Genomic DNA, 57,671 nt, shown 5'->3' with positions numbered 1-57,671 from the left:
CCGCATTCGCGTGCTGTACACGGGCAACGTTAAGCTTTCCGATGCAGACGGCACGTACGACTACGTCAATACCGGCCGCCGCGCCGATACTGTTTATGTCGAGAGCGTTGATGGCCTTGCCGGTCGGGAGTTCAGCCAAAAGCGCGTGGTGCTGGCGTCCGAGGACTACCCCGAGGATTTGACTTGCCACGTGCGCGATCCCAAGGTGTGGCGTGACGCGGACGGGCGTTACCACATGGTGCTGGGCCCGCGTCGTCGCGTGGATGGGCCACATGTCGAGAGCCGTTTTTGTGCGATGCACGGCGAGGGCGCCGGGCGTGATGTGGGCGAGATCCTGGTGTATGGCTCGGCCGATATGCTGAGCTGGGAGCTCGAGAGCCGTGTGTCTACGCCCGAGCGTTTTGGCTTTATGTGGGAGTGCCCGGGATACCTTGAGCTTGAGGCGGATGGCGGTGTACCGGCGAAGTTCCTGTCCTTTTCTCCCCAGGGGCTCGAAGGCGGCCGTTGGGACCGCGGCAACGTATACGCTGCTGGCTACATGCCTGTAGCGGGCGACATTACCGGCGGTGACGGTGCCTATGAGCTGGGCGAGTTCCGCCTGTGGGACGCCGGTTTTGACTTCTATGCTCCACAGGAGTTTACGTCCGAGGACGGTCGCCACATTCTGATCGGCTGGATGGGCATGCCCGATGAGCCGACCTATGGCAACGCACCGACCGTGGCGTGTGGCTGGCAGCACTGCATGACGGTGCCGCGCGAGCTTACGGCCGGTGGCGGCGGCGTGGTACTGCAGCAGCCGGCGCGCGAGATCGAGCGTCATTATGCCTCGGTGCGTGTGGGGGCGGGCTCGTTGGAGGTTGCCGGCGATACCTGCTTTGACGTTGTTGTTGACGGTGTCGACGGCGCGTTTACCGCGATCGTTGATGGCGAGTTGAAGCTGTCGTTTGTGCCTGCCAAGGGCGAACTGCCCGCGCGCTTTGAGATGCGATTTACCGATGAGAGCCGCGCTTCTGCCGGCTGCGGTCGTTCCGTACGGTGGGAGCCCGTCGACGAGGTTCGTAACGTGCGCATTGTTGGCGATGTCTCGTCGGTCGAGGTGTTTGTGAACGATGGCTCGCTCGCGTTTTCGACGCGCATCTATCCCGAGTCCTATGGTGTGACCGTCGACGCTCCGGGTGCGAGCGTGAACTATCACACGCTCAACATCTAGGCGATTCGTCGCATATCGGCGCTATACTTCAGCCGTTGCCCACGATGCGGGAAACATTCGCATCGTGGGTTTTTGCTTATGAAGGGACGGTGTCTTGTGGATGTACAGCAGCTAGAAGAGGCCTGGGCTACAAGGGCTGGCGCGCGTGAGGCGCGGTTGCTCGTGGCTTCGCATGTGCCGGCGGCGCTGTCTCAGCTGGGGATTGTGCGCCCCGGTGACCGCCTGGTGGCCTTTGCGGACGACTTTGCCGATGCGTTTGCGTGCGGCTTTGATGGCTGCGATGTTGTGCTGGTGGGGGATCCGTGCGCCGAGGCGTTTGCCGCCGCATCCGAGGGCTTTGATGTTTCGTTTGATGCCGAGGGTCCGCACCTGTGGTGGTTCGTCAACTCTATCGGCGGGTTTGGTCTGCGCGTGCCCGATCTTCGCGCCCTGGGTCGCGCGGCTCGCGATGCCCGCGCGCTGCTCGTGGTGGATAATACCGTGGCTGGTGTCTTTGGGTGCGATCCGTTGCGCTTGGGTGCCGTGCTGTCGCTCGAGGCACTCGACCGCGTGTGTGCTGGTAAGTCACCGCGCAAGCTCGTTGCCGCTTCGGTGGCGCGCTCGCAGCTCAAGCGCCATCGTGTGGATGCCGCTGCCGAGTGCGCATATGCCCTGCTTGAGCGCTGCGATGCGTTGGCACTCGACCTGTCTGTCGAGGAGGTTGACGTGCTTGAGCGTGGTCTTTCCTCGCTCGATACCCGCATGCAGGCACACTTCGACCGCGCCCGTGCGCTGGCCGAGTATCTGGCCGCCAACGAGATGGTGCGCGACGTGCGCTACCCCGGACTGACCTCGCATCCCGACCATGCGGTTGCAACGGGAATCCTCGAGCACGGCTTTGGCCCGGCAGTTGAGTTTGACCTTATCGAGCTTAGCGCAGGAGAGCTGTTCGACGCTTTGCCGGGGGAGTTTCGCACATCGCCTGCCGGCGGCGCAACGACGCGTCTTTCGGCCCCACGCGGCAATCAGGGGAGCACCATCCGCCTCTTCGCCGGCACCGACAACCCCTTGGTAGTTGCGGCCACCCTAGACAACGCCCTTCGCAACCAGCTAAATCATCCTCAACTTCATAAGTTGCGGTGAAATATGGATTGATTTACGGCTTTAACCGCATAAACAGTCCCTATTTCACCGCAACTTATAAGAAGGGGTTGTGTGGCTATAAAGCCCCGTCTCAAATTGGCTACTCTTTGATGCTGGCGATGAGGTCGTTTGCTTTGTTGGCGATGACGTTGTTGATGTCGGCCTGCAGCTCCTCGTAGACCGCTACGGCTCGCTCGCCGGCGGGGGTGAGCGTGGATCCGCGGGCGCCGTCGCGCTCGATGAGCTTGCAGCCAAGCTGACCTTCGGCTTCGTTCACAATGCGCCAGGCCTTGGAATATGCCATGCCCATGCTCTTGGCGGCACGGTTGAGCGAGTGCTCGCGGGCGATACCTTGCAGCAGCAAGACGCAGCCGTGGCCGAAGACGCCCGGCAGATCCTTGTCGCACGCTTGAATGACCAACTTTGCCGTCGTCTTGTACTCCATGTGCTCCGCGTCTCCCCGCTAAAGTGTTTGCTGGGCAAACGCAAGGCCTGCGTCAAACCCTCATGTGCTCTTCTTAAATCATGCATTGTAGCAGTCAAAGTGCGTTAAGATACTTCCCCAGTATTGGGCGCCCAAGGTTGGGCTGGGTCCTACGAGGCCTGCAGCCGACCGGTCGCATGGAAAAAGGAGAAACATGGCTACGTTCTTTCCCGGTGAGTCCCACACGTTTTCGGAGTATCTGCTGGTCCCTGGTTACTCGTCCTCGCAGTGCATCCCCAACAACGTCTCTCTTAAGACGCCGCTGACCCGCTTTAAGCGCGGTGAGAAGCCGGCAATCACCCTGAACATCCCCATGGTTTCCGCCATCATGCAGTCCGTCTCGGGCGTCGACATGGGTGTCGCGCTCGCTACCGAGGGTGGCCTGTCCTTCATTTACGGTTCCCAGAGCGCCGAGTCCGAGGCCGCTATGGTCAAGGCCGTCAAGGATCACAAGGCCGGCTTCGTTCAGTCCGATTCCACGCTGACCCCCGACATGACCATGGAGCAGGTCATCGAGCTCAAGGAGAAGACCGGTCATTCCACCATGCCGGTCACCGACGACGGCACTCCCAAGGGTAAGCTCCTGGGCATCGTCACCAGCCGTGACTATCGCCCCAGTCGCGATGACCACCAGACGAAGGTCTCCGAGTTCATGACCCCGCGTGAGCAGCTCATCGTAGGCGACAAGAATATCAGCCTCAAGGTTGCCAACGACGTCATTTGGGACAACAAGCTCAACGCCCTTCCTATCGTCGATGACAACGATCACCTCATGGGCATTGTCTTCCGCAAGGACTACGACAGCCACAAGACCAACCCCAACGAGCTGCTCGATAACGACAAGCGCTACATGGTCGGAGCCGGTATCAACACCCGCGACTATGCCGAGCGCGTGCCGCTGCTCATCGAGGCCGGCGCCGATGTCCTGTGCATCGACTCTTCCGAGGGCTTCAGCGAGTGGCAGAAGCGCACCATCGAGTGGATCCGCGCCAACTACGGCGAGGACGTCAAGGTCGGTGCCGGCAACGTCGTCGACGCCGAGGGCTTCCGCTTTTTGGCCGACTGCGGTGCCGACTTCATCAAGGTCGGTATCGGCGGCGGCTCCATCTGCATCACCCGCGAGACCAAGGGCATCGGCCGCGGCCAGGCCACCGCGCTGATCGACGTCTGCCGCGCTCGCGACGAGTACTACGAGGAGACCGGCGTCTACGTGCCCGTGTGCTCCGACGGCGGCATCGTCTACGACTACCACATGACGCTCGCCCTTGCCATGGGTGCCGACTTTATGATGCTGGGCCGCTACTTCGCCCGCTTCGACGAGAGCCCGACCGAGCGCGTCAATGTGAACGGTCAGTACATGAAGGAGTACTGGGGCGAGGGTTCTGCACGTGCCCGCAACTGGCAGCGCTACGACCTGGGCGGTGCCGCGAAGCTCAGCTTCGTCGAGGGCGTCGACTCCTACGTTCCCTACGCCGGTTCCCTCAAGGACGGCGTGGGCGGCACGCTCTACAAGGTCAAGTCAACGATGTGCAACTGCGGCGCCCTCTCGATCCCCGAGCTCCAGGAAAAGGCACGCCTAACGCTGGTCAGCTCGACCTCGATCGTCGAAGGCGGCGCCCACGACGTAGTCGTCAAGGACTCCCAGCAAAGCGTCAGCTATCGCTAAGCGGCTTTCCCAAGCACCGCACCTTGCCGTTCAAACCGTCGCTCGCGTACCAAAGTACGCGTCGCTCCTCTTTCACGGCAATCTGCGGCACTTGGAAAACCCGATCATGCTTGGGCGGGTAACAATTAGCGGTTGATTCACAACCACGTTATTTAGATAAAGCGAGATGCCCGCAAGTCGCAGGCATCTCGCTTGTCGTATTTGCTATCATCAGTCAAGTTAACCTTAGGGTCGGTCGGCTTGGCTTTGTTCGCTACAAGTTTCGCACGCAAAGAAGAGCACTTAATGTGCTCTTCGTCTTGCGCAGGACTGTCCGCAGTAGCGAATAAAGCTAAGCCGACCGACCCCAGCTAAGATTAAAGGAGCTGATATGTGCGATTGCACAGATCATAAGGACGAGATTCCTGTCTACGACGCGCAGGCCATTGAGTCCAGGTGGATGAAGGCCTGGGAGGACTCCAACCTCTTTGCCGTCGACACCGACGACAGCAAGCCCAAGAAGTACGTGCTCGAGATGTTCCCGTATCCGTCGGGCGACCTGCACATGGGCCACGCGCGCAACTACACTATCGGCGATGCCATGGCCCGTCAGGCCCGCATGCGTGGCTACGACGTGCTGCATCCCATCGGCTTTGACGCTTTTGGCCTGCCCGCCGAGAACGCCGCCATCAAGCACAACACGCAGGCTGCCGCCTGGACGTATAAGAACATGGACCAGGCGCTCGCCACGATGAAGCGCATGGGCTTCTCCTACGATCTGGATCGCATGGTCAAGACCTGCAGCCCCGACTACTACCGCTGGGGCCAGTGGATCTTTGAGAAGATGTGGGAAAAGGGCCTGGTCTACCGTAAGAAGAACCCGGTCAACTGGTGCCCCACCTGCAAGACCGTTCTGGCTAACGAGCAGGTTACCGAGGGTAAGTGCTGGCGCTGCGGCACCGAGCCCGAGAAGCGCGACCTGGAGCAGTGGTACTACAAGATTACCGAGTACTCCCAGGAGCTGCTCGACGATCTGGAGAAGCTCCCCGGCTGGCCTGAGCGCGTCAAGCAGATGCAGGCCAACTGGATCGGTCGCTCTGAGGGCGCCGAGGTCGACTTTACCCTGTGCGACCAGGATGGCGAACCCATCGAGGGCGACGAGGGCAAGATCACCGTTTTCACCACGCGTGCCGATACGCTCTTTGGCGTTTCCTTCTTTGTCCTGGCTCCCGAGTACGCCGGCTTGCACGAGCTCGTCGAGGGCACGGAGTACGAGGAGGCCGTCACCAAGATCGTCGAGGACTCCAAGCATATCTCTGCCGTCGAGCGTGCCCAGGGCACCCTCGAGAAGCACGGTGCCTTCACGGGCCGCTATGTGGTAAACCCCGTCAACGGCGAGAAGGTCCCCGTTTGGGTTGCCGATTATGTCGTTGCCGACTACGGTACCGGTGCCGTCATGGCCGTTCCCTGCGGCGACCAGCGCGACTTTGAGTTTGCCCGTAAGTACGACCTGCCGATCGTGCCGATCATCCTGGACGATGACGATCGCGCTGCCGTCGAGGCCAGCGGCGAGAGCATCGATACCTTCCATGCCGAGACCGTCGACTGGGATTGCGCTCACGCTGCCGAGGGCACGCTCGTCCAGTCCGGCAAGTACACTGGCATGCGCGGCGGTAAGCACTCCGAGGGTGAGGCTGCCATCGTGGCCGATCTCGAGGCCATGGGCTGCGGCCGTCGCAAGGTCGAGTTCCGCTTGCGCGACTGGCTCATCAGTCGCCAGCGCTATTGGGGCAACCCCATCCCGGCTATCCACTGCGAGCACTGCGGCATCGTGCCCGTGCCCGAGGATCAGCTGCCGGTGACGCTGCCCGAGAACCTGGACCTGGGCGCCGGCGAAACCCTCGCCGAGTGCAAGGAGTTCTACGAGACCACCTGCCCGGTCTGCGGTCGCCCGGCCAAGCGCGAGACCGATACCATGGACACCTTTACCTGCTCCAGCTGGTACTACCTGCGCTATACCGACCCGCACAACACCGAGCTGCCCTTCTCCAAGGGAGCCGCCGACCGTTGGATGCCCGTCGATAACTACATCGGCGGCATCGAGCACGCCATTCTGCACCTGCTCTACAGCCGTTTCTTTACCAAGGCACTGCGCGACCTGGGTCTGCTGAGTGTGGACGAGCCCTTCACCAACCTGCTGTGCCAGGGCATGGTCAAGGACGAGAACGGCGACACCATGTCCAAGTCCAAGGGCAACGTCGTGCCCCCGAGCTCGGTTATCGAGCCCTACGGTGCCGACACCATGCGTTTGGCGATCCTGTTTATCGCCCCGCCCGAGAAGGACTTCGACTGGGATCCCAAGGCCGTCGAGGGCGCCAACCGCTTCATCAAGCGCGCCTGGCGTATCGTTTGGCAGCTCGTCCAGTCCGGCGACGCCAACGTGGCCTTCGACAAGTCCGCGCTCGACGAGGTCGCGATGAAGCTCTATCGCGAGCGTCACCGCACCATCGCCAAGTGCACCGAGGACTTCGATCGCGGCCAGTTCAACACCGCCATCTCGGCCGTCATGGAGCTCGTCAACGCGGCGAGCGCCTACCTCAACGCCACCGAGGGTACCGCCCGCGACAAGGCGCTGTGCTACGGCGTGGCCAAGGATATCGTGAGCGTCCTTGCCCCCATCTGCCCGTTCTGGGCCGACGAGCTGTGGCACGAGGCGCTCGGCTGCGAGGGCAACGCCTACACCGCCGCCTGGCCCGAGTTCGACCTGGCCGAGTCCGTTGAGGACACGGTGCAGATCGTGGTCCAGGTGCTCGGCAAGGTCCGCGGCCGCGTCGACGTGGCCCGCGATGCCTCCAACGAGGAAATGCAGGCTGCCGCCGAGGCCGCTGTCGCTAAGTGGACCGAGGGCAAGACTGTCGTCAAGGCCATCTGCGTGCCCGGCAAGCTGGTCAACCTGGTGGTCAAGTAAGCACTGCGCGCATAGCTGACATGCAATGAACGAGGGGCGATCCAGTTGGGTCGTCCCTCGTCTTGTGTTTTTAGCCCTGCTTAGTCATTGCGTCGCAACGTTTTCTATGGGATGTGTACCAGGTCCCTAAAGTAAACGTTGCCCGTTGCCTCTTCGAACATCCAAATGTTGAGGTAGATGTCGTTGAGGTCGTTGTTCACATCAAAGTCCGGATCGTCGAAGGTGCCCACAAAGGTGAGCATGGCGCGCGTTTCCTCTCCAGCGGCGACCGGTTGGCGCATGTGTACGTCGCGGACCACGCCGTTGACGTAGGCATAGGAGTCCACATCGCCAAACATCATGTCGACACCGGTGTTGTTGGACACCGTAAAGACGAGCGCGGCGTCCCCGTAGCCGTCGGTGTCCTTGCCCACGCAGGTAACATGGACGTTCTCGTCCGCCTCAAGGTCGATGGGGAGCTGTTCTTGGGAATCGGGACCCAGGCCCTGGGGATCGACGATGTCTTCGTTTATTTTGTCGAAGCTCGCCGGGGGTTCGGTTTTCTCGATGGCTTTGGTGCTGCCAAGATCCGGTTCGCATGTTCCGGTTTTGCTGTTCGTTTTGCCACAGCCCACGAGGGTCAACGAGCACGTTGCGATGGCGAGCGCAGTCATGCAGAGGGTGCCTAGGCGTTTCATGGGTGCCTCCTTACCGTAAAGGATCTCGAAAGGTTCGTCGTTGCGCGACTTGCTGGCTGGCTTGTTGCAGAATGCCCCTTAACGTAAGTCTGATCGATAGGGGCTCGGGGAGGAATGCCCTTGGGGTCCGAACGGGCCTGTGGATTGGGACGCATGGCCCGTTCTTGGACCCTCGGACGCTTGCCTCATGGAGTCTTTAGTCCAATTGTCCTATTCTTGTGGAGAAGCTGTGCGCACGCTGACCTGCAGATTCGTACTGTGCTTGCACGTTTCCGCAGCTATTGGTATAGTTTGCTTGCAAATGAAGTTGTAATTGAAAGAAGTGGGGTTTCGGCCCCGCTTCTTTTTTGTATGGATGGAGGTGCCGCAATGGTCAAGACCAAGACCGAGCAGGCGATCATCGACGCGCTCGAGGCCGTCGCTCCCCAGCACGATATCGACATCGTCGACGTCGAGCTCGTGGGTGCCACCAAGGCCCCCTGCGTGCGCGTGCGTATCGAGGGTGCCGAGGGTCAGAGCCTGTCGCTCAACGACGTCACGGCCAACACCAAGTGGGTCGGCGATGTGATTGAGGAGCTCGACCCCATCTCTTCGAGCTATACGCTCGAGGTGTCGAGCCCGGGTATGGCGCGCCCGCTGCGCCGCCCGTGCGACTTTGCCCGCTTTGTGGGCGAGAACTGCGAGCTCACCTCCACCGCCACCGAGGGCCGTCGCAAGTACGCCGGCAAGATTGCCGCCGCCACCGAGGCCGACGTGACCCTCGAGCTCGAGGACGGCGAGTCCGTTACCCTCGATTTCTCTGATGTTAAAAAGTGCAAATTGAAGCCCACCTACGACTTCAAGCCCGCGAAGGAAGGAAAGTAAGATGGCAGCATCCGACATGATGTCCGCCCTGATGGAGCTTTGCCAGGAGAAGCACATCGACCAGCTCTACCTGATCGACCGCCTGGAGCAGTCGCTCGCCAAGAGCTATGCCGAGATTCTGCATCTTGAGTGGGGCGCCAAGGTGACCATCGACCGCACCACCGGCAAGATCTACGTCTACCGCCTTGAGCCGATCGACGATTCCATGGACGAGGAGGGCAACTTCACCGAGTTCGAGGAGATCGACGTCACTCCCAAGAACACGAGCCGCATCGCTGCCCAGCACGCCAAGGCCGAGATTAACGCCATTGTGCGTAACTCCGCCCGCGAGCAGATCTACGAGGAGTTCTCCGGCCGCATCGGTGACCTCATCAGCGGTACCGTGCTGCAGTCCACGCCCGACTTCACGATCGTCAAGATCCGCGAGGGCGTCGAGGCCGAGCTTCCGCACTTCGACCAGCGTCGTTACGAGAACGAGCGCAACGAGCGTCCGATGGGCGAGCGCTACCTGCACAACCAGCACATCAAGGCCGTGATCATCGACGTTCGCGACCCCAACTCCAACCTGCAGCCGGTTCGCGGCGAGCACAGCCGTCCGCCGATTGTCATCTCCCGTACCCACCCCGAGCTCATGCGTCGTCTGTTTGAGCAGGAGGTGCCCGAGATCTATGAGGGCACCGTCCAGATCAAGTCGATCGCCCGCGAGCCCGGCCAGCGCTCCAAGGTCGCCGTCCACTCGCTTGACGATCGTCTGGATCCCGTGGGCGCCTGCGTCGGCCCCAAGGGCAGCCGTGTTCGCGCTGTCGTGGGCGAGCTCCGTGGCGAGCGCGTCGACGTCATCCTGTGGGATGCCGATCCTGCCGTCTATGTCGCCAACGCCCTGTCGCCCGCTAAGGTCACCCGCGTCCTCATCGACGAGGAGAAGGCCTACGCCGGCGTCATCGTGCCCGACGACCAGCTGTCCCTCGCCATCGGCAAGGAGGGCCAGAACGCCCGCCTCGCCGCGCGCCTTACCGGCTGGCACATCGACATCAAGTCCGAGACGCTTGCCGCCGACATCCTCAAGAACGTTCCCGTTCACGAGGAGCCCGCCGCCGACCTGATCGGTGACGAGGAGGACGAGGACGTCCGCCGCTGCGAGTACGTGTCCGAGGACGGCATCCAGTGCCGCAACCAGGCTCGTCCCGGCTCCCGTTTCTGCGGTGTCCACGACACCGACGCCTTCGATGATGCGGAGGACCTGATCTAGCGCGCGGTTGCGCCGGGCGGGTCCCGGCGCGTCTCCCACGCTCGTTCAGTCTCTAGGCACCCAAGGTGCCAGAAAGGGTAGGTGAAGTCATATGGCAAAAGTCCGTGTGTCCACCCTGGCCAAAGAGTTCGGCATGACCTCTAAGGAACTGATGGGTCATCTCGCCGATATGAAGATTCCCGCTAAGTCCGCTTCCTCCACCTTGGAGGACGCCTATGTCGCCATGGTCCGCAAGCAGCTCGCCTCGGTGATCGAGGCCCGCGCCCAGGAAGTCGAGGCCGCCAAGCAGGCCGAGGAGCAGGCAGCTGCCGCCGAGGAGGCCGCTCGCGCCGCCGAGGCCGAGCGCGAGCGCATCGCCGCCGAGAAGGCCCGCGAGGAGGAGCGTCGCCAGTTTGCCGCAGCCCAGGCTGCCGAGGAGGCCGCCCGCGCCGAGGCCGAGGCTAAGAAGAAGGCCGAGCAGGAGCGTCTTGCCCGCGAGAAGGAGGAGGCTGCCCGCGAGGCCCAGCGCCGCGCCGTTCCCGCTTCCGACTCCGGTTCGCGCTTCCGTTCGCTGCTCGACCAGATCGCCGCACAGGAGACCGTGCTCAAGGAGAAGAAGGACGCCGAGGACAAGGCCAAGGCCGAGCGCGCCGCAGAGCGCGGTAACCGTCGTGGCGGCAATAACGACCGCCGCGGTGGCCGTCGTAACGATCGCAACGCTTCCGACAACAACTCCGAGCGCAATGCCTCCGAGAGCCGTCCGCACAGCCATCGCACCAACGCCAGCAACAACGTCGCTGCCGGCATGGACTTCCCCAACCCCGATAAGCAGGGCAAGGGCAAGAAGCGCAAGGGCGGTCACAACAACGAAGAGGACCACTACAGCCGCATGGCTCGCGAGGCCGAGGAGTACAGCCGCGAGAAGGTGCTCGAGGAGGCTCGTGCTGCCGTCGAGGAGGCCTCTCGCGAGTCCACCGGTCGCCGCAAGAAGCGCAAGGAGAAGCGCGAACGCGAGGCTGCCAAGGCTCAGGAGGAGCGCAAGATAGAGGAGGCGCTGGCCCAGGGCGTGAACCCCGAGGACCTCGACGCCATCAAGGTCTCCCAGGGCGTTACCGTCCAGGAGCTTGCCGAGGCGCTTGACGTTCCGGCCAACGACATCATCAAGCGCCTGTTCCTGCTGGGTACGCCGCTCACCATGACGCAGTCCATGTCCGACGACCTCGTCGAGCTCGTCGCCGACGACCTGGGCCGTCAGATTAAGATCATCACCCCCGAGGAGGAGAACACCTTCTCGTTCTACGACGATCCCGCCGACCTTAAGCCGCGCGCCCCGGTCGTCACCGTCATGGGCCACGTCGACCACGGTAAGACGTCGCTGCTCGACGCCATCCGTCATACCGGCGTTGCTGCCGGCGAGGCGGGCGGCATTACGCAGGCCATCGGCGCTTCGCAGGTCATGATCAACGACCGCAAGATCACCTTTATCGATACCCCGGGTCACGCCACCTTTACGGCTATGCGTGCCCGTGGTGCTAAGGTGACCGACATCGTCATTCTGATCGTGGCCGCCGACGACGGCGTCATGCCCCAGACGGTCGAGTCGATCAACCATGCCAAGGCCGCCGGCGTTCCCATCGTCGTCGCCGTCAACAAGATCGATAAGCCGGGCGCCAACCCCGACCGCGTGCGCCAGGAGCTCACCGAGTACGGCGTCATCCCCGAGGAGTGGGGCGGACAGAACATGTTCGTCAACATCTCGGCCAAGCAGAAGATCGGTATCGACGACCTTCTGGAGACCGTGCTGCTTCAGGCCGACGTTCTCGAGCTCAAGGCTAACCCGGACACCTTTGCCTCCGGCAACGTCCTCGAGGCCAAGCTCGACAAGGGCCGCGGCTCGGTCGCTACCGTGCTCGTGACCCGCGGTACCCTGCACGTGGGCGATACGCTGGTCGCCGGCCTTACCTACGGCCGCGTCCGCGCCATGCTCGACCCCAAGGGTCGCGCCGTCACCGAGGCCGGTCCCTCCGACGCCGTCGAGATTTTGGGCCTGCAGTCCGTGCCCAACGCCGGCGACGAGTTCCGCGTGTTTGAGGACGAGCGCGAGGCTCGCGCCCTTGCCGACGAGCGTTCGCTCAAGGCCCGTATCGAGGAGCAGAGCCGCGTCAAGCACGTCACGCTCGAGAACCTCTTCGAGACCATCGCCGACGCCGAGGTCAAGGAGCTCAACCTGATCATCAAGGCCGACGTCCAGGGTTCCATCGAGGCCCTTCAGGACTCGCTCGACAAGATGGATCAGTCCGAGGTTCGCATCAACACGATTCACTCCGCCGTTGGCGCCATCAACGAGACCGACGTGGTCCTGGCCGACGCCTCCAACGCCATCATCATCGGCTTTGGCGTCCGTCCCGACGGTAAGGCCCGCTCCGCCGCCGAGCGCGAGGGCGTCGAGATCCGTTGCTACGACGTCATCTACAAGTGCCTCGAGGAGCTCGACGCCGCCCGTATCGGCATGCTCAAGCCCACCGAGGTCGAGGTCGCCACGGGTACCGCGACCGTCCTTGACACCTTCAAGGTGCCCAAAGTCGGTATCGCCGCCGGTGTCCGCGTCGAGGAGGGCGAGATCGCCGCGACCGATTCCGTGCGCCTGGTGCGCGACGGTATCGTGGTCTTCAACGGCAAGATCGCCTCGATGCGCCACTACAAGGACGAGGCCAAGAGCCTCAAGAGCGGTTCCGAGGGCGGCATTGGCCTGGAGAACTTCCAGGACATCAAGCCCGGCGACCAGATCGAGGGTTACCGCATCGACCAGGTTGCCCGTACCGAGTAGGGGGTAGCGCTATGAAGCAAACGCAGGCAACCCGCCGTCTGGGCGAGCAGCTTCGCGAGAAGCTTGGTTATATCCTGCTCTTTGAGGTTTCCGATCCGCGTCTCGACCTAGTTACTTTGACCGCGGTCGAGGTCGCGGTGGACCGTTCGTTCGCGCGTGTGTACGTGTCGTGCGATGCGAGCCGCTACGATGAGGTCATGGAGGCGCTCGCAAGCGCCAAGGGCCGTATTCGCAGCCTGTTGGCTCGCTCGCTCGATTGGCGTGTTACGCCCGAGCTCGATTTTCGCATCGATCGCTCGACCGATGAGGCCGAGCGCATCACGCGTGCGCTGGAAAACGTTCCCGCCACGCTTGCGATCGAAAAGGACGAGGACGGCTATCCGATAGCGGATGCCGCCCAGGAGGCAGCTTTAGATGACTAATTCCGCCGACCTCGCCTCGTGCGAGTCTGCAGATATTCAGCGACGCATCCTCGAGCTCATCGAGGGTGCGTCCTCCATTGCGATTTCGGGACATACTTCTCCCGATGGCGATGCCTTGGGCTCCGTGCTGGGTCTGGGCCTCTCGCTCATGAAGTTTTTCCCCAACAAGGACATTGCCCTGCTGCTGGCAGACGATGACCCGGTTCCGCGTATCTACCGCTTTATGGAAGGCTCCGATCGCCTGGTGCCGGCATCTGCGTACACTGGCAATCCGGACCTGTTCATCTCGGTGGACGTACCGGTCGTCGAGCGCCTCAACGACTCTGCTGAGGTGCTTCGTCGCTCCAAGCATGTGGTGTGCTTCGATCACCATCCGGCTCGCGAGGAGTTTGCCGAACTGAGCCTGAGGCGTGTTGAAGCTGCAGCCTGCGCTATGATCATCGACCGCTTCTTGGACAACTGTGGCATTGTCGCCCGTGATGGCGTTGCGACCTGCCTGCTGTGCGGCTTGGTTACCGATACCGGCCGTTTTCAGTACCAAAACGCCGATGCCGCTGCGTTCCATGCGGCTTCGCGACTGGTTGCCCACGGTGCCGATCCGGCGCGTGTGGCACTCGAGGTATATCAGAGCATGCGCGTTGAGTTTTTGCACCTCAAGTCCATCGTTATGGGCCGCATCAAGACAGTGGCCCACGGGCGCGTCGCGTATAGCTACGCGTACCAGAGTGACCTTGAGGCTTGCGGTGTCACCTCGGATGAGTGCGACGGCCTGGTTGACGTGGTGCGCTCAGTGATGGGCGTCGAGGTCTGCATGTTCTTAAAGGGCATTGAGGGCGATACCAAGGTGCGTGGCAACCTGCGCTCCAAGGGGGACCTCGATGTGTCCGAGATTGCTGCCAACTTTGGCGGTGGCGGGCATCATGCTGCCGCCGGTTTCTCCAACAACGGAACGATTCTCGAGACGCTCACCGTGGCACTTCCCATGCTGGCCGAGCTGGTAGGGGAGGATCCCGCTTCGGTGACCGTCGAGCTTTAACTTTTTGGATGGTACATGGCTCGTCGTACGCCTTCACAACTGAATATGCTGCTCGCCGTCGATAAGCCGGTGGGCTGTACGTCCCACGATGTGGTCTCGCAATGCCGACGCGCCCTCCATGAGCGGCGCGTCGGCCATGCCGGCACGCTCGACCCCATGGCATCTGGCGTCATGGTGGTGGGTGTGGGCCAGGCCACCCGTCTGCTGGGCATGCTCACGCTCGATACCAAAAGCTACGTCGCCGATATTTCGTTTGGCGCCGAGACGAATACCGATGATGCGGAGGGCGAGGCGGTCCGCACGGTGGCTGTTGCCAACGAGCTCCGCGATCCTGCCTATGCGCGTGAGCAATTGGCCTCCATGCTGGGTCCGCAGATGCAGGTGCCGCCGGCGTTTTCGGCTATCTCGGTCAATGGCGTTCGTGCCTACAAGTCTGCTCGCGAGGGCAATGCGGTGGACCTACCTCCGCGTCCCGTCGAGGTCTATGCCGCCGACCTGATCGCCGTGGGCGGCGAAGGTGATACGTGCGTGTGGACCGTGGCGTTCTCGGTGAGCAAGGGAACCTATATCCGAGCGCTCGCTCGCGACCTGGGCCGCGCCTGCGAGAGCGCCGCGCACATTTCCGCGCTGCGCCGCACGGCCTCCGGTGTTGTTTCCATTGGCGCTTGTCATGCGGTCGAGGAGCTTTCTCCCGAGTCCGCGGCTGGCTTTGCCCTGGATCCCATTGCGGCCCTGGGCGCCACACGTGTTGACTTGCCGGGCAATCTTGCCGACGACCTTCTCTGCGGCCGACGCATTCCCGTTGAGCGTGCGCTTGCCGATTTCGATGCCTCGAAGGCGCCGTTTGCGTTGGTGCTCGATGGGGGACTCAAGGCGCTCGCCCGCATTGAGGGTGGCCGCTTTGTCATGGAGCACGTGTTTCCGCAGGCAATCGGCGGTGTTCGATGATGTTGTCCGTTCGCGAGCTCGCGCGTATCTTTTTCGCGGGCGAGTCGGACGAGGCTCGCATCGTTACTGCCGATGTGTTTGATAAGTGTGAGCACCTGGGTGCCGCATCGATTGCCATCGGCGTGTTCGACGGCGTTCACCGTGGACACCGGGAGCTCATTGCGGCGCTTGTCCGTGATGCCCGTGCCCATGGCTGCAAGGCGGTCGTAGTTACCTTCGATCCCGACCCGGACGTCGTGGTGAGCCCTTCGCCCGCTCAAAAATTGATGACGACGGCCGACCGTCTGCATGCCCTGGCTCAAACTGGGGTCGATGCGGTGGTGGCCGTTCCCTTTACGCCTGAGGTTGCGGCGCTTGACCATGTTGCTTTTCTCTCGCTGGTGTCGCGTCTGGTCGACATTCGATCGATTCGCGTTGGCAGCGACTTTAGGCTGGGTCGTGGCGGTGCTTCTGGTGTTGACGAGATGCGCGCCTGGGGTGCCGAGCGCGGCGTTGACGTATACGGGCACGACTTGCTTTGCGAGGGCGGTGAGGCCATTTGCGCCACCCGCATTCGTCATGAGCTGGGACAGGGCCATGTGGAGCTTGCTGCTGAGTTACTCGGCCGTCCGTATATGGTGCGTGGCGGTGTTATTCGCGGCCGTCACGAGGGTTCTGGCATGGGCTTTCCCACGGCAAACCTGCAGGTTCCCGACGGTATTCAGGTGCCTGCCGATGGCGTGTATGAGGGTCTGGTGCTGGTCGATGACACCGCGTGGCCCGCTGCCGTGAACGTCGGACTGCCGCCGACGTATGCCGACGATGTCGCTTCGGCGCATCTCGAGGCTAATTTAATTGGTTATACGGGCGACCTGTACGGCTCTTCTGTTTCGCTAGCGTTTACGCGTTGGCTGCGTCCGTCGCGTGTGTTCGATTCGCTGGATGAGTTGATTGCGACCGTCGAGGGTAATATCGAAGATATTCGTCACAACTTGGGCAAGCAGGGGGTGAGCATCCGTGATTAGCGATGAGGAAAAAGACCAGGTACGCGCTGCGTCTGACCTGGTTGCCATCGTGCAGGAAACGGTCGAGCTCAAGCCCCGCGGCCATGAGTTTTGGGGATGCTGCCCCTTCCATGGCGAAAAGACGCCGTCCTTCCACATTATCCCCGCCACGCAGGTGTGGCATTGCTTTGGCTGCGGCGAGGGTGGCGACGTTTTCACGTATATCATGAAGCGCGAGAACTTGAGCTTTCCCGAGTCAATCCGTTATTTGGCCGATCGCGCGGGTATTGAGCTGCATGACACCGGAGATCGCCGCGAGCGCGGCACCAAGCGTGCCCGCATCTACGATCTGTGCGCCGAGACCGCCCAGTTCTACCACACCATGCTCATGCGCGGTAAGGACGGCCGTCCGCGCGAGTACTTTGCCAGCCGCGGCATGGGCGGCGACGTCTGCCGCCGCTACTGCCTGGGCTTTGCACCGGGCCGTAACGCGCTGGTGTCGCACCTGTCCCAGGCGGGTTTTACCCCGCAGGAGATGATCGACGCCAACGTTGCCGTGAGCCGCGGGCGCGGGCAGCTTGCCGACCGCTTTTACGACCGCGTGATGTTCCCCATCTTTGACGAGCAGGGTCACAACATTGCCTTTGGCGGTCGCATTATGGGCGACGGTCAGCCTAAGTATCTCAACACCGCCGAGACGAGCGTGTTCCATAAAAAGCGAAACCTCTACGGTTTTAATTGGGCCAAGGAGTTTATCGTCGCGCAGGATACCGCCGTCGTGGTGGAGGGCTATACCGATTGCATCGCCTGCTGGGAGGCGGGGATTAAAAACGTTGTCGCCACGCTGGGCACCGCGCTCACGGAGCATCATGTCAAGACGCTCATCCGCTTTGCCAAGCGCATCGTGTACATGTTCGATGGTGACGCCGCCGGCCAAAAGGCCGCTCGCCGTGCGATTCAGTTTATTGAGCAGGATTCGATGGACCTGCGCTGTGTGGTGCTGCCCGACGGTAACGATCCCATGGAGTTCATCACGGCGCACGGCGGAGAGGAGCTGCAGAAACGCATTGACGCCGCCGAGCCTCTCATGGACTTTGTGTACCGTTCGCTGCAGGAGTCGAGTGACATCACCACGCCGGGCGGTCGCGCCAAGGCGCTGGAGGATGCGCTGACGCTTATCTATCCGTTGCGCGACAGCTATATGATCGACACGTACTTTATCCAGATTGCCGACCTGTTGGGTTTGGATCTGGAGACCGTGCGCGCGAGCTCGGGCCGTGTGTTTCGCGATGTCGCCAAGCGCGAGGATGTGGAACGACGTCGTGAGCAGAACTATGAGCGCCAGCGGGCACAGGCTGAGCGGTCCGGTAGCGCGGGCGGTCGGACGTCGGGTTCTCGCGATGCCGGTCGCGGTGCTTGGGCATCGGGCGCGAAGCCGCCGGTGTCCGCGCCGGTCGAAGAAGAGCCGTACGACTACGTCCCGCTTGATGCCTACGGTGCCGCGCCCGTGGAGGTCGTCGAAGATCTTCCGCCGATCGATGTGCCTGATGGTATGGGCGCTGTGCCTGCGGCTGACGGTTCGGGCGCACCGGCTGCGGCGGCGCCGATGGTTCTTACCGATCTTGAACGCAAGTCCTTGGCAGGGGAGCGCGAACTGTTGACGATGCTCACGAGCTACCCCGACCTGTTCCGCACGTATGCCGACCGCATCTGCTCCATCGAGTGGGTTGACCCACGTCACGAGTCCATCGCATGGGCCGTTCTGGCAACGCCGCCGGGAACCGATCCTGCAGCCTGCATGGATGCGGCGCGCTCAGTGTGTCCCGATGCGGCAACGCTTGTGAGTGCCGGGCGCATCTCGGCGACGAGCAAGCACCCCACCGAGACGAACATCGTGTTTATGCTCGATACGCTCGAGCTCTACACCATCAAGCGTCGCATGCGTGCCGCACAGGCCAAGCTGCGCCAGGACCGTTCGCTCGATGATGAGGCCCGTCGCGCGCTGACCGTGCAGGCCGCGCAGGATTCGCAGCGTCAGCGCGAACTGCAAAAGTCGATCGGCGGCGTGGCAGACCCGTTTCGTTTGATCGGCCTGGAGGCCGCAGGCACCGAACAAGCCTAGATGTTGTGGTCAACCAGCGTATTCTCGCCTATATCCAGTCCTCTTTTTGGGTATAGACGTCACTGTGTGTGCTAAAGTATTGAGTCCTGTGGACTATGAAGGGAGAATCTGTGCCAAAAAAGACTGAGAGCACGGGTACTGGGCTGGAATCCTACGTTGCAAAGCTTATGGGCAACGGCTCAAACAGGACTTCGGTAACCGAGGACGAGATTCAGGTCGCCCTGAAGGATATCGATGTAACTGATGAGCAGCTCACCGCGGTGTATTCCGCGCTGCGCAACAGCGGCATCCAGATTATCTCCGCGAGCGGTAACGACGACGCCCCCATGGACGTCGACGATGACGATAACGATACCGATACCGACGATTTCGATGACGACGACGAGCACGATTCCGGCTCGCTCGACGATCACGAGCTCAAGATGGCCCGTCAAGCCGACGCCGAGATGGGTTCTTCCAAGAGCAAGAAGAAGCGCGCCGTGCGCACGTCCCGTTCGCGTTCGCGCGTGCGCGGCATCGACGCCTCCACGGTGATGCTGACCGGCGACCCGGTCCGTATGTACCTCAAGGAGATCGGCAAGGTCGACCTGCTGACCGCCTCCGAAGAGGTCGATCTGGCTATGAAGATCGAGGCCGGTCTTGAGGCCACCGAGAAGCTCGAGGCTGCCGATGCTGGTGAGCTCGAACTCACGCGTGCCGAGATGCGTCGTCTTACGCGCATTGAGAACGTGGGCCTCGAAGCCAAGCAGGCGCTCATCAGCGCAAACCTTCGTCTGGTCGTCTCCATCGCCAAGCGCTATGTCGGTCGCGGCATGCTTTTCCTGGACCTGATCCAGGAGGGCAACCTCGGTCTGATTCGCGCCGTCGAGAAGTTCGACTACCAGAAGGGCTTTAAGTTCTCCACGTACGCCACGTGGTGGATCCGTCAGGCCATCACGCGCGCGATCGCCGACCAGGCCCGTACCATCCGTATTCCCGTGCACATGGTCGAGACCATCAACAAGCTCGTCCGTGTGCAGCGCCAGCTCCTTCAGGACCTGGGTCGCGACCCGACCCCCGAGGAGATCGGTGCCGAGATGGACATGAGCGCCGACCGTGTCCGCGAGATCCAGAAGATCTCGCAGGAGCCCGTGTCGCTCGAGACCCCCATCGGCGAGGAAGAGGATTCCCAGCTGGGCGATTTCATCGAGGACTCCCAGGCTATCGTTCCGCCCGATGCGGCCAGCTTCTCCATGCTGCAGGAGCAGCTCACCCAGGTGCTCGACTCGCTTGCCGATCGTGAGCGCAAGGTTATCGAGCTGCGCTTTGGTCTTGTCGACGGACATCCCCGTACGCTCGAGGAGGTCGGCCGCGAGTTTGGCGTCACGCGCGAGCGCATCCGCCAGATCGAGTCCAAGACCCTGGCCAAGCTCCGCCATCCCAGCCGTAGCAGCAAGCTCAAAGACTATATCGAGAGCTAGTCAAGCAAGAAGCGCCCTCAAGCACATCTGCTTGGGGGCGCTTTCATGTAGTCGTTGGGGACGTTCTTGAATGACTAGTCGTTCAAGAACGTCCCCAATGACTGGGTCGGAAAATTTCTTAAAAAAGTTCTTGCCCTAAGCTGATTCGTCCGTATAATAAACTTCGTTGCTTGAGAGCACGCACCTATTCCTCGGTAGCTCAATGGTAGAGCACGCGGCTGTTAACCGCGCTGTTGTAGGTTCGAGTCCTACCCGGGGAGCCAGAATTTTCCAGCCCTTTCCGTTGGGCTTTAAATTCCTCGGTAGCTCAATGGTAGAGCACGCGGCTGTTAACCGCGCTGTTGTAGGTTCGAGTCCTACCCGGGGAGCCAGGTTGTAAAACCCGTCGCTTATGCGGCGGGTTTTTTCATGCCGCGATCGCTGTTCGCGAACGTTACCGTATCAACATTTCGTGTCGAGGATGTAATCCCGAGGCTCGCCACCTCAACATGGCGCGGTCGTTGTAGAATATTGCAATGATTGCTCCCACGAGATGGTGCCGCGAGCACCAGATAAGGAGATTCTTGTGTCTGAGACCATTAACGGCAGCCTGAGCGTCTCGAACGACGTTATTGCCGATATTGCCGGTTATGCCGCGATGACGTGCTATGGCGTCGTCGGTATGGCTGAGCAGCTCCAGGGCGCCGAGAGCGTGCGCCTGCTTGCCGGTCAGCGCCTCCGCAAGGGCGTGCTTGTCTCCGCCGACGAGAACGGCCTTACGGTCGATCTTCACGTCGTGCTCGAGAACGGCGTCAACATGAAGTCCGTCTGCCACAATCTTTCGAGCTCCGTTGCCTTCACCCTGCAGGAGATCGCCCAGATCGATCCCGCCAGCCTTAAGATCGGCATCCATATCGACGCGCTCAAGAGCCGTCTGAACTAGCATCCGAAAACGGAGATTCAAATACCCATGATTGCAAAGACCATTCGCACCTGTTTTCCGATCGCTGCGGCTGCTGTTTCCGACAAGGCCGAGGAGATCAACAAGCTCAACGTCTTCCCCGTACCCGACGGCGACACCGGTACCAACATGTCGCTCACGCTCGCTTCGGTGACCAAGGAGCTCTCCGCCCTTCCTGCCGATGCCGATATGGAAGCCATCGCCGGCGCCATCACCCACGGCTCCCTCATGGGCGCCCGCGGCAACTCCGGTGTCATCACCTCGCAGATCCTGCGCGGTGTGGCCGAGGGTCTCGTCTCTGCCGACGATCCCATTACGTCCGCCAACATCGCCTATGCGTTCCGTCGTGCCGTCAAGGTCGCCTTCCAGGCCGTCCGTAAGCCCATCGAGGGCACGATCCTCACGGTGCTGCGCGATGTCTCGACTAAGGCCGACGAGTGCGAGAAGAAGAAGTTCTCGGCTGAGGATTCGCTCGATGCCATCGTCGTTGAGGCGTATCAGTCCGTCGCTCGCACGCCCGACTTGCTGCCCGTCCTCAAAGAGAACGGCGTGGTCGACTCCGGCGCCTTTGGCTTTGCCATCTTCCTGGAGAACTTTGTTGCCGCCGCGCTTGGCCGCAGCACCGTTGTCGAGGATTTCTCCGCCACGTTTGATTCCGCTGGCTCTGCCCGCGATGCGGCCCTTGGTCGCGTTGAGATCGAGGCCAATGACGATTGGGAGGGCTCGGAGTTCCGCTACTGCAACGAGTTCCTCTTTAAGGCCGACGCCCCGTTTGACGAGGACGAGTGCCTTAAGTTCCTGGGCTCCATGGGCGACTGCGAGCTGCTCGTGGGTGCCTACCCCGACTACAAGATCCATGTGCACTCCAACACCCCCAACCTGGTGCTCGAGCACATGCTGCAGCTTGGTCAGATCTATGAGGTCTTTATCCACAACATGGAGATGGAGGCCCACGACCGTACCGCTAAGATTCACGAGGACCAGGAGAAGGCCGCCGAGCCCGCCAAGGCCTTGGGCTTTGTCGCCGTTGCCGCCGGTTCCGGCGAGGCAGACATCCTCAAGTCCCTCGGCGTTGACGTGATCGTCTCGGGTGGCCAGACCATGAACCCCTCGACCGCCGACCTGCTGGGCGCCGTCGACCAGGTCAACGCGACCTCGGTCATCATTTTGCCCAACAACGGTAACATCCGCATGGCTGCCGAGGCCGCTGCCTCTGCCTGCGCCGATAAGAAGGTCGCCGTCGTTCCCACGAAGACCGTCCCGCAGGCCTTCTCCGCGCTGTTCGCGGTCCTGCCCGATTCCGAGCTTGAGGACGCCGTCGCCGCCATGGTCGACGCCATCAGCGAGGTCCGCGATGGCGAGGTCACCCGCGCCGTGCGCGATTCCAGCGCCTCGGACGGCTCGCCGATTCACTCCGGCGACGTCATGGGCATCATTGCCGGCTCCATCGACGTGGTCGGCTCCGACGTGAAGCAGGTCACGCTCGACTGCATCAACCGCATGCAGGAGGAAGAGGAGGGTGACGCGCTGACGATTCTGGCCGGCGAGGAGCTGTCCGATGAGGCCTTCCAGGAGATCGTCGACGCTATCGAGGAGGCTCAGCCCGACCTGGAGATCGACGCCCATCGTGGCGAGCAGCCGCTCTATCCCGTGATCTTCTCGATCGAGTAGGCAACTGCCCATGTCCGAGCTGTGCTCCGTGCCGCGCGTCTCGGAGCGCTTTGCCCAGAGCAATGCGCTCGACGAAGATATCGCGCGACTCAAATATGTTTCGGGTAAACGTGAGGAGGCCCTTCGCCGTCTGGGAATTCGGACAGTGGGGGACCTCCTTCTCCATATTCCTCATCGATACCTCGACTTTACCCGTTCGTGGTCCATCGAGATGGCGCCCATCGGTACCGTGTGCACCATCATCGCCACGGTCGATCGTATCGTCCAAAAGCAGCCGCGTCCGCGCATGCAGGTGACCGAGGTCTCACTCGTTGACGAGACGGGCGTGCTGCAGGTCGCCTTTTTCCGCCAGCCCTGGATTGCCCAACAGCTTAAGCAGGGCGACCGCCTGGCCGTGATGGGCAAGGTTGAATTTGCCTACGGTTTTAAGCAGATGGCCTCGCCGCACTTTGAAAAGCTCGAGGATGGGCGTGCCGCAGGCACCATCCTGCCGGTCCATTATGTGAGTGACGGCGTGAGCCAGGCGTGGATGCGCCGCATCGTAAGCGGCGCGCTCGAGGTCGTCGGCAATCCCTTCGACCCGATTCCCGCACGCTTGCGCGTCAAGCGACGCCTGATGAGCAATGCCCGCGCGCTTCGATCGATCCACTTTCCATCGAGTATGGCTGAGCGGGATATCGCGCGACGTCGCCTTGCTTATGAGGAGTGCCTTTACCTTCAGCTGGCGCTGCGCCTGCGCAACGATGGCGGCCTAGTCGATGTGGTGCCCTATGCCCACACCGCGGGCGAGCACCTGGCCGCACTCAAGCAAGCCCTGCCGTTTTCGCTGAGCGACGAGCAGGAGGCCGCGTTCCAAGATATCCTGCGCGATATGTGCGATGGCGGGCGCGTGATGAACCGCCTGCTGCTGGGCGATGTCGGTACCGGTAAGACCGCCGTTGCCGCCTGCGCGCTGGCTGTGGCTGCCGATAGCGGCACGCAGGCCTGTGTTATGGCGCCCACGGGCGTGCTGGCGCGCCAATATGCCGATAAGACCGGCCCTCTGCTCTCTCAGGCCGGCATGTCCTGGGCGCTTCTGACGGGTGCCACGCCGGCCGCAGAGCGCGAGCGCATTCATGCCCAGCTGGAATCGGGCGAGCTCGACGTGCTCTTTGGCACCCACGCGGTGCTTTCAGATAACGTTGCGTTCAAGCATCTGTCGCTCGTGGTCATCGATGAACAGCACCGGTTTGGTGTGGGCCAGCGCAATGCCCTGCGCGCCAAGGGCCCCGGTGCGGACCTGCTCGTTATGACGGCGACGCCGATCCCGCGTACGTTGGCGCTCTCTGTCTATGGCGACCTGGACACGAGCATCATTCGCCATCGGCCTGTTCCGGGGGCAGGCGTTACGACACGCGTGCTCACCGAGTCGAGCCGTGACTTGGCCTACGGCGCCATCCGCGAGGCGCATGAAAAGGGCCAGCAGGCCTATGTGATCTGCCCCCTCGTGGAGCCGAGTGACTCGGCCGATGAGCTGGAAGACGTGCCCGGTATTGCCCGCGACGATGAGGGCCGCGTAACCGTCCCCGTGCCGCTGCACGATACGGCAACCGAGCTCGACCGCCTGCGCCTGGCGTTGCCGGGTCTTGTCATCGAGCGCCTTCACGGCCGCATGCCGGCGGGGGAGAAGGACCGCGTGATCGATGCCTTCAAGCGCGGCGAGATCGACGTGCTCGTATCGACCACGGTGGTCGAGGTGGGTGTCGACGTGCCCAACGCCACCGTCATGGTCATCGAGAACGGTGAGCGCTTTGGCTTGGCGGCCCTGCACCAGCTGCGCGGTCGCGTGGGCCGCGGCAGCGTGTCGGGCACGTGCCTGGTCATGACGCACTCCAAGGGCAACGGCGGCGCGTCGGCGGCGCAAGATCGTCTGCAATCGCTCGAAAAAACCTCGGATGGCTTTACGCTCGCCCAGATGGACCTGCGCCTGCGCCACGAGGGCGAAATCCTGGGGTACCGCCAGCACGGCGGTGTGACCTTGCGCTTTGTGGACCTGGACGCCGATGAGGACCTTATCGAATGGGCCCATTTGGACGCGGTCGAGCTCTTGAGGTATGCTTGCAACCTTGACTCTGTGGCGACGCGTCCCTTGCGCGACGCGGTCGCCATGCGTTATCGACATATCTTTAAGGAGGTCAGCGGAGGATGAGAATCATCGGCGGCGAATGGCGCGGTCGTAAGATCGAGGAGCCCCGTGGTCGCGATGTCACCCGCCCCACGACTGATCGCGTGCGCGAGGCGTGCGCATCTATGGTCATGTCGGCATTCGATTTCGATTTGGACGAAGTTCGTGTGCTGGACGCCTTTGGCGGCTCCGGTGCCTTAGGGTTAGAGATGCTCTCTCGTGGGGCCCGCTCGCTCACGACGTTTGAGATCGATCGCAACGCCGCGCGGCTCATTACCAAGAATATCGAGTCGCTCTGCCGCGACCGTGCGCGTTGGCGCGTGGTCACGGGCGACATGCTGGCGAGTGCCTCGCGCGGTCGTGTACCGGGCGGCCCCTTTGATCTGGTCCTACTCGACCCGCCCTATGCTTTTGGTGCCGAGCCGGTCGAGGAACTGCTACAGAACTTGGCTCAGCAGGGTCTGCTTGCACCTGGCGCTTATGCCCTGTTTGAGCATGCCGCCGCCGATGCGGGCGCGCATCCGGCAGACTTTGAGACTGTACGTGAGAAGCGCTACGGCATTACCTCGGTCGACCTGCTTCGTTGGGTCGGCGATGACGATGGTGAGGGCGATAGCGCCGGCACCGATGCTGACAACAACGATGCCACGACGTTTCAGGAGGATGCTCATGAGTGACACCATCAATCGCGTGATCGTCCCGGGCACCTTCGATCCCATCACGTTTGGCCATATCGATGTGATCCGCCGCGCCCGCCGCATCTTTCCCAGCGTGATCGTCGCTGTTGCCGAGTCGCAGGGTAAAAACGGTGTGGGCACCACGTTTACGCTCGATGAGCGCGTGGCGCTGGCCCGCGAGGCGCTCGGTGATATCGACGGCGTTGAGGTCCTGCCCTTTACCGGCCTGCTGGTCGACTTCGCTCGTGAGCAGGGGGCGGGGGCCGTGGTCAAGGGCCTGCGCGCCATGACCGACTTTGAGTACGAGCTGCAGCAGGCCGACCTCAACTATCGCTTGGATAACGAGCTGGAGTCCATCTTTGTCATGAGCGCGCCGCAGTACGGCTATATCTCAAGCTCGGTTGTTCGCCAGATCGCCTCGCTCGGTAGTGACGTATCGACGTTTGTCCCGCCCAACGTGGTCGAAGCGCTCAAACATCGCTTTTCGTGACGTTTCTTATTGCCTGGTGGCATGTGGTAAACTAGCACGATGATATGTTACCTATGAAAGGAGACCGGATGCCGGGCGAGAATTTTCCTGGCGATAGGATCGTCAGCTTGGTCGATGAGCTCGAAGGGCTGATCGAGGAAGCCAAGCCGCCTTTCGGCAAGAACGCTCAGTTCAAGGTCATCGACGCCGACGTGTTCTTCAACATCCTCGACGAGATCCGCATGAGCTATCCCGAGGAGTGGCAGAAGTCCCGCCGTATCCTTAAGGAGCGCGAGGAGCTTATGGCTTCCGCCGCCGCTCAGGCCGATTCCATCATCGCCGACGCTCAGCAGCAGGCCCTCACCATTGCCGGTGAGCAGGAGATCGTCCGCCTTGCGCAGCAGCAGGCCGACGACATCCGCGATCGTGCCCAGCAGTACGAGCGCGAGACGCGTTATGCTGCCGAGGACTACGCAGAGCAGGTCTTTACGCACCTTGAGGAAAACCTCAAGAGTCTGACCGGCACCGTTACCCGTTGCCGTCAGCAGCTCAACGAGGGTGCCGCCCAACAGAATGGTCAGTGGTAATGGCTGAGTTCCCGAGCGTTACCGTCGATCTTTCTGAGCAGCTCGAGTTTCCTGGAGATTCGTATCCGCTGACCGGTAAGGTCGATGTCCCCACCTACACGGTGGGCGAGAAGGACTACCAGCTGCAGGACGGCATCGACTACGACGTTGTCTTTACCAATGCCGGTACCGGCGTCTTGCTCACGGGTATGGTCCGCGCGCACGCCACCGGCGAGTGCGACCGTTGCCTGGAGCCCGCCTCGTTTGATATCGCCGGCGAGATCGAGGAGTTCTACCTCTTTGAGGAGCCCGAGGATCCCGAGGCCTACGAGGACGGCTACGAGCTCCTGGGTGAGGACCGTCTAGTCGATCTGGGTGAGCCCATCAATGACGCGGTCGTTATGGACACGCCGTTTGTAGTGCTCTGCAAGCCCGATTGCCGTGGTCTGTGCCCCACATGCGGTTGCAATCTCAACGTCGAGCAATGCGATTGCGCCGCCCAGGCAGAGGCGGAATGGGCCGCTGCCACGGAAAATCCATTTGCAGCATTGAAGAATCTCAAGCTCGATGAGTAAAACTGTGGTAGTATCGCTACTTGCGCGTAATCGCCACACTGGATAGTTCATAAGGAAGGTCACTATGCCCGTACCTAAACAAAAGCAGGGTCGTATCCGCACTCACACCCGTCGTTCCGCCAACATGAAGATCTCGGCTGCGGCTCAGTCCACGTGCCCCCGTTGCGGCGCTGTCAAGCTTCCGCACCACGTGTGCCCCAGCTGCGGTTTCTACAAGGACCGCGAGGTTATCGTTACCGAGTAACGGTATACTCTGGATGCGATGCCGTTCCAAATGGAACCACAATGGCCGGCTCAATGAGTCGGCCATTTTTGTATAAGGAGCATGTATATGAGTAACGTTCGCGTTTGTGTAGACGTTGTGGGTGGAGACGAGAAACCTCAGGTCGTTCTCGATGGTATCGAGGCTGCACTTGCCGCCGATCCCGATATCGAGGTCTTGGCAGCTGGCCCCGCCGAAATCGTCAATCCCTTTGCTGCTTCCCACGCACGTGTTGAGGCCCTTGAGGCACCCGACGTTATCGCCATGGATGACGATCCCATTCGCGCCGTGATGACCAAGCGCAAGTCTTCGATTGTGCTTTCCTGCCGCGCCATTAAGAAGGGCAACGCGGACGCGTTCTTCTCTGCTGGTTCTACTGGTGCTATGACCGCCGCGGCCACCGCTTACGTGACGCCATTTAGGTATCAGGCCGAGGGCAAGAAGCAGCCGGTGCGTCCGTGCCTCACCAATGCGCTGCCCAATCGTTCCGGCGGCCTGACGGTCCTGTGCGACATGGGCGCCAACCCCGATGTCGAGGTCGATGACATGGTGCGTTTTGCTCAGATGGGTAGCGCCTATGCTCGCGTCGTCCTGGGCATCGAGCATCCCCGCGTGGGCCTGCTTGCTAACGGCACCGAGGACGAGAAGGGCTCCAACTTTACCAAGGCCTGCTTCCCGGCCATGAAAGCCGCCGTTCCCGGCTTTTTTGGTAACTGCGAGGGAACGGACATCACCTCCGGTAACTTCGATGTCGTCGTTGCCGATGGCATGTCGGGCAATATTGCGCTCAAGGCCACCGAGGGCGCTGCCAAGTTTTTGCTGCAGGAACTCAAGGGTGCCTTTATGTCTTCGCTTGGCACCAAGATCGCCGCGCTGCTCATTAAAAAGCAGATGCGCGAGATAAAGGCCAAGCTTTCGGGCGACGCCAAGGGTGGCGCGATTCTTTTGGGCCTGCGCGGCGTGGTCCTGATCGGCCATGGCGCCACTTCGGTCGAGGCTGTTAAAAACGGTACGCTCGCGGCGGCCGAAGCCGTGCGCGCCGGGCTGGTCGAGAATGTCGCCAACTCCATGGACGGCATCGTTTTATAACAGCGGCGTTATGCGTCTCGGGGCGTGCGTCGTGGGGTAGAATCAGAACCGTGTCTTGGTACCGCCCGGGCGGTACCATTCTTTTGGTATTCATGCACTATGAGAGGAAGCGCTATGGACCGCTCCGAAATCTTCGACAAGATCGTCGAGGTCGCTGCTGACGTTCTGGGCGTCGATGTTGCCGAAATTAGCGATGAGACCACCTTTGACGACCTCGATGCCAACTCGCTCGAGCGCCTGCAGCTGGTTACGGCTATCGAGGACGAGTTCAACCTCGAGATCGATGACGAGACTCTGCTCTCGCTCAACTCTGTCGCCGACGCCGTCGACGCGATCGAAAATGCCAGGGAGGCCTAAGTCTTGGCTTTGTCTGAACGACTTACGCGCGCCCAGGAAATCCTGGGCCATGAGTTCAATAATAAGGTGCTGCTGCGCGCGGCCCTTACGCATCCCTCGGCAGTCGAGGGCCAGCCGGTTTCTGCCAGCTATGAGCGCCTTGAGTTCTTGGGCGATTCCATTTTGGGCGCTGTGGTCGCACGCTCCCTGTTTGAATCCTATCCGGAGTTTGACGAGGGCAAGCTCACGCGCCTGAAGGTGTCGCTTGTCTCGGGCGCTACGCTGTCCGAGGTTTCTCACGAGCTGGGCATCGACGACATCATCATCTTTGGTGCCTCCGAGACCGGTACCGGTGCGCGCGGCCTGCATTCGGCGCTCGAGAACGTCTATGAGTCGCTCGTGGGCGCGCTGTACCTGGATGCTGGCTGGGATGCCGCGGCAGAGTTCATTCACCGTACGCTTAAGCCGCATTTGGCTTCCGAGCGTGCCGAGCATCCTGCGAACCCCAAGTCGTTTTTGCAGGAGTGCGTGCAAGCCGACGGTCACGAGCCCCCGGCGTACAAGCTCGTTGGCTCCGAGGGCCCGGCGCATGCGCCCACCTTTACCGCCGTGGTTTTGATCGATGGTATTCGCCAGGGTCGCGGCTCCGGCTCCTCAAAGAAGGAAGCCGAGGGAGCCGCCGCGCTCGAAGCGCTCGACCGCATGGGTTACACCACCAACGGCGTGATTTTGAACAAGAAGCACGTGTAAGCGAGGAACCGTGTATCTCAAGTCCCTCACGCTCAAAGGGTTCAAGTCGTTTGCCGATCGCGCCCATATGACGTTTGAGCCGGGCCTGACCGTCATCGTCGGTCCCAACGGCTCGGGAAAATCGAACATCTCTGACTCGATTCTGTGGGTCCTGGGCGAGCAGAGCGCCAAGCAGCTGCGCGGCCAGGCCATGGAGGACGTCATCTTCTCGGGCTCGTCAGCGCGCAAGCCGGTGGGTATCGCCGAGGTCACGCTGGTGCTCGATAACTCGGACCATATGCTGCCCGTCGATTTTGACGAGGTCGCCATCACCCGTCGCATGTATCGCTCGGGTGAAAGCGAGTACCTCATCAACTCGAGTCCGTGCCGCCTGATGGACATTCAGGACATCCTGCACGATTCAGGCCTGGGTAAGGATACGCATTCCATCATCAGCCAGGGCAAGCTCGACGCCATTTTGCAGAGCCGCCCGGAGGAGCGCCGCGCCCTCATCGAGGAGGCCGCCGGCATCTCCAAGCACAAGCGCCGCAAGGAACGCGCGCTCAAAAAGATTAAGTCGATGGACGAGCACCTGACACGTGCCCGCGACATCAATAAGGAAATCGCCCGTCAGCTGCGACCGTTGGAGCGTCAGGTCGATCGCGCGCGCAAGTATAAAGAGCTGTCCTCGCGCGCGAACGAGCTTACGCAGATGCTAGCCGTCGACGAGCTGCGTTCGCTGCAGTCGCAGTGGAACGACCTGGAGAGCCGTTCCAAGGAAGGTGCCGCCGAACTTGAGCTTGCGCAGTACCGCTTGGGCGAAAAGGAGCGCGAGCTCGAGAAGCTTCAGGTCATGCTCGAGGAAAAGGGCCTGTTTGTGGGCGACCTGGGCGAGCAGCGCCGTCATATGCAAGATGTGGTCGGCCGCATTAACTCCGACATGCGCCTGCTCGAGGAAAAGGGCCACAACATGGTGTCGCGCCTGTCTGACATGCGCGGACAGATTTCGAGCTCCGAGCATCAGCGTCGTCGCGTGGTCGAGGAGCTCGAGGACGCGCGTGCGCAGCTTGAGGAAGTGACCGGTGCGCACATGCAGGCCCAGGAGGACGTTGACGCCGCTGGCCCTGCCGCTGCCGAGCTCCACGAGCGGCGCGTGGCGCTCGACAATCAGATCTCGCAGCTTACGCGTGAGCAACGCGATGTGCAGCGCGTAGCCGATAATGCCGCGCTCGAGCTCGCCAAGGTGAAGGATTCCTTGAGCAATGCCGAGGTCGAGGACAACATGTATGCCTCGCGCCTGGAGCAGATTGACGAGCAGCTCGAGGAGGTCATGGCCTCGCTCGAGAGCCGTCGTGACCGCGCCGAGGAGCTTGAAGGCGCTCTTGAGGAAGCGCGCCAGGCCCAGGCCGATGCACGTGAGGCCACCGAGGTCGCCCGTGCAGCCCTGAAGGACTTGCGTAATCGTGAGAGTGAGGCGCGCAACAAGCTGTCCGAGGTGCGCTCGGAGCTTGCCAGCCAAAAGAAACTCGATGCCCGCATGGCCGACAGCTCGCCGCTCGTGAGCCGTCTGGTGGGTGTGCTGGGCGACGATGTCTTGGGTCGTCTGGGCGACGTGCTGGAGGCCCCGCGCGAGCTTGAGGGCCTGGTTGAGCAATTGCTCGCCGGCGATATCGATGCGCTGCTGTTTGATGACGCCGCCACGCTTGAGCGTGCCGGTCGTGCGGCTCTGGACCAAAAGAAGGCCTCGGGCGAGGCATTGCTGGTGGCGCGCGGCGTGAGCGGCTCTACCGCCGCTGAGGGCGCTGCCGGTACCCGCCTGGTTGATCGTCTGTCCGTGCGCGCAGGCTACGGACCCGTCGTCGAGGCGCTGCTCGGCGGCTATTACGTAGTGGACGATCTTTCTGCCGCGCTTTCGGCGCCGGTCGTTGACGGCGTGACTTACGTGACCCCCGATGGCGCCCGCGTCGCCTGCGGCGGCCTGGTGCGTGTGGGCCTCGATGCCGGCGAGGCGTCGGGTGCTCTGGAGCGTAAGCGTCGCATTCGCGAGCTGGAGGGGCTTGAGCCCGATTTGGCCGCTGTGTTTGAGCATGTGTCGGATCAGGTCGTCGAGGCCAATGCGGCCGTTGAGGAAGCGCGTGCCGCTGAGGGCGATGTCGCCGGTGAGATTGCCCGTCTTGAGGGCGAGCGCCGCTCGCTGCTTTCCGAGATCGGCCGCTTGGAGCAAAGCGCCAACAATGCCGAGGTCGAGCGCGTGCGCATCTCCAAGCGCCGCGAGCAGGCCGCCGAAGCCGTTCGCGCTGCGCGCCCGCGGGTTGATGAGCTCACCCGTTCGCGTGACGAGGCCCGCGCGCAGGCAAGCGATCTGGGCTTGCAGATTGCCGAGGCCAACGACGAACTTGACCGCGTTCGCCGTGACGATTCCGAGGCCGCCGGTAAGCTCGCCGATGCCAAGGTGCGCCTGGCCCAGACGAGCGAGCGCCTGCGTTCGCTGAAGGGCCGCGTGCCCGACCTTGAGCATCGTCTTGAGGGCATCGACCGTCGTATCCGCGGAACACGCCAGGCCTCGCGCTCGCTCGAATTGCTGCGCCTGCGCGTCGATCCCATGCACGAACGCTATTCGGCCCTGCTGGAGCGCGCGTCGGATTGGGCCTCGCGTCTGCGTGACCAGGCTTCGCTCGAGGAGGCTGACTCGGCCTCGCTTAAGAAGACCATTGAGGACGCCAAGGCCGAGGTCTCCCGCGCCAAGGAGCGGGTCGATGCCGCCACCGCGACGCAAAACGAGTTCAAGGTCGCTCGCGGCAAGCTTGAGGTGCAGGTAGAGGCGGCTATCAAGGCCATTACCGCCGATGGCACCACGGTGCTCGAGGAGGCGCTCATGCTTCCTGCGCCCACCGACCGTGACGCTGCCGAGCGTGAGCTCAACCAGCTCGTGCGCCAGATCAACAACCTGGGCCCTGTGAACCAGGTTGCCATGGAGGAGTACGAGCAGCTCAAGCGCCGCGCCGATTACATCGAGGAGCAGCTGGCCGATCTGGAGAGCGCGCGCAAGGCGCTCACCAAGATCACCGTGGCCATTGACCGTAAGATGCGCAAGGCCTTCCTGGTGACCTTCGAGAAGGTCGATGCGAACTTCCGCGAGATCTTCGCCATGCTGTTTCCGGGTGGCCAGGCACATCTGGAGATGACCGACCCTGAGCATCCGGCCGAGACGGGCATCGAGGTCGTGGCGCAGCCGCGTGGCAAGCGCATCACCAAGATGATGCTCATGTCGGGCGGCGAGAAGAGCCTGACGGCGCTCGCCTTGCTCTTTGCTGTCTATCGCACGCGTACGGTGCCGTTCTATGTGCTGGACGAGGTCGAGGCGGCGCTCGATGACGCCAACCTGTCCAAGCTCATCGGCGCACTCGACGTGTTGCGTTCCGATACGCAGCTCTTGGTTATCTCGCATCAGCGCCGTACTATGGAGGACGCTGACGTCCTCTACGGCGTCTCGATGCAAGCCGACGGCGTCAGTCGCGTCGTCTCGCAAAAACTCGATCGCGAAACCGGAAAGGTCGTGAATGCATAATGGGATTCTTCGATGCTCTCTCGCGCGGACTTGAGCGCAGCCGCGAGGCCCTCAACGAGGTCTTCTACTTTGGCGGCGAGGTCGACGAGGATTTTTGGGAGGACCTAGAGGACACCCTCGTCATGGGTGACATGGGTGCCGAGGTCGCGATCCAGGTGTCCGATGACCTGCGCGATGCCGCGGCCAAGAAGAACCTTAAGACCGCCCCGCAGCTCCGTCGCGCCCTGGCCGAGCAGCTCGAGCAGCATTTTGTGCCCGTCGAGCGCGATCCGTTCGCCGACACGCCGAGTTGCGTGCTGTTTGTGGGCATTAACGGTGCCGGCAAGACCACGACGGTCGGCAAGATCGCGAGCGCCATGTCTGCCCGCGGCAAGAACGTCGTGATCGGCTCAGCCGACACCTTCCGCGCCGCCGCCATTGAGCAGCTCGATGTGTGGGGCCAGCGCGCCGGCGTTCCCGTCATCAAGCGCGACCGCGGCTCCGACCCGGCGAGCGTTTGCTACGACGTGCTCGACGAGGCCGACAAGCGCGGCAGCGACCTGGTGCTTATCGACACCGCCGGTCGTCTGCACACGAGCCCCGAGCTCATGCGCGAGCTTGCCAAGGTGGTCAACGTGACGCGTAAGCGCGCCGCCAATATGGCCGCCGGCCCCATGCCCGTCTCGGTCGTCCTCGTAATCGATGCCGCAACAGGCCAAAACGGCCTGAACCAGGCGCTCGAGTTTAACGAGGCGCTGGGCCTGGACGGTATTATCATGACAAAGCTCGACGGCACGGCAAAGGGCGGTATCGCCATGGCCGTGGCCGAGAAGCTCAAGCTTCCCATCCTGCGCATCGGCGTGGGCGAGCAGGTCGATGACCTGCAGGAGTTTAATGCCAAAGATTTCTGCCGCGCCCTGGTGGGCGAGTCCAATTAAGGAGTGACTAGTGTTTGATTCCCTGAGCGATCGCCTCAACGACACATTTGACCGCCTGCGCGGCAAGGGCAAGCTGACCGAGGCCGATATCACCTCGGCCATGCGCGACATTCGCATGGCGCTGCTCGAGGCCGACGTCAACTTCAAGGTCGTCAAGGAGTTCGTCGCCAAGACCAAGGAGCGCTGCATGACCGCCGAGGTCATGGAGTCGCTGTCGCCGGCGCAAAACGTCGTCAAGATCGTGCTCGATGAGCTCACCGATATGCTCGGTTCCACCGAGAGCAAGCTCGTCTTTAGCAACCGCATCCCCAATGTCATCATGCTCGTGGGCCTGCAGGGCTCCGGTAAGACCACGGCGGCCGTAAAGCTGGCATACCTGCTCAAGAAGCAGGGTCGCTCGCCGCTGCTCGCCGCGTGCGACGTCTATCGTCCCGCCGCTGCCGACCAGCTTGCCACGCTCGGTGGCGAGATCGGCGTGCCGGTCTTCCGCGGTGACGGCGCGCACCCGGTCGATATCGCCAAGGGCGCCATCCAGGAGGCCGTTGACCACCTGCGCGACGTGGTCATCGTCGATACCGCCGGTCGCCTGCAGATCGACGAGCAGATGATGCAGGAGGCCGTGGACATCAAGAAGGCCGTCAAGCCCGATCAGGTGCTGATGGTTGTCGATGCCATGACCGGTCAGGATATCGTCAACGTCGTCTCGACCTTCGCCGAGCGCACCGACTTTGACGGCGTGATCATCTCCAAGCTCGACGGCGATGCCCGTGGCGGCGGCGCGCTTTCCGTGCGCCAGGTGACCGGCAAGCCCATCAAGTTCGTGAGCATGGGCGAGAAGCCCGATTCGCTGGAGCCGTTCTATCCCGATCGTATGGCCAAGCGCATTCTTGGCATGGGCGACGTTGTCGGCATTATCGAGAAGGCCCAGGAGGCGGCCGACGCCGAGCAGCTCGAGGCTGCCGAGCGAATGCTGCGCGAGGGCTTCACCATGAACGATATGCTCGACCAGATGAAGGCCGTCAAGAAGATGGGCGGCATGAAGGGCATCCTGGGCATGCTCCCCGGCGGCCAGCGTGCGCTCAACCAGATGGGTGGCAACCTGGACGAGGGCATCTTCGATAAGAACGAGGCCATTATCATGTCGATGACCAAGGAGGAGCGCCTGCGTCCCTCCATAATCAACGGTCAACGTCGCGCGCGTATCGCCAAGGGCGCCGGCGTAACCCCCACCGAAGTCAATACCCTTATGAAGCAGTGGGGCGAGATGAATAAGATGATGGGCCGCATGCGCACGATAGCCAATCAGGCACAGGCCGGCGGCAAGAAGGGCAAAAAGGGTAGGAAGGGCAAGAAAATGCGCATGCCCAATATCCCTGGCCTGGACGCTATGGGTCTGGGCGGCATGGGCGGCCTGGGTACGGGCGGTCCCAAGTCCGATATGGAGCTGCTGCGCCAGATGGAAGCGCAGATGCGCAATAAGAAATAGGGCTGTAATTCCAGCTTGATATGGCAAAGGCCACTCGGAAGCTACCGGGTGGCCTTTGTTGTTGGCTTTGATTGTTGGGTTGCGTTCGGCGTCGCGCCCCGAGCTCGCGGTGTCGTGCCGTTAGTGGCAGCTGCAGCCCTCGTGGCCCTCGTGCTCGTGATGGTCGTGGCAGCTGCAGGACTCGCCGTGTTCGTGGGCGTGGTCGTGGTCATGGCCGTGGCAGCCGCACGTGGCCTCGCCGTTCTGTGCGAGCGTGCCGGCGATAAGGGCCTCGACGCAAGCGTCGCAGCTGCCCTGGGCACCTGCGTATACCGTGATGCCGGCTTGGGCAAGCGCATTGATAGCGCCGCCGCCGATGCCGCCGCAGATGAGCGTGTCCACGCCACCGTTGGCGAGCAGGCCCGCAAGGGCACCGTGGCCGGTGCCGCCGGTGCCCACGACCTGTTCGTTGAGCACCTTGCCGTCCTGAATGTCGTAGATCTTGAACTGCTCGCTGCGGCCAAAGTGCATAAAGATGTTGCCGTTGTCGTACGTGGTTGCCACCCTCATGGTGTCGACCTCCTTTGCTGGCCATGCGGCCGTCGCTGTGGTGATGGGGGAGTACGCGATATTGCCGCCCTCGATGATGAGCGCTCGTCCGTTGACCAGCGCGTTTGCCACCTTGCGATGCGCGCGGCTGCAGATTGCCGCCACCGTGGCGCGAGCAATGCCCATCTGCTGTGCGACGGCCTCTTGGTTAAGGCCTTCCAGGTCGCACAGGCGCAGCGCCTCGAGTTCGTCGACCGTCATGTCGATGGCATCGCCGCTCGCCAGGCCATCGGGGGTAAAACCGCGATATTCGGGGATGATTCCGACGCGGCGCAGTTTTTCGCGTCTTCCTGCCATGCGCACTCCTTATCTGACATATGTCAACAATAGGATAACTCGATGCTCATTGAGCGCAAGGAATTTCTGGCATATGTCAGAAAATGAGGGCTTATGTTAGGGCTGTGGGGCCGCGTGCGCCTGGGCTACAATGAATCTCGCTTGTAGGCGACTGACAGGAGGGTCAATGAGCAAGGCTGATCAACAGTTTGTAGCCATGTGCCGCGATATTCTGGACCATGGCACCACCACCGAGGGCCAAAAGGTCCGCCCGGTGTGGGAGGACGGCACCCCTGCCTATACCATTAAAAACTTTGGTGTCACGGCGCGCTATGACCTGCGCGAAGAGTTCCCGGCACTTACCCTGCGCCGTACGGCGCTTAAGTCTGCTATGGACGAGATCCTATGGATCTATCAAAAGAAGTCCAATAACGTGCATGACCTCAACAGTCATATTTGGGATGAGTGGGCTGACGAGACCGGCTCTATCGGCAAGGCCTACGGCTACCAGATTGGCCAGAAGAGCCATTACGCCGAGGGCGACTTCGATCAGATGGACCGCGTGCTGTACGACCTCAAGCATACGCCGTACAGCCGTCGTATTATGACGAACACGTACGTGTTCAGCGATCTATCCGAGATGCATCTGTATCCGTGCGCCTACAGCGTGACCTATAACGTCACTCAGCGTCCGCAGGACGACAAACCGACGCTCAACATGATTCTCAACCAGCGTAGCCAGGACATTTTGGCCGCGAACAATTGGAATGTGTGCCAGTACGCAATTCTGTTGATGATGGTTGCGCAGTCGGTCGATATGATTCCCGGCGAGCTGCTGCACGTGATCGCCGATGCCCACATTTACGACCGCCATGTCGATATCGTCCGCGAGCTTATCGAGCGTCCGCAGTTTGCCGCGCCCAAGGTAACGCTCAACCCCGATGTGCATGACTTCTATGCGTTTACGACCGATGACCTGATCGTCGAGGGCTACGAGCACGGCCCGCAGGTCAAGAACATTCCCATTGCGGTGTAGGTGGCGCTCATGACGTGTAAGCTTTCTGCCATCGTCGCCGTGTGCGATGACTGGGGTATTGGGTGCGAGGGCGACATGGTGGTGTCCAACCGTGCCGACATGCGTCATTTTGTGGCGCGCACCAAAGGTTGCCCGGTCATTATGGGACGCAAGACGCTGTTGAGTTTTCCCGGCGGACGACCGCTCAAGAATCGCCGCAACATTGTGCTCACGCGCGACCAAGGCTTTGCGCCCGAGGGCGTCGACGTGGTGCATAGCGTTGATGAAGCGCTCGCCGTGGTAGCCGATGAACCCGTTGCGTGGGTGATTGGCGGCGGCGAGGTGTATCGGCAGTTTTTGCCGTATTGCGTGGAGGCCGAGGTCACGCACAACCATTGCATCCATGCCGTGGACACGTACTTTCCCGATCTGGATGCCGATCCCGCGTGGGAGATTGCGCGACGTGGTGGTGTTGCTACGATTGCCGCGGGCGAGGGTGACGAGGGTCTCGATTATGAGTTCGTGACGTATCGTCGCGTTGATGTGTAAACCCGTTTATCCCTTCGGTATTATCGGGTTGGAATGAGTGGCGGGGTAGCGCATGGCGTTGCCCCGATATTTGTATAGGTGCTGCAAAGAAAGGTGCGGGCTGGCTGCTATGACTGATGCCGTTGAGGTGCTGCAAATCGATTCGCTCGAGGACGAGCGGCTCGATGCCTACGTGCGACTGACCGAGCGCGAGCTGCGCTGCGTGTTGGAGCCGCAAAAGGGCATCTTTATCGCCGAGAGTGCCAAGGTTATCGAGCGCGCGGTTCGCGCCGGATACGAGCCGGTGAGCTTTCTTTTGGGCGAACGCTGGCTCGACCAGATGATGCCGCTGTTTGAGCGCCTGGTTGTGCGCGAGGGCGCGGGCCCGGTTCCCGTGTTCGTGGCCTCGATGGAGCTTATGGAGCAGCTGACGGGCTTTAACGTGACACGCGGTGCGCTCGCGGCATTCCGCCGTCCACGTCAGATTCCGGTAGCCGAGTTCTTGGGTGGCGTCGTCGAGGCGGCGGGGGAGCGCCCGGTGCGCGTGTGCGTGCTCGAGGGCATTGTCGACCACACCAACGTCGGCGCGATTTTCCGCTCGGCGGCTGCGCTGAACGTCGATGGCATTTTGGTGAGCCCTACGTGCTGCGATCCGCTGTACCGTCGCTCGGCCCGTGTGAGCATGGGCACGGTGTTCCAGGTGCCCTGGACACGCATTGGCAGCGAGGCTCGCGTATGGCCGCATGATGGGCTGGCGGCGCTACACGATGCCGGCTTTTCGTGTGCCGCCATGGCATTGACGGATGATTCGGTGTCGTTGGACGATTCCGCGCTGCAGGAGATTGACCGCCTGGCAATCTTTATGGGCACCGAGGGTGCTGGCTTGGGCGCCAAGACCATTGCGGGCTGTGACCGAGCCGTGCGAATTCCGATGGCGCACGGGGTCGATTCGCTCAACGTGGCCGCGGCAAGTGCTGTCGCCTTTTGGCAGCTGTGTCCGCATGTGAGCAATGAGTATCACTACCAGCCGGGTTTGTATCACTAAACAGATATTTCGCACCGGGCTGTGGTTCGGGGCGTTTCGGCCGACGCTGGTCGGTGCTAAGCTGGTGTCGGCTTTGGTCTTAAATTGCCGTTTTGTTGTATGACGTACGCTAGTGGGGAGGGCGTGTGGCTAAGAAATCTACGGCTATCGATGTAACGCAGGGTGTCATTTGGCAGCAGCTGCTGTCGCTGTGCGTTCCCATTTTCTTTAGTTCGTTCTTTCAGCAGGCATACACGCTTATCGGTACCTATATCGTCGGTCAGTTTGGCGGCAAGCTCGCGCTGGGTGGCATTCAGGCCACGATGGTGCTCACCGAGCTCTGCATTGGTTTTTGCGTCGGTGTGGGTGCTGGCTGTGCCGTTATTACCGGTCAGTTTTTTGGCCAGCACGATGACGAGCGCCTGAGCCGATCGGTCCACACGGCCATGACGCTCGCGCTGGTGGGCGGTATCGCTTTCTCGATTCTTGGCATAGTGTTCGTTGAGCCCATGCTGGTGCTTATGAATACGCCGCATGAACTATTGGCCGAGGGCGTGGCCTATGCCCGTTGCTATTTTGCCGCCATGGTTGCGGCGCTGCTGCTCAATATGGGAACGGCATTGCTGCGCGCCGTGGGCGACACGCGCGGGCCCGCTGTGATCATCGCTTCCGGCTGCCTTGTTAATGCGGTGCTGGATGTCATCTTCGTTGCCGTACTTCATATGGAGGCTCTGGGCTGCGGCATCGCGGTGGCGCTGACCATTTGCTCCAATGCCACGATGATCGTGATTCGTATGATGCACGCACCGGGTGCGTGGCGGCTTTCACTGTCCAAACTCGGCATTGATCCTGGTATTTGTAAGAGCATGATTTCGTGTGGTCTGCCGCTTGGCTTTCAGTCTGCTGCGTATTCGATTTCCAACGTTTTGATTCAGGTGTCGGTCAACTCGTTTGGTGCCGATGTCACCACGGCTTGGGGTCTTTCGGGCCGCCTGGATGGCATTGTCTGGATGGTTACCGAGGCGCTTGGCGTGTCGATTACCACGTTCTCGGCACAGAACTTTGGCGCGCGCAACTACGAGCGTATGCGAAAGGGCTACCATACGTCGCTCGTGCTGTCGTTTATGCTCATTGGTGGCCTGTCTGCCGTGCTGCTGGTGTTCTCGGGTCCGTTGTCGCGCCTGTTTGTCGACGATGCTTCGATTTCGGCGTACACCACGACGATTCTTCACTTTATCGCGCCGTTCTACGCGATCTTCTCGATTATCGAAAACGCGTCGGGCTCCATTCGCGGCGCCGGCGTGAGTCTGCAGCCTATGATGCTCACCATCTTTGGCACCGTTGTCTTGAGGGTGATTTGGGTGTTTGCGATCATGCCCTTCGATCCGTCGCTCGAGCATCTACTGCTGGTCTACCCCGTAACCTGGCTCATTACGGCCACGATGTTCACCATCTACCACCACAGCGGCAACTGGCTAGGCCGCGCCATCGCCTAATGATCCCTTGGGGCGGAGGGAAACGGATCATTGCTCTCCGTCGTGATGTCGATGTCCGTTTTCCTCCGTCCCCTTCGGTTTCATTAGTATTTAATGCCTTGGCGGGCCAGGAGGCCTTCGTCGAAGTAGTGTTTGACGGGGCGCATTTCTGTGACCAGGTCGGCGAGGTCCGCGAGGGGCAGCAGGCCGCGGCAGGTCAGTATGAGCTCTGTGGTGTCGGGTTTCATCGCGATTAGTTCCTCGACATCCTCTCGCGCCACAAAGCCGCGGCGCATGGCCTCGCCGAGTTCGTCCAAAATCAGAACGTCGACCTGTGAGATCTGCTCGCGTGCGAGCTCCATGATCTGTGCGGCGCAAGCCTCGGGCGTGTCGCGGTCGGCCTGTGCAATTCGTAACCCTAGGCGTGGTGCCGCATCATGCTCGGCGCAGTGCAGCTTCTTGGCAATCTGCAGCATGAGTACGTCGAGCCCATAACCTGTGGCGCGCATCGCCAATCCCAGCGCAGCCGTGGTTTTGCCCTTGCCATCGCCCGTATAGATCTGAACCTTGCCGACTTCGAGTGATGCCATCTCTATCCTTTCGTGCCCGGCGTCGGTTTATCGCCGGCCGGGTTGGGTATTCTAGTTAGCATTATCAACCCCAGTAGATGGAGTTCAAGCAGATGGAGATGGATGACAACAAGCGTAGACGGAATATGATCCTCTACGTGCTCATCGCCTTCGTCGTCTACCTCGTGCTCTCGACCGTTCTGTTCCCTAACATCGGTCACACGCAGCAGATTACGAAGACCGATTACTCGACGTTTGTCAAAGCGCTCGATAAGAAGAGTGTCGACAAGGTCGAGTACAACACGGACGATTACTCGATTTATTACACCAAGAAGGGCGAGGACGAGAACATCGCCTATAAGACGACCGGTGTGCCGAACGATGCGGGCTTTACCGATCGCGTGCTTGAGTCTGGCGCTTCGCTGGAGTCGGTCGTTCCCGATAAAAACTCGGGTTTGATGACCTACTACCTGCTCACGCTCATTCTTCCCATGGCGATTTTCTTCCTCATCGGTTGGTGGCTCAACCGCCGCATGAAGAAGGCTATGGGCGATGACGGCCCGTCGATGAACTTTGGCGGCGGCGGTTTTGGCGGCGGCGGACTGGGTAAGTCCGGCGCGCGCGTGATCGCCTCCAAGGACGTGGGCGTGACCTTTAAGGACGTCGCCGGCCAGGAAGAGGCCAAGGAGTCCCTCAAGGAGGTCGTCGACTTTCTGGAGAAGCCGCAGCGCTACGAGGAGATTGGCGCCAAGCTGCCGCGCGGTGCTCTCCTTGTTGGCCCTCCGGGTACCGGTAAGACCCTGCTAGCCAAGGCTGTTGCCGGCGAGGCTGGTGTTCCGTTCTTTAGCATTTCGGGTTCTGAGTTCGTCGAGATGTTCGTCGGCCGTGGCGCCGCCAAGGTGCGTGACCTTTTTAAGCAGGCCAAGGAAAAGGCCCCGTGCATCGTGTTTATCGACGAGATCGATACCATCGGTAAGAAGCGCGATGGCGGCGGTTTTAGCGGCAACGACGAGCGTGAGCAGACGCTCAATCAGTTGCTGACCGAGATGGATGGCTTCGATAACCATAAGGGTATCGTTGTCCTTGCCGCAACCAATCGCCCCGACAGTCTCGATCCGGCGCTGCTGCGCCCCGGTCGTTTTGACCGCCGCATCCCCGTCGAGTTGCCCGATCTGACCGGCCGTAAGAACATCCTTGAGCTTCACGCCAAGAGTGTGAAGACCGAGCCGCCGATTGACCTGACCGCGATTGCCCGCGCCACGCCCGGTGCCTCGGGCGCCGACCTGGCCAATATCATCAACGAGGGCGCCCTGCGCGCCGTTCGCGAGGGTCGCAAGCGTGCAACCCAGGACGACTTCGAGGAGTCGGTGGAGGTCGTCATTGCCGGCCAACAGCGTAAGTCCACGGTGCTTTCCGACCACGAGAAGCAGGTCGTTTCCTACCACGAGATCGGCCATGCTATCGTCGCTGCCCGCCAAAAGGGTTCCGCGCCGGTTACCAAGATCACCATCGTGCCGCGCACGAGCGGTGCTCTTGGCTATACCATGCAGGTCGAGGAGGACGAGCGCTTCCTGACGACACGCCAGGAGGTCTTGGACAAGCTCGCCGTCTACTGCGGCGGCCGTGCGGCCGAGGAACTCATCTTTGGCGAGATGACGACCGGTGCCGCCAACGATATCGAACAGGCCACCAAGCTTGCCCGTAATATGGTGACGCGCTTTGGTATGTCCGACGAGTTTGGCATGATGGCGCTCGGTACCGTGCAGAACGCGTATCTCAATCAGGACACGTCGCTCACCTGCGCCCCTGGTACGGCCGAGCGTGTGGACGCGATTGTCGCTAAGCTGATCGAGGACGCGCACGATCGCGCCCTGCAGATCCTCAAGGAAAACAAGTTCAAGCTCCATGAGCTGGCTCGTTATCTGTACAAGAAGGAGACCATCACGGGTGAGGAGTTCATGAACCTCCTCACGCGCGAGAATCCGCTGATGCCCAAGCAACAGTAAAGCCGCGGTCGAGCCAGTAAACGTCGACGCCCCATTTGAGCAGCTTTCTCAAATGGGGCGTTTTGCTTGAGAGGGATGGAAATGAAGATCGTGGTGAGTGCCTGTTTGATGGGCGAGAGCTGCAAGTATAATGGGCTCGACAACTATCATCGCGAGTTGGTCGAGGCCTGCGAGCGTACAGGGACCGAGGTCCTCTTGGTGTGCCCTGAGGTCTTTGGGGGCCTGCCCACGCCGCGCAAGCCGTCCGAGATTGTGAACGGCGAGGTCTGTACCTGCGAGGGCGTGTCCGTTGACCTGGAATTTCGCCTAGGCGCCCAACGTGCGCTCGACATGTGCGAGCAGGCGGGTGGGCCGGAAGAGATCGTCGCGTGCATCCTGCAGGACCGTAGTCCCTCGTGCGGCGCGAGCCTCATCTACGACGGAACATTCAGTGGCACCCTCACGGCGGGCAACGGCGTCTTCGTTGATTTACTGCTCCGCCACGGTTATCGCGTGATCCCGGTTAGCGAGTTCGATCCCAGCATGCTGGAGCAATAAAAAACCACCACAAGGGCACTGCTCCCTTGTGGTGGTTTTGGGCTAGGCCTAGAGCGTGTGGCCGTAGGCGTTGGCGGCCTTGATGGCAGCGGCGAACTTCTTGTCGGTGAAGGGCTCCGGGTTGCCCTGCTTCCACTCGTTGGTGGCGTGTGCGTACTTGCACAGAGCAGGGATATCGGCCTCGGAAAGCCCGACCTGCTCAAGCGTCACGGGCAGGCCCATCTGCTTGTTAAAGGCGGCGTAGCGCTCAAGGTTCTCGGTGTCGCCCGTGTAGGCGAACAACACCAGCACGCCCAGGCTTACGACTTCGCCGTGCAGGTAGGTGCCCTCACGCGGAATGCTGCAGGTGGCGTTATAGAACGCGTGCGCCACGCTCGAGTTGTAGTAGTAATCGTTCTGGTTGGTCAGGTTCGAGACATAGCCCGTGTTGACCACGATGTCGAGCGCGATCTGCTTGACGGCCTCGCTCGACAGATTCTGACGAACGTCCTCAAGACCCTGAACACCGTAGGTAAACAGCGGCTCGGAACAGGTGTGGGCAAGAGCCAGGCCAAGGCCGGCGGTGTGCTCCAGGTCGCCGGCGCTCGTGGCGTACTCGACTTCGGGCTGCTTGGACAGGGCGTCGCCCACGCCGGCCCAGAAGTACTCCGCCGGAGCCTCGGCGATGATCTTGGGATTGATGAAGATGTGCGCCGGTCGGTTGGGGTACGAATAGCCCTCGAGCGATCCATCGTCGTTGTAGACGACGGCAATGGCGGTCGCGGCGGAACAGTTAGAGCAAATCGTCGGCACCGTAAAGACAATCTTCTTGAGCTCGATTGCCGCTGTCTTGACGGTGTCGAGTGCCTTGCCGCCGCCACAGGCGATAAGCACGTCTGCCTGCTGGCAAGCGGGGGAGTTCACGACCTTGGCGATATTGGCGCGCGTACTGTTGGTGCCGTAGACGCGCGTCTCCAGAATCTCGACGTCGGTACCTTCAAGCGCCGCCTCGATGCCCGGCAGCGCCGCAGCTAGGGCTCGCTTGCCGCCAATGATGGCGACCTTGGTCGCTCCGTACTCTGCCAGTGCGGCGGGCAGCTCGGTAAAGCAATCCTCGCCGACGGTATAATCACTCATTCCAATCGTGCGCATGGCAACCTTCTTTCTTTCGATAAAGTGCTTTCAGGTATTTTGCTCCTAGAGAAGGTCCACAGCCGCGAGAAATTTCGAACGTATAAAACCAGTGTTGAGGGTTTTTCGCCGGCGCGGAACGTGCTAGCATACTCCGCATAAGCGTTGATGGGGACGAGTAGTCGGCCGTCCGCATGTTACAGAGAGCGGGGAGCGCTGAGAACCCGTGCATGCGACCGATGAAAATCACCCCGGAGCTGCGGTCCCAACGGACGCGTCGCACAGGCTCGTCTTAGTAGATATCGCCGAGATGGTCGTCGATACAGGCCAGCCGAGTAACGGATGCGAGCGCGCGAATACGCGGGCGAGGGCATCTAAGCTGGGTGGTTAAACGAAGAGCTTTTGCGGGCGTACAGTCCGTTTTGTGGCGCTTCGTCCCAGCTTGTAGGGACGGGCGCTTTTTTGGTGCCCAACGGGCGTGCGCGCCCACGACATGAAAGGGGTACCGTGGCAAACGAGTACAAGCAGACGATGAATCTGCCCAAGACCGGTTTTCCCATGCGTGCCGGTCTTTCCAAGTCCGAGCCCAAGCGACTCAAGGACTGGCAGGACAACAAGGTCTACGAGCAGGTTCTGAAGAAGAACGAGGGTCACAAGAAGTTCGTGCTGCACGACGGCCCTCCGTACGCCAACGGCCCGATCCACATCGGCCACGCCATGAACAAGATCTCCAAGGACATGATCAACCGTTACTGGATGATGCAGGGCTATGAGGTTCCCTATGTCCCCGGTTGGGACTGCCATGGCCAGCCGATCGAGCATAAGGTCGAGGAGAAGCTCGGCACCGAGAAGTTCAACCAGACCTCCACGGCTAAGATCCGCGAGCTTTGCAACAAGTTCGCTGTCGAGAACATCGAGCTGCAGAAGGCCGGCTTCCGTCGCCTGGGCGTGCTCGGCGATTGGGACAACCCCTATCTGACGCTCTATCACCAGCATGACGCCGCCGACATCGAGGTTTTCAAGGCCATGTTCGACAAGGGCATGATCTATCGCGGTCACAAGCCCGTCCACTGGTGCAAGCACTGCCATACCGCACTTGCTGAGGCCGAGATTGAGTACTCCGACGAGACGAGCCCGTCCATCTTCGTGCGCTTTGAGATGACCTCCAAGCCCGCCGGCCTCGAGAACTTCGACGGCCCGGTTGACTTTATCATCTGGACGACCACGCCGTGGACCATCCCCTCCGACCAGGCAGTTTCTCTCAAGCCCGGTGCCGCCTACGTCGCCGTTGAGCACGACGGCCGCGCCGAGGTCATGCTCGAGGACCTGGCTCCCAAGTGCTGCGAGGAGTTTGGCTGGGAGTACACCCCGGTTGTGGTCGACGGCAAGCCCTATGTGGTTCCCGCCGAGACCTTCCATCACATTCACTATAAGCAGCCGATCTTTGACGGTGTTGAGGGCGTGGCACTGTTGGCCGATTACGTCGGTGTCGATGACGGTACCGGTATCGTCCACAACTCGCCCGGTCACGGCGTCGACGACTACTTCGCCTGCCTCAAGGAGGGCATCACCGACATTTGCATGCCGGTCGATGACGACGGCAAGTTCTACACCGGCGAGGAGTTTGGCACCGGCGGCCCCTTCAGCGGCATGGATACCGACGAGGCCAACCCGCACATCATCGAGTTCCTGCGCGAGCGCGGCACCCTGGTCCTCGAGAAGAAGATCACGCACAGCTATCCGCACTGCTGGCGCTGCAAGCACCCGGTGCTCTTCCGTGCTACCGACCAGTGGTTCGTCTCGATGGACAAGACCGGTCTGCGCGAGCAGGCTGGCAAAGAGGTCCGCGAGAACGTCAAGTGGTATCCGGCTCACGCCGCCAACCGCATCGGCGCCATGGTCGAGCAGCGTCCCGACTGGTGCATCAGCCGTCAGCGCAACTGGGGCGTGCCTATCCCCAGCTACACTTGCGCCGACTGCGGCGAGAAGGTCATGAACGACGCCACGCTCGACGCCGTCATCAAGCTCTTCCACGAGAAGGGCTCCGACGCCTGGTTCACCGACGCTCCCGAGAGTTACCTGGGCGAGGCTTGCGTTTGCCCCAAGTGTGGCGGCCATCACCTCAAGGCTGATAAGGACATTCTCGACGTGTGGTGGGACTCCGGCGTGTCCTGGAAGGCCGTCTGCGAGTATCGACCCGAGCTTGAGTACCCGGCTGACGTGTATCTCGAGGGCTCCGACCAGCATCGCGGTTGGTTCCAGAGCTCGCTGCTCACCTCGGTGGGTGCCAACGGCCATGCTCCGTACAAGGCGGTCGTCTCGCAGGGCTTCACGCTCGATGGCCAGGGCCGCAAGATGTCCAAGTCGCTCGGCAACGTCATCGACCCCAACAAGGTCTGCGACGAGATGGGCGCTGACATCATCCGTCTGTGGGTTGCCTCCGTCGACACCAGCTCCGACGTCTCCATCGACCATGAGATTCTCGCTCGTACGTCCGATGCCTACCGTCGTTTCCGCAACACGCTGCGCTTCCTGCTCTCTGAGCTCGAGGGTCAGTTTGAGCCCGAGACCGACGGCGTCGCCTTTGCCGACTTGCTGCCGCTCGACAAGCTCATGGTTGCCCGCCTGACTCAGGTCCAGGCCGAGGTCGACGATGCTTACGCCAGCTACGAGTTCCCGCGCGCCTACCGTGCGCTCTACGACTTCGTGGTTACTGAGCTCTCCAACGTGTACCTCGACGCCCTGAAGGACCGTCTGTACTGCGACAAGCCCGGCTCGCTCGAGCGCCGCAGCGCCCAGACCGTGCTGGCCGAGCTCTTCTCGATGCTCATGCGCGACCTGCAGCCGATCCTGTCCTACACGGTCGACGAGGCCATGGCCTATGCGCCCGCCGGCTGCGTCGATCACCAGAAGTACGCCGCGCTACTCGATTGGTACAAGTCGCCCATCACGGTCGACGAGGCCAATGAGTTCGAGGGCGTGCTCGAGGCTTCGCTCGAGCTCCGTAGCGCCGTGACCAAGGCCCTTGAGGATGCCCGTTCTGCCGGCACCTTCACTAAGAGCCAGCAGGTCCGCGTCAAGGCGGTCGTTCCTGCCGAGATGTACGCGCTGCTGACCGGCGACAAGGCCGTCGACCTGGCTGAGTTCTACATCGTTTCCGATGTTGAGCTGACCCCGGGCGAGGAACTCTCCGTTGCCATCGAGGCAGCCGAGGGCGAGTGCTGCGACCGTTGCTGGAACTACCGCACCACCGTCGGCGAGTACAACGGCCACGCACATATTTGCAAGCGCTGCGCCGATGTTTTGTAGGTTACGGCGTTCGTAGAACGCCGTAACCTACCGACGCTGCAAACGCCCCTAAGCGGCAATCTGACGTTCAATCGTCGGTCGCGTACCAAAGTACGCTTCCCTCCTCTTTCACGTCACCTTGCTCGCTTAGGGACGTTTTCGCTGTTGGTGACGATAACGCGGCGTTTCCATTGCTGGAGCTAGAGGCTTTCTTTCGACTTGCGTTTTTAGTCGAAAGCTATTAAGCGACATTCCGTTATTCGGAATGTCGCTTTCGTTTTTAGCTGGTTATTTCGCTTGCGTTGGTGGATATGTCGTGCGTTCTGCGTATGGCAATATAAGATAGTTCTTTGTATTAAACGTAATTCGATGTTCTTGAGGGTAGGGGATTGATTTGGGTCGTGCTGGGGGTATGACGCCGCCTTTGCGTTGGCGGTTGGGTGTTGCTGGTGGTGTGGCACTGGTTGTGCTGCTCGTTGACCAGCTGACCAAGCTTGCGGTTCGTGCCGTGGGCGACGCTTTACATGTGACCGTCATCCCCGGTGTCATCGACTTTATTTTTGTCCGCAATATCGGTGCTGCCTTTAGCATGGGCGAGGGGCATGGCATCGCGTTTGCCGTGCTGGCGTTGGCGGTTATTATCGCTATCGCCGTGTACCTCGTTCGTGCATCCCAGCTCGCCCATCTTGAGGTTGTGGGCATGGCTATGGTCGCGGGCGGCGCTATCGGCAACGCGATCGATCGCCTTGTCTTTGGCTTCGTGACCGATTTTATTGCCACCACCTTCATCGACTTCCCCGTCTTTAACGTGGCCGATATCGGCATCACCGTAGGTGTCGTGCTTGCCCTCATCGGCTACATGTTCTTGAGCCCTGCGGCCCGTGATGTCGACGCGACTGCCGAGCTCAATGCCCGTGATGAGGCCCGCGCCAAGCGCAAAGCCAAGCAGCGTGGGGAGCGTGCCCGCAAGATCCGCGAAAGGAATGAGCGCTAATGGCCGACATCCATATTCTTGTTGCCGACGATTGCTCTGGCCAGCGTCTCGACGCCTTTCTGGGTGCCAATGACGGCTGCCCCACGCGCTCTGCCTGCGCGCATCTGATCGAGGGCGGCGCCGTAATCGTGAACGGCGAGACCTGTTTGTCAAAAAAGTATGCCGTACGCGCCGGTGACCGCATCTCGGTTGACCTGCCCGAGCCTCACGATCCGACTGACGTGATTCCCGAGGCCATTCCCCTCGATATCCGCTACGAGGACGATTACCTCATCGTGCTCTCCAAGCAGCGGGGCCTTGTGTGCCATCCCGCCCATGGCCACGAGAGCGGCACGCTTGCGAACGCTCTGGTCTATCACTGTGGCATCGACCATCTTGGTACCGTGCAGGGTGAGGACCGCCCCGGGATCGTACATCGTTTGGATCGCGATACCTCGGGCCTCATGCTTGCGGCAAAGGACGACGACACGCAGCGCGCGCTTCAAAATCTCATTCGCACGCGTACGCTCGACCGCCGCTATATCACGCTTGTCCACGGGCACATCGCCATGGACGAGGGCACCATCAATACCGGGATCGCCCGTTCCACGCGCGACCGCGTCAAGATGGCGGTTTCGGACGACCCCTTTGCCCGTCAGGCCATTACGACCTTTAAGGTACTCGAGCGCTTTGATTCCACGCGCTTTGACGATGGTTATACGCTCGTCGAGTGCCACCTGTTTACGGGCCGCACACATCAGATTCGCGTGCATATGCGCCATATCAACCACGCCTGCGTGGGCGATCCGCTCTACGGCAAGTGCGATGCACGCGCCGATCAGGGTCTGACCAGGCAATTCCTTCATTCCTGGCGTGTTGCATTCGACCATCCCGTGACGGGGGAGCGCATTGAGTGCCGCGACGAGCTACCGTGGGATCTCGCCGCGGTTCTTGACGACCTGGCCCCGCGCTCGCTTGGCCGCACCGCTGCCGGCGACGAAATAGTTCCGCAGCTCGGTCTGCTCGAAGCCTAGCCAGTATTAGGTGGTTTCTTGAACTCGGTAAGCCTGCGGTAAGATATACGGTTGTTTACGTAACGCGTTCTCGGGAGCCTGTATGCTCGCCTTTTTACAAACCAACACACCCATCGTGATCTTCAACCAGATTGTTGTCACGCTGCTCACGGTCTGCTTTCTGTACCAGGTGGTCTTCTTTGTCATTGGCGCTCTTCGTGGCGAGGTCGCGCCTCCCAAGGCCAAAAAACTTCACCGCTATGCCTTCTTCATTGCTGCGCATAACGAGGAAGCCGTAATTGCCAATCTCGTACGCTCCATCAAGGACCAGGACTATCCGTCCGAGCTTATCGAGGTCTTCGTGGTCGCCGACGCCTGCACCGACAACACAGCGCAGCTCGCGCGCGAGGCAGGCGCCATCGTTTATGAGCGCAACGACCTAGCCCGCAAGGGTAAGAGCTGGGTCATGGACTTTGGTTTCGATCGCATTCTCAACGAGTATCCCGACACGTTTGAGGGCTACTTTATCTTCGATGCCGATAACGTCATCTCCCGCGATTACGTCTCCAAGATGAATGATGCCTTTGACCAGGGCTTCCATGTGGTCACGAGCTATCGTAACTCCAAGAACTTCGGCAGCTCGTGGATCTCGGCGGCTAATGCTACGTGGTATCTGCGCGAGGCGCGCTTCCTTAACAATGCGCGTAATATCTGCAAGACTTCCTGCGCTGTATCGGGTTCGGGCTATCTCATTTCTGCCAGTGTTATCGAGGGCATGCACGGCTGGCAGTTCCACACGCTGACTGAGGACATTCAGTTCACCACGTTCTGCGCTATCCATGGCATTCGCATTGGCTATGCGCCGGCGGAGTTCTTTGACGAACAGCCCGTGACGTTTAAGGCGTCCTGGAAGCAGCGTATGCGCTGGACCAAGGGCTTCTACCAGGTGTTCTTTACCTACGGTAAGCACTTGGTCAAGTCGACGTTCCGCTATCATCGCTTTGCCGCCTACGACATGTTCATGACGATCGCCCCGGGTATGCTGCTATCGCTGATCTCGATGCTCGCTAATGCGACGTTCTTGATTGTGGGTGGCCTTTCGCATGGTTTCTTGGCTACCGAAGTCGAGATGCAGGCGTGCGCCGCTTCGCTCATTATGACCTTCGCCATGATGTATCAGACCTTCTTTATCCTGGCGCTGCTCACGACTATCTTTGAGTACAAGCACATTCACTGCGCGCAAAAGTGGCGTCTGGTGACTAACCTGTTTACCTTCCCGATTTTTATGTTCAGCTATATCCCCATCACGGTGGCCGCGCTGTTCCTGAAGGTCGACTGGGTTCCTACCCAGCATGCCGTAAACGTCACCCTCGACGAGGTCATGCAAGGCGCCAAATAACCACCACCAAAACCACCGCAAAGGGGACAGGCACCTTTGTGGTGGTTTTTGCTTTTGCGATGCAGCTCGAGGAGGCTTCCGATGGTCTATATCCCGTTTTGGATTTGCATCTTTGCTGGCGTGGCAATTGATGCCGGAGAGCGACGGTTTCCCAATGGGCTTGCCGGCGCATGTGCCGTGGCGGCGTTGGCGGGTGTTTGGCTCGACCTCGGTTTGAACACAGCGCTTGACCACGCGGGTCTTGCCGTCATTGTGTATCTTGCTCTCGTGCTGACTGAGTCCCTCTGGCGTCGTTTTCGCCAAATCCCGGGCATCGGCATGGGGGATGCCAAGGCGCTCTTCGCGCTTTGCACGCTCGACCCTATAGGCGGCATCGTGGCATTTGCCGTCGCACTCCTGGCCCTGGCCCTCTCCTGCCTCTTCACAAAATCGCGCTCCCTGCCATTGCTCCCGTTTTTGGTGCCGATTTTTGCCATAATCGAGGTCGTGGGCTGCACTCTGTAACCGATTGCGCATCGTTCTTAAGGAGCATGCCATGGCAACTAATCAAGAAACGGCCGCCATCAAGGCGCGTATGGACCGTATTCCTTCGGCGTTGTCGCCCGAGCTCGTCGAGCGCATTGCCGCCAATCGTGCTTCGGGCACTGTCAATCCGTATCGTTGCAACGACGACCAGGTCATTCGTCGTGTCGATCGTGATGCGGACAAAGGCACGCTTATGCGTCCGGCGTTTATGCGCGATACCGAAAAAATCCTCCATCTACCGGCGTACACCCGTTATGCAGGCAAAACGCAGGTTTTTAGCTTTCGAAGCAACGACGACTTGTCGCGTCGTGGTCTACACGTGCAGCTCGTCTCGCGCATTGCGCGCGATATCGGTCGCGCCCTCGGGCTCAACTGCGATCTGATTGAAGCGATCGGTCTGGGTCACGACTTGGGGCACACGCCTTTCGGCCATGCCGGCGAGCGATTCCTCAACGATATCTTTCATGAGCGTACGGGGCGTTATTTTTTCCATAACGTGCAGTCGGTCCGCGTGCTCGACGCGTTGTATGGCCGCAACGTGTCGCTCCAGACGCTCGACGGCGTGCTATGCCATAACGGCGAGTACGAGCAGCGTGTGTTTGAGCTTTCGGACATGGGCTCCTTTGACCAGTTCGATCAGACGGTTGAGGACTGTATCGCCACGGGCTATAGCGCGATTGAGCACCTGCGCCCCATGACGCTCGAGGGCTGCGTCGTTCGCATCTCGGATATTCTTGCCTACGTCGGTCGTGACCGTCAGGATGCGATCGCGGCGGGCCTGCTGTCACCTGACGCTTTTGATGATGGCCGGGGCGGTGCCTACAACAGTTGGATCCTTACGCACGCTTCCATCGATATCGTGGAGCATAGCTATGGTAAGCCGCGCATCGAGATGAGCGAGGACCTGTTTGAGGAGATCCGCCGGGCCAAGCGCGAGAACTACGAGAAGATCTATAGCAAGGGCGGTATCGAAGGCGATTCCGAGGCGGAGCTGCGCGAGGCATTCGAAAAACTCTACGACCGTTGCCTGCAGGATATAAACGAAGGCGACGAGTCTTCGTATATCTTTAAGCACCACATTTCGCGCATTGAGCAGCAGCTTTCCTACTACGATCGCACCTATGCCTGGCAGGACGACAAGGATCAAGCCGTGGTGGATTATATCGCGAGCATGACGGACGGTTATTTCTGCGAACTGACGAGCAAGCTGTTCCCGGGTCTAAAGTTTCCGCACCGTACCTATATTAACGAACGGTAGTTCGTATTAATTCGGTATACTGGTTAGTTGAAAACGTTTTTGATTGATGCACGGGATGGCTATGGACGACCTTTTTTCTGCCTCGACGCGCGAGCGTTCCTTTAAAAATGCGCCGCTCGCGGTGCGCATGCGACCCAATTCGCTCGACGAGTACGTGGGCCAGCAAAAGGCCGTCGGTAAGGGCTCATGGTTGCGTGCCGCGATCGAGCACGACGTGCTTTCGAGCGTGATTCTGTACGGGCCGGCCGGTACGGGTAAGACGACGCTGGCCCACATTATCGCCAACCATACCAAGAGCGAGTTTGTCGAGGTCAGCGCTGTGACGGGTACCGTAAAGGATCTTCGCCGCGTGATTGACGAGGCCAAGACGCGCCTGAATACGTACGACCGCCGCACCATCTTGTTCATCGATGAGATTCACCGCTTCTCTAAGTCGCAGCAGGATGCCCTGCTACATGCAGTTGAGAACCGTACTGTCGTTATGATTGGCGCTACGACAGAGAATCCGTACTTCGAGGTCAACTCCGCACTGTTGTCGCGCGGGCGCGTGGTAGAGCTTGAGCACCTGAAGGACGAGGATATCGCCATGCTTATCGAGCGTGCGCTCGAGGCACCTCAGGGCCTGAACGGTAAATTCTCGGCCGATGATGATACGGTCAAGACCATTTGCACGCTGGCAGCGGGTGATGCACGCTCAGCCCTGACGACACTCGAGCTGGCGAGTGAGATTGCCGTCACGCGTCCCGATACCGAAGGGACGCCAGCGCCGGCGGCGGGGGAGCGTTATCCCATTACCGTGGATGACGTAAAGATTGCTAATCCGCGTCGTGGATTTTCGTATGACAAAAACGGCGACATGCACTACGACATCATCAGTGCGTTCATCAAGTCCATGCGCGGTAGCGACCCCGATGCCACGATCTATTGGCTCGCGCGCATGATTGATGCGGGGGAGGATCCCAAGTTTATCGCTCGCCGTATTATGATTCATGCTTCTGAGGACGTTGGCAACGCCGACCCGCAGGCGCTTTTAGTGGCACATGCCGCGTTTAAGTCTGCCGAGGTCATTGGCTATCCCGAGTGCCGCATTAACCTGGCTCAGGCTGCACTCTATGTGTGCTTGGCGCCTAAATCCAACGCGTGTGAGGCTTCGATCGATGCGGCGCTGGCCGATATCCATTCTAGTGGGCTTCGCGAGGTGCCGAGTTATCTGCGCGATCGCCATCGCCCAGGCAGCGACGAATACGGTGTGTATAAATATCCGCACGATTATCCCGAAGGCTGGGTCGACCAGCGCTATTTGCCCGAGGGACTGGAGCGCGGCGCGTTCTGGCAGCCTGCCGGCCGCGGTTGGGAAGAGTGGCGCGTAGAGCAAAGTGAACGCGACCGCAGCGGGAATGCACCGAAGTAGCTGCTGATAATTTTGTCCCACGTTGCTGCTCTTGGCATGTTCGGTCCCCTTTGGGGTACCATGGAAACCGTCTGTATATCGATTCCTTTGGGAGGCTTGCATGAGTCCCATTCAAATCGCCCTGCTGCTGCTCGCCGTTGCCGGCGTGTGGGCCATCGTTGAGCTCGCGCTTACCCTGCGTAAGACCCGCACCGTTGTCGACTCGCTCGATAAGACCGTGAACGACCTCAACAACACCATCGCCGAGGCTCAGCCTGTGGTGGCAAAGCTCGATGGCGCTGTCGATGAGCTTACGCCGGCGCTTGCCCAGATGGAGCCGCTGCTTAAGTCGAGCAAGACGGCAGTTGATGCCCTTACCTCCAATCTCGTAGAGGTCGAAGCCGTGGTTCGCGACATTTCCGAGGTTACGGGCAGCATGGCCGAGGCCAGCAATGCTGTGTCGAGCGTGACCGACTCTGCCGCCGGTGCTGTGCAGAAGCTCTTCAATAAGGTGAAGTCTCCTGCGGCTGACACCGAGCGCAAGCTCGCCGCTGCTGCTGCGGAGGCAGAGCGGCCTACCGAGCGCGTCCTAATTGGCGAGGACGAGGCCGCCGCGGGCGACGATGATGGTCAGAAGTCTGTATCCAAGCCGGCTCAGTATTACACCTATACGCCCGCCGAGACCTCTGAGGAGTCCTGCGATGAGTAGCGAAGCAACCTGCCCTATCACGCTGACCGTTGCCGGTGACCCGCGTCTCGCTCGCCTTGTGCGCATGACGGCAGCCAACGTTGGTGCCCTGTGCTCTATGTCTGTCGATCGCATCGAGGACATCCGCATGGCTGCTGAGGAGGCTTTCATCTTTGGTTGCACCGCGGTCGACTGCGATGACATCACCATCAAATTCGATGTCGATGAGACCCACGTTGGCATGACTATTACCTTTGGCGACCAGGCTACGGTCGATGAAGACGACCAGGCTGCGGTGTATGCCGAGCTCATCCTCGCGAGCGTGTGCGACTCCTACGAAAAGACTACGGCGCCCCTGACGCTTTCCCTCGACCTCAAGGCGGATATCTAATATGACCGAACGTTCCCGGAGCGGCAAGACCGCTTGGGACAAGGAGAAAACCCGCGAGCTGTTTCGTCGTTACAAGGAGACCGGTGATCCGGACGCCCGTGAGCAGCTCGTCATGTCCCATATGAACCTGGTAAGGTTTCTTGCCAACAAATTTAAGAATCGCGGCGAGCCGCTCGACGACCTCATGCAGGTCGGCTATCTGGGCTTGCTCAAGGCTATCGACCGTTTTGATCCCGAGCGCGGACTCGAGTTCACGACGTTTGCGACACCCACTATCCTGGGCGAGATCAAACGCCATTTTCGCGACAAGGGCTGGAGTGTGCGCGTACCGCGTCGTCTGCAGGAGCTCTCGGCCAAGGTCAACCAGGCTACTGACAAACTTACCAACGAGCTGCAGCGTTCGCCCAAGGTTGAGGAGATCGCTGAGTATCTAGATGTGACTGTCGATGAGGTCCTCGAGGCTATGGAATCGTCTTCGGCCTATACCTCGGTGCCCATCGAGGCTCCTGGTGCGTCCGATTCCGACGATGCCCCTTCGATTCTCGACCGTTACGCCGACGACGACAACGAGCTCGACTTTACCGATGACCGCCTAGTGATCGAGGAAGCCATCCGTGATTTCTCGCCGCGCGAGCGCGAGGTGATCGAGCTGCGCTTTGTGAAGGGCATGACCCAGATCGAGATCGCCAAGAAGCTGGGTATTTCTCAGGTGCAGGTTTCGCGTCTGCTGCGCCGCACGCTTAAGAAGATTCAGGACAAGATCGACCCCGACGGAGTGATGATTCGTTCATGAGTGAACACCCCCAACAAACCGATCGCGTGCTGCGCGACACCCGCATTCTGACGCTTCGCATTTGGGCTGTTGTCGGCTGCATTGTCATCGCCGCTGTCATCTTTAACCTTATGGGCATCCTGGCGCCGGTTATCGAGTTTCTTGCCGTCGGTTCCATCATTGCCTTTGTGATGTCCCCGATCACCAACTGGCTCGAGCACCATGGCGTGAATCGCGGCATCGGTTCGCTTATCGCGCTTATTGTTGTTGTTGCCGTGCTCGTCGGTGTCGTTTGCATCTTGTCGCCGATTCTCTTTGGTCAGATCATGGAAGTCCTGAGCCGCCTGCCCGAGCAGCTTCGTGTTGCGGGTGGCGATCTCAATGAGATGATCTCGCATGCCAAGACGCTCAATAACACGCCGCTCAAGGAGTATTTGGACGATAATCTTTCGTCGCTGGTTACCGTGGCATCGAAGTATGTGTCTCAGATTGCTGCCGAGCTTGGCCGCGGTGTGTTCCCGCTCATCACCAATACAGCCTCGCAGTTGTTCGTGATCTTCCTTGGTCTGGTGCTTGCCTACTGGATGGCCTGCGACTACCCTCGCATGCATCACGAGATTTGCACCATCATCGGTCAGGAGAAGGAGACCTCGTACCGCTTTATGGTCGCCATCCTTTCTCGCTCTGTCGGCGGCTACATGCGCGGTATGGTCGTGACGTCCATCTGCGGTGGTTTCCTCGCCTTTATCGGTTTTATGATCATCGGTCATCCGTATGCGGCGCTCATGGCTATCTTCACTGGCATCATGCACTTGGTTCCGGTCGTCGGTCCCTGGGTGAGCGCGGCAATCGCCACGGTACTCGGCTTTATGTTCAGCCCCATGTTGGCGTTATGGACGCTCATCGTGACGATGGTCGCGCAAAACGTCACCGACAATGTGATTTCGCCTAAGGTCATGCAGAGCTCAGTGCAGGTGCATCCCATTATGAGCCTCACGGCGCTCGTTATTGGTTCGGCACTCATGGGGCCCATCGGCATGATTATTGCCATCCCGCTTTGTGCGGCCCTCAAGGGCATCTTCGTGTACTACTTTGAGAATGAGACCGGCCGTCAGCTTGTGGCCTATGACGGAGCCGTGTTTAAGGGCACGCCGTACCGCGATGCCGATGGCAACCCGGTCGCCGCCTACGACGCGCTCGGCGACGACACCTTCATCTATGAGTCCGAGCTCATCGGTAACGAGACTGCGCCCGAGGCCCAGGCCATGCCCAAACCCGAGCTCGATAATCCCTGGATGAAGCTCTCGGGCCTTCAGCCCGATGCTACGGGCTTTTTCAAGAATCCCTTCGCCAAAGACGACGATTTCAATATGAACGACGACACCAAAACCGGCATCGACG

At 60.8% G+C, this 57,671-nt stretch carries 49 protein-coding genes and 2 tRNA genes (1 of these 51 running past the window's edge); 46 read left to right on the top strand and 5 right to left on the bottom strand.

Annotation, left to right across the window (positions count from 1 at the left end; translation table 11 throughout):
• A protein-coding gene (locus tag AAAX31_RS06580) for a glycoside hydrolase family 32 protein (RefSeq protein ID WP_349076624.1) crosses the window boundary here: on the top strand, nucleotides 1-1,210 show its 3' portion. The gene continues 332 nt to the left of window position 1, outside the view; only the last 1,210 of its 1,542 coding nucleotides appear in the window; the start codon falls outside the window, past its left edge; the stop codon is at nucleotides 1,208-1,210.
• A gap of 96 nt (nucleotides 1,211-1,306) precedes the next feature.
• A complete protein-coding gene (locus AAAX31_RS06575) occupies nucleotides 1,307-2,332 on the top strand; it encodes a PLP-dependent transferase (protein WP_349076621.1) in 1,026 nt (341 codons plus the stop codon).
• Between the two features lie 100 nt (nucleotides 2,333-2,432).
• On the opposite strand, the gene AAAX31_RS06570 is transcribed toward AAAX31_RS06575, so the two are convergent.
• A complete protein-coding gene (locus AAAX31_RS06570; protein WP_349076619.1) occupies nucleotides 2,433-2,777 on the bottom strand; it encodes a LysR family transcriptional regulator in 345 nt (114 codons plus the stop codon).
• Nucleotides 2,778-2,970: 193 nt separating this feature from the next.
• Between AAAX31_RS06570 and AAAX31_RS06565 the strand changes: the two genes are divergently transcribed.
• Nucleotides 2,971-4,482 (top strand): IMP dehydrogenase, encoded by a 1,512-nt coding sequence (locus AAAX31_RS06565; protein ID WP_006234046.1) that lies wholly within the window; start codon nucleotides 2,971-2,973, stop codon nucleotides 4,480-4,482.
• A 370-nt stretch (nucleotides 4,483-4,852) separates the two neighbouring features.
• Nucleotides 4,853-7,429 carry a leucine--tRNA ligase gene (gene leuS, locus AAAX31_RS06560; protein WP_217107848.1) on the top strand — a complete coding sequence of 859 codons (2,577 nt, stop codon included), beginning with the start codon at nucleotides 4,853-4,855 and terminating at the stop codon, nucleotides 7,427-7,429.
• Nucleotides 7,430-7,533: 104 nt separating this feature from the next.
• Here leuS and AAAX31_RS06555 read toward each other — a convergent pair whose 3' ends face one another.
• Nucleotides 7,534-8,106 carry a hypothetical protein gene (locus AAAX31_RS06555; RefSeq protein WP_349076617.1) on the bottom strand — a complete coding sequence of 191 codons (573 nt, stop codon included), beginning with the start codon at nucleotides 8,104-8,106 and terminating at the stop codon, nucleotides 7,534-7,536.
• 369 nt (nucleotides 8,107-8,475) lie between these two features.
• On the opposite strand from AAAX31_RS06555, the gene rimP reads away from it, so the two are divergent.
• The 25 genes from rimP to ffh all read left to right on the top strand — a co-directional run bounded on the left by rimP (nucleotide 8,476) and on the right by ffh (nucleotide 35,445).
• Nucleotides 8,476-8,970, top strand: coding sequence for a ribosome maturation factor RimP (gene rimP, locus AAAX31_RS06550; protein ID WP_349076615.1), 495 nt, complete (start codon nucleotides 8,476-8,478; stop codon nucleotides 8,968-8,970).
• 1 nt (nucleotide 8,971) lies between these two features.
• Entirely contained in the window at nucleotides 8,972-10,219 is a 1,248-nt protein-coding gene (gene nusA, locus AAAX31_RS06545) for a transcription termination factor NusA (RefSeq protein ID WP_006234042.1), read from the top strand.
• A 91-nt stretch (nucleotides 10,220-10,310) separates the two neighbouring features.
• Nucleotides 10,311-13,025, top strand: a complete 2,715-nt coding sequence (gene infB / locus AAAX31_RS06540; RefSeq protein ID WP_006234040.1) for a translation initiation factor IF-2 — start codon at nucleotides 10,311-10,313, stop codon at nucleotides 13,023-13,025.
• Between the two features lie 11 nt (nucleotides 13,026-13,036).
• The gene (gene rbfA / locus AAAX31_RS06535; RefSeq protein ID WP_006234038.1) at nucleotides 13,037-13,447 is read left to right on the top strand and encodes a 30S ribosome-binding factor RbfA; all 411 of its coding nucleotides are present in this window, start codon (nucleotides 13,037-13,039) and stop codon (nucleotides 13,445-13,447) included.
• Nucleotides 13,440-14,483, top strand: coding sequence for a DHH family phosphoesterase (locus AAAX31_RS06530; protein ID WP_217107850.1), 1,044 nt, complete (start codon nucleotides 13,440-13,442; stop codon nucleotides 14,481-14,483). Before rbfA ends, AAAX31_RS06530 begins: the two co-directional genes overlap by 8 nt.
• 15 nt (nucleotides 14,484-14,498) lie before the next feature.
• On the top strand, nucleotides 14,499-15,431 hold the full coding sequence (gene truB / locus AAAX31_RS06525; protein ID WP_217107851.1) for a tRNA pseudouridine(55) synthase TruB: 933 nt from the start codon (nucleotides 14,499-14,501) through the stop codon (nucleotides 15,429-15,431).
• On the top strand, nucleotides 15,428-16,435 hold the full coding sequence (gene ribF, locus AAAX31_RS06520) for a riboflavin biosynthesis protein RibF (RefSeq protein ID WP_226790715.1): 1,008 nt from the start codon (nucleotides 15,428-15,430) through the stop codon (nucleotides 16,433-16,435). The genes truB and ribF overlap by 4 nt, the downstream gene beginning before the upstream one ends.
• Nucleotides 16,428-18,536 carry a DNA primase gene (gene dnaG, locus AAAX31_RS06515; protein ID WP_217107852.1) on the top strand — a complete coding sequence of 703 codons (2,109 nt, stop codon included), beginning with the start codon at nucleotides 16,428-16,430 and terminating at the stop codon, nucleotides 18,534-18,536. Before ribF ends, dnaG begins: the two co-directional genes overlap by 8 nt.
• A gap of 110 nt (nucleotides 18,537-18,646) precedes the next feature.
• A complete protein-coding gene (gene rpoD, locus AAAX31_RS06510; RefSeq protein ID WP_217107853.1) occupies nucleotides 18,647-19,996 on the top strand; it encodes an RNA polymerase sigma factor RpoD in 1,350 nt (449 codons plus the stop codon).
• Between the two features lie 188 nt (nucleotides 19,997-20,184).
• Nucleotides 20,185-20,259 (top strand) — tRNA-Asn (locus AAAX31_RS06505).
• A gap of 33 nt (nucleotides 20,260-20,292) precedes the next feature.
• A tRNA-Asn gene (locus AAAX31_RS06500) sits at nucleotides 20,293-20,367 on the top strand.
• A gap of 161 nt (nucleotides 20,368-20,528) precedes the next feature.
• On the top strand, nucleotides 20,529-20,918 hold the full coding sequence (locus AAAX31_RS06495; protein ID WP_187361832.1) for an Asp23/Gls24 family envelope stress response protein: 390 nt from the start codon (nucleotides 20,529-20,531) through the stop codon (nucleotides 20,916-20,918).
• Between the two features lie 27 nt (nucleotides 20,919-20,945).
• Nucleotides 20,946-22,607, top strand: a complete 1,662-nt coding sequence (locus tag AAAX31_RS06490; RefSeq protein WP_217107854.1) for a DAK2 domain-containing protein — start codon at nucleotides 20,946-20,948, stop codon at nucleotides 22,605-22,607.
• Between the two features lie 10 nt (nucleotides 22,608-22,617).
• A complete protein-coding gene (gene recG, locus AAAX31_RS06485) occupies nucleotides 22,618-24,795 on the top strand; it encodes an ATP-dependent DNA helicase RecG (protein ID WP_217107855.1) in 2,178 nt (725 codons plus the stop codon).
• Nucleotides 24,792-25,448, top strand: a complete 657-nt coding sequence (gene rsmD / locus AAAX31_RS06480; protein WP_217107856.1) for a 16S rRNA (guanine(966)-N(2))-methyltransferase RsmD — start codon at nucleotides 24,792-24,794, stop codon at nucleotides 25,446-25,448. The genes recG and rsmD overlap by 4 nt, the downstream gene beginning before the upstream one ends.
• Nucleotides 25,441-25,938, top strand: a complete 498-nt coding sequence (gene coaD, locus AAAX31_RS06475) for a pantetheine-phosphate adenylyltransferase (protein ID WP_117820276.1) — start codon at nucleotides 25,441-25,443, stop codon at nucleotides 25,936-25,938. The genes rsmD and coaD overlap by 8 nt, the downstream gene beginning before the upstream one ends.
• Nucleotides 25,939-26,006: 68 nt before the next feature.
• The gene (locus AAAX31_RS06470) at nucleotides 26,007-26,504 is read left to right on the top strand and encodes an ATPase (RefSeq protein WP_040358176.1); all 498 of its coding nucleotides are present in this window, start codon (nucleotides 26,007-26,009) and stop codon (nucleotides 26,502-26,504) included.
• Nucleotides 26,504-27,058, top strand: coding sequence for a DUF177 domain-containing protein (locus AAAX31_RS06465; RefSeq protein WP_217107857.1), 555 nt, complete (start codon nucleotides 26,504-26,506; stop codon nucleotides 27,056-27,058). Before AAAX31_RS06470 ends, AAAX31_RS06465 begins: the two co-directional genes overlap by 1 nt.
• A 64-nt stretch (nucleotides 27,059-27,122) precedes the next feature.
• Nucleotides 27,123-27,302 carry a 50S ribosomal protein L32 gene (rpmF, locus tag AAAX31_RS06460; protein ID WP_022094017.1) on the top strand — a complete coding sequence of 60 codons (180 nt, stop codon included), beginning with the start codon at nucleotides 27,123-27,125 and terminating at the stop codon, nucleotides 27,300-27,302.
• A gap of 87 nt (nucleotides 27,303-27,389) precedes the next feature.
• Nucleotides 27,390-28,409 carry a phosphate acyltransferase PlsX gene (plsX, locus tag AAAX31_RS06455; protein ID WP_217107858.1) on the top strand — a complete coding sequence of 340 codons (1,020 nt, stop codon included), beginning with the start codon at nucleotides 27,390-27,392 and terminating at the stop codon, nucleotides 28,407-28,409.
• Nucleotides 28,410-28,523: 114 nt separating this feature from the next.
• Nucleotides 28,524-28,766, top strand: a complete 243-nt coding sequence (locus AAAX31_RS06450; protein WP_349076610.1) for an acyl carrier protein — start codon at nucleotides 28,524-28,526, stop codon at nucleotides 28,764-28,766.
• Between the two features lie 3 nt (nucleotides 28,767-28,769).
• The gene (gene rnc, locus AAAX31_RS06445; RefSeq protein ID WP_117716046.1) at nucleotides 28,770-29,495 is read left to right on the top strand and encodes a ribonuclease III; all 726 of its coding nucleotides are present in this window, start codon (nucleotides 28,770-28,772) and stop codon (nucleotides 29,493-29,495) included.
• Between the two features lie 10 nt (nucleotides 29,496-29,505).
• A complete protein-coding gene (gene smc, locus AAAX31_RS06440; RefSeq protein ID WP_226802750.1) occupies nucleotides 29,506-33,042 on the top strand; it encodes a chromosome segregation protein SMC in 3,537 nt (1,178 codons plus the stop codon).
• Nucleotides 33,042-33,959, top strand: a complete 918-nt coding sequence (gene ftsY, locus AAAX31_RS06435) for a signal recognition particle-docking protein FtsY (RefSeq protein WP_117769597.1) — start codon at nucleotides 33,042-33,044, stop codon at nucleotides 33,957-33,959. The genes smc and ftsY overlap by 1 nt, the downstream gene beginning before the upstream one ends.
• A gap of 10 nt (nucleotides 33,960-33,969) precedes the next feature.
• Nucleotides 33,970-35,445, top strand: a complete 1,476-nt coding sequence (gene ffh, locus AAAX31_RS06430; protein ID WP_117769598.1) for a signal recognition particle protein — start codon at nucleotides 33,970-33,972, stop codon at nucleotides 35,443-35,445.
• Nucleotides 35,446-35,565: 120 nt separating this feature from the next.
• On the opposite strand, the gene AAAX31_RS06425 is transcribed toward ffh, so the two are convergent.
• Nucleotides 35,566-36,330 (bottom strand): DUF134 domain-containing protein, encoded by a 765-nt coding sequence (locus AAAX31_RS06425; protein WP_346968747.1) that lies wholly within the window; start codon nucleotides 36,328-36,330, stop codon nucleotides 35,566-35,568.
• 166 nt (nucleotides 36,331-36,496) lie between these two features.
• Between AAAX31_RS06425 and thyA the strand changes: the two genes are divergently transcribed.
• From thyA to AAAX31_RS06405, 4 genes are all read left to right on the top strand, one after another.
• Nucleotides 36,497-37,345 carry a thymidylate synthase gene (gene thyA, locus AAAX31_RS06420; protein ID WP_006234017.1) on the top strand — a complete coding sequence of 283 codons (849 nt, stop codon included), beginning with the start codon at nucleotides 36,497-36,499 and terminating at the stop codon, nucleotides 37,343-37,345.
• 9 nt (nucleotides 37,346-37,354) lie between these two features.
• On the top strand, nucleotides 37,355-37,873 hold the full coding sequence (locus AAAX31_RS06415; RefSeq protein WP_117769600.1) for a dihydrofolate reductase: 519 nt from the start codon (nucleotides 37,355-37,357) through the stop codon (nucleotides 37,871-37,873).
• Between the two features lie 109 nt (nucleotides 37,874-37,982).
• Complete coding sequence (locus AAAX31_RS06410; RefSeq protein ID WP_117769601.1) at nucleotides 37,983-38,897, top strand: RNA methyltransferase; 915 nt, start codon at nucleotides 37,983-37,985, stop codon at nucleotides 38,895-38,897.
• Nucleotides 38,898-39,022: 125 nt separating this feature from the next.
• The gene (locus tag AAAX31_RS06405; protein ID WP_117769602.1) at nucleotides 39,023-40,372 is read left to right on the top strand and encodes an MATE family efflux transporter; all 1,350 of its coding nucleotides are present in this window, start codon (nucleotides 39,023-39,025) and stop codon (nucleotides 40,370-40,372) included.
• 83 nt (nucleotides 40,373-40,455) lie between these two features.
• Here AAAX31_RS06405 and AAAX31_RS06400 read toward each other — a convergent pair whose 3' ends face one another.
• Complete coding sequence (locus AAAX31_RS06400; protein WP_117847666.1) at nucleotides 40,456-40,941, bottom strand: cob(I)yrinic acid a,c-diamide adenosyltransferase; 486 nt, start codon at nucleotides 40,939-40,941, stop codon at nucleotides 40,456-40,458.
• Between the two features lie 92 nt (nucleotides 40,942-41,033).
• Here AAAX31_RS06400 and ftsH point away from each other — a divergent pair, with 92 nt between their 5' ends.
• Together ftsH and AAAX31_RS06390 are read left to right on the top strand one after the other, a co-directional pair.
• The gene (gene ftsH / locus AAAX31_RS06395) at nucleotides 41,034-42,926 is read left to right on the top strand and encodes an ATP-dependent zinc metalloprotease FtsH (RefSeq protein ID WP_171021520.1); all 1,893 of its coding nucleotides are present in this window, start codon (nucleotides 41,034-41,036) and stop codon (nucleotides 42,924-42,926) included.
• An 81-nt stretch (nucleotides 42,927-43,007) separates the two neighbouring features.
• Nucleotides 43,008-43,463: a DUF523 domain-containing protein gene (locus AAAX31_RS06390; RefSeq protein ID WP_117769604.1), complete on the top strand. Its 456-nt coding sequence runs from the start codon at nucleotides 43,008-43,010 to the stop codon at nucleotides 43,461-43,463.
• Between the two features lie 48 nt (nucleotides 43,464-43,511).
• On the opposite strand, the gene AAAX31_RS06385 is transcribed toward AAAX31_RS06390, so the two are convergent.
• Entirely contained in the window at nucleotides 43,512-44,594 is a 1,083-nt protein-coding gene (locus tag AAAX31_RS06385; protein ID WP_117769605.1) for an iron-containing alcohol dehydrogenase family protein, read from the bottom strand.
• 486 nt (nucleotides 44,595-45,080) lie between these two features.
• On the opposite strand from AAAX31_RS06385, the gene ileS reads away from it, so the two are divergent.
• The 11 genes from ileS to AAAX31_RS06330 form a co-directional block, all read left to right on the top strand.
• On the top strand, nucleotides 45,081-47,882 hold the full coding sequence (gene ileS / locus AAAX31_RS06380; RefSeq protein WP_117769606.1) for an isoleucine--tRNA ligase: 2,802 nt from the start codon (nucleotides 45,081-45,083) through the stop codon (nucleotides 47,880-47,882).
• Between the two features lie 433 nt (nucleotides 47,883-48,315).
• On the top strand, nucleotides 48,316-48,855 hold the full coding sequence (gene lspA, locus AAAX31_RS06375) for a signal peptidase II (RefSeq protein WP_349076604.1): 540 nt from the start codon (nucleotides 48,316-48,318) through the stop codon (nucleotides 48,853-48,855).
• On the top strand, nucleotides 48,855-49,868 hold the full coding sequence (locus AAAX31_RS06370; protein ID WP_022094596.1) for an RluA family pseudouridine synthase: 1,014 nt from the start codon (nucleotides 48,855-48,857) through the stop codon (nucleotides 49,866-49,868). The genes lspA and AAAX31_RS06370 overlap by 1 nt, the downstream gene beginning before the upstream one ends.
• An 82-nt stretch (nucleotides 49,869-49,950) precedes the next feature.
• Complete coding sequence (locus AAAX31_RS06365; protein WP_022094595.1) at nucleotides 49,951-51,246, top strand: glycosyltransferase family 2 protein; 1,296 nt, start codon at nucleotides 49,951-49,953, stop codon at nucleotides 51,244-51,246.
• An 81-nt stretch (nucleotides 51,247-51,327) separates the two neighbouring features.
• Nucleotides 51,328-51,750, top strand: coding sequence for a prepilin peptidase (locus AAAX31_RS06360; RefSeq protein ID WP_196033841.1), 423 nt, complete (start codon nucleotides 51,328-51,330; stop codon nucleotides 51,748-51,750).
• Between the two features lie 31 nt (nucleotides 51,751-51,781).
• The gene (locus AAAX31_RS06355) at nucleotides 51,782-53,029 is read left to right on the top strand and encodes an HD domain-containing protein (RefSeq protein ID WP_349076601.1); all 1,248 of its coding nucleotides are present in this window, start codon (nucleotides 51,782-51,784) and stop codon (nucleotides 53,027-53,029) included.
• Between the two features lie 61 nt (nucleotides 53,030-53,090).
• Complete coding sequence (locus AAAX31_RS06350) at nucleotides 53,091-54,440, top strand: replication-associated recombination protein A (RefSeq protein ID WP_349076600.1); 1,350 nt, start codon at nucleotides 53,091-53,093, stop codon at nucleotides 54,438-54,440.
• 100 nt (nucleotides 54,441-54,540) lie between these two features.
• A complete protein-coding gene (locus tag AAAX31_RS06345) occupies nucleotides 54,541-55,128 on the top strand; it encodes a hypothetical protein (protein ID WP_195362129.1) in 588 nt (195 codons plus the stop codon).
• Nucleotides 55,121-55,498 (top strand): hypothetical protein, encoded by a 378-nt coding sequence (locus AAAX31_RS06340; protein WP_006233993.1) that lies wholly within the window; start codon nucleotides 55,121-55,123, stop codon nucleotides 55,496-55,498. Before AAAX31_RS06345 ends, AAAX31_RS06340 begins: the two co-directional genes overlap by 8 nt.
• Nucleotide 55,499: 1 nt before the next feature.
• Nucleotides 55,500-56,291, top strand: coding sequence for an RNA polymerase sigma factor SigF (locus AAAX31_RS06335; RefSeq protein WP_022094589.1), 792 nt, complete (start codon nucleotides 55,500-55,502; stop codon nucleotides 56,289-56,291).
• The coding region (locus AAAX31_RS06330; RefSeq protein WP_349076599.1) for an AI-2E family transporter at nucleotides 56,288-57,671 on the top strand (1,384 nt) is incomplete at its 3' end. The genes AAAX31_RS06335 and AAAX31_RS06330, both read left to right, overlap by 4 nt.

This window comes from Collinsella sp. CLA-ER-H5 (assembly GCF_040092375.1).
Lineage (GTDB): Bacteria > Actinomycetota > Coriobacteriia > Coriobacteriales > Coriobacteriaceae > Collinsella.
This window is presented reverse-complemented; position numbering and strand designations above follow the sequence as displayed.

Coding starts and splice junctions, on each gene's coding strand:
- rpmF (WP_022094017.1), top strand. CDS start 27,123: ATGCCCGTACCTAAACAAAAGCAGGGTCGTATCCGCACTCACACCCGT.
- rsmD (WP_217107856.1), top strand. CDS start 24,792: ATGAGAATCATCGGCGGCGAATGGCGCGGTCGTAAGATCGAGGAGCCC.
- AAAX31_RS06350 (WP_349076600.1), top strand. CDS start 53,091: ATGGACGACCTTTTTTCTGCCTCGACGCGCGAGCGTTCCTTTAAAAAT.
- AAAX31_RS06530 (WP_217107850.1), top strand. CDS start 13,440: ATGACTAATTCCGCCGACCTCGCCTCGTGCGAGTCTGCAGATATTCAG.
- ribF (WP_226790715.1), top strand. CDS start 15,428: ATGATGTTGTCCGTTCGCGAGCTCGCGCGTATCTTTTTCGCGGGCGAG.
- AAAX31_RS06570 (WP_349076619.1), bottom strand. CDS start 2,777: ATGGAGTACAAGACGACGGCAAAGTTGGTCATTCAAGCGTGCGACAAG.
- infB (WP_006234040.1), top strand. CDS start 10,311: ATGGCAAAAGTCCGTGTGTCCACCCTGGCCAAAGAGTTCGGCATGACC.
- nusA (WP_006234042.1), top strand. CDS start 8,972: ATGGCAGCATCCGACATGATGTCCGCCCTGATGGAGCTTTGCCAGGAG.
- leuS (WP_217107848.1), top strand. CDS start 4,853: ATGTGCGATTGCACAGATCATAAGGACGAGATTCCTGTCTACGACGCG.
- AAAX31_RS06385 (WP_117769605.1), bottom strand. CDS start 44,594: ATGCGCACGATTGGAATGAGTGATTATACCGTCGGCGAGGATTGCTTT.
- AAAX31_RS06565 (WP_006234046.1), top strand. CDS start 2,971: ATGGCTACGTTCTTTCCCGGTGAGTCCCACACGTTTTCGGAGTATCTG.
- AAAX31_RS06400 (WP_117847666.1), bottom strand. CDS start 40,941: ATGGCATCACTCGAAGTCGGCAAGGTTCAGATCTATACGGGCGATGGC.
- ftsY (WP_117769597.1), top strand. CDS start 33,042: ATGGGATTCTTCGATGCTCTCTCGCGCGGACTTGAGCGCAGCCGCGAG.
- AAAX31_RS06355 (WP_349076601.1), top strand. CDS start 51,782: ATGGCAACTAATCAAGAAACGGCCGCCATCAAGGCGCGTATGGACCGT.
- AAAX31_RS06425 (WP_346968747.1), bottom strand. CDS start 36,330: ATGGCAGGAAGACGCGAAAAACTGCGCCGCGTCGGAATCATCCCCGAA.
- AAAX31_RS06415 (WP_117769600.1), top strand. CDS start 37,355: ATGACGTGTAAGCTTTCTGCCATCGTCGCCGTGTGCGATGACTGGGGT.
- recG (WP_217107855.1), top strand. CDS start 22,618: ATGTCCGAGCTGTGCTCCGTGCCGCGCGTCTCGGAGCGCTTTGCCCAG.
- AAAX31_RS06470 (WP_040358176.1), top strand. CDS start 26,007: ATGCCGGGCGAGAATTTTCCTGGCGATAGGATCGTCAGCTTGGTCGAT.
- AAAX31_RS06365 (WP_022094595.1), top strand. CDS start 49,951: ATGCTCGCCTTTTTACAAACCAACACACCCATCGTGATCTTCAACCAG.
- rbfA (WP_006234038.1), top strand. CDS start 13,037: ATGAAGCAAACGCAGGCAACCCGCCGTCTGGGCGAGCAGCTTCGCGAG.
- AAAX31_RS06450 (WP_349076610.1), top strand. CDS start 28,524: ATGGACCGCTCCGAAATCTTCGACAAGATCGTCGAGGTCGCTGCTGAC.
- AAAX31_RS06410 (WP_117769601.1), top strand. CDS start 37,983: ATGACTGATGCCGTTGAGGTGCTGCAAATCGATTCGCTCGAGGACGAG.
- AAAX31_RS06335 (WP_022094589.1), top strand. CDS start 55,500: ATGACCGAACGTTCCCGGAGCGGCAAGACCGCTTGGGACAAGGAGAAA.
- AAAX31_RS06360 (WP_196033841.1), top strand. CDS start 51,328: ATGGTCTATATCCCGTTTTGGATTTGCATCTTTGCTGGCGTGGCAATT.
- AAAX31_RS06555 (WP_349076617.1), bottom strand. CDS start 8,106: ATGAAACGCCTAGGCACCCTCTGCATGACTGCGCTCGCCATCGCAACG.
- AAAX31_RS06465 (WP_217107857.1), top strand. CDS start 26,504: ATGGCTGAGTTCCCGAGCGTTACCGTCGATCTTTCTGAGCAGCTCGAG.
- AAAX31_RS06495 (WP_187361832.1), top strand. CDS start 20,529: ATGGTGCCGCGAGCACCAGATAAGGAGATTCTTGTGTCTGAGACCATT.
- plsX (WP_217107858.1), top strand. CDS start 27,390: ATGAGTAACGTTCGCGTTTGTGTAGACGTTGTGGGTGGAGACGAGAAA.
- AAAX31_RS06340 (WP_006233993.1), top strand. CDS start 55,121: ATGAGTAGCGAAGCAACCTGCCCTATCACGCTGACCGTTGCCGGTGAC.
- AAAX31_RS06370 (WP_022094596.1), top strand. CDS start 48,855: ATGGCCGACATCCATATTCTTGTTGCCGACGATTGCTCTGGCCAGCGT.
- AAAX31_RS06490 (WP_217107854.1), top strand. CDS start 20,946: ATGATTGCAAAGACCATTCGCACCTGTTTTCCGATCGCTGCGGCTGCT.
- truB (WP_217107851.1), top strand. CDS start 14,499: ATGGCTCGTCGTACGCCTTCACAACTGAATATGCTGCTCGCCGTCGAT.
- ftsH (WP_171021520.1), top strand. CDS start 41,034: ATGGAGATGGATGACAACAAGCGTAGACGGAATATGATCCTCTACGTG.
- thyA (WP_006234017.1), top strand. CDS start 36,497: ATGAGCAAGGCTGATCAACAGTTTGTAGCCATGTGCCGCGATATTCTG.
- coaD (WP_117820276.1), top strand. CDS start 25,441: ATGAGTGACACCATCAATCGCGTGATCGTCCCGGGCACCTTCGATCCC.
- AAAX31_RS06345 (WP_195362129.1), top strand. CDS start 54,541: ATGAGTCCCATTCAAATCGCCCTGCTGCTGCTCGCCGTTGCCGGCGTG.
- rimP (WP_349076615.1), top strand. CDS start 8,476: ATGGTCAAGACCAAGACCGAGCAGGCGATCATCGACGCGCTCGAGGCC.
- AAAX31_RS06390 (WP_117769604.1), top strand. CDS start 43,008: ATGAAGATCGTGGTGAGTGCCTGTTTGATGGGCGAGAGCTGCAAGTAT.